31 protein-coding genes and 1 tRNA gene (1 of these 32 running past the window's edge) are annotated in these 57671 nt (G+C 70.9%); 21 read left to right on the top strand and 11 right to left on the bottom strand.

Translation table 11 applies throughout. The features are described from left to right. The 11 genes from QSK25_RS35380 to QSK25_RS35330 form a co-directional block, all read left to right on the top strand. Positions 1-8876, top strand: the 3' portion of a protein-coding gene (locus tag QSK25_RS35380) for a non-ribosomal peptide synthetase (protein ID WP_285644844.1). It extends 349 nt beyond the left edge of the window; only the last 8876 of its 9225 coding nucleotides appear in the window; the start codon falls outside the window, past its left edge; the stop codon is at positions 8874-8876. A gap of 1 nt (position 8877) precedes the next feature. Further along, complete coding sequence (locus QSK25_RS35375) at positions 8878-20811, top strand: non-ribosomal peptide synthetase (protein WP_285644842.1); 11934 nt, start codon at positions 8878-8880, stop codon at positions 20809-20811. Further along, positions 20808-21959, top strand: coding sequence for a serine hydrolase domain-containing protein (locus QSK25_RS35370; RefSeq protein ID WP_285644836.1), 1152 nt, complete (start codon positions 20808-20810; stop codon positions 21957-21959). The genes QSK25_RS35375 and QSK25_RS35370 overlap by 4 nt, the downstream gene beginning before the upstream one ends. Then, entirely contained in the window at positions 21956-23194 is a 1239-nt protein-coding gene (locus QSK25_RS35365) for an MFS transporter (RefSeq protein WP_285644834.1), read from the top strand. The genes QSK25_RS35370 and QSK25_RS35365 overlap by 4 nt, the downstream gene beginning before the upstream one ends. Before the next feature lie 5 nt (positions 23195-23199). Then, positions 23200-24345, top strand: coding sequence for an enduracididine biosynthesis enzyme MppP (mppP, locus tag QSK25_RS35360; RefSeq protein ID WP_285645086.1), 1146 nt, complete (start codon positions 23200-23202; stop codon positions 24343-24345). Continuing rightward, a complete protein-coding gene (locus QSK25_RS35355) occupies positions 24342-25478 on the top strand; it encodes an aminotransferase class I/II-fold pyridoxal phosphate-dependent enzyme (RefSeq protein ID WP_285644832.1) in 1137 nt (378 codons plus the stop codon). The genes mppP and QSK25_RS35355 overlap by 4 nt, the downstream gene beginning before the upstream one ends. Then, on the top strand, positions 25475-26272 hold the full coding sequence (gene mppR, locus QSK25_RS35350; RefSeq protein ID WP_285644830.1) for an enduracididine biosynthesis enzyme MppR: 798 nt from the start codon (positions 25475-25477) through the stop codon (positions 26270-26272). Before QSK25_RS35355 ends, mppR begins: the two co-directional genes overlap by 4 nt. Before the next feature lie 25 nt (positions 26273-26297). Further along, positions 26298-27539, top strand: a complete 1242-nt coding sequence (locus QSK25_RS35345) for a sensor histidine kinase (RefSeq protein ID WP_285644828.1) — start codon at positions 26298-26300, stop codon at positions 27537-27539. Beyond that, the gene (locus QSK25_RS35340) at positions 27527-28177 is read left to right on the top strand and encodes a response regulator (RefSeq protein WP_285644826.1); all 651 of its coding nucleotides are present in this window, start codon (positions 27527-27529) and stop codon (positions 28175-28177) included. Before QSK25_RS35345 ends, QSK25_RS35340 begins: the two co-directional genes overlap by 13 nt. Before the next feature lie 85 nt (positions 28178-28262). Next, positions 28263-29033, top strand: coding sequence for an ABC transporter ATP-binding protein (locus tag QSK25_RS35335; RefSeq protein ID WP_352236726.1), 771 nt, complete (start codon positions 28263-28265; stop codon positions 29031-29033). Between the two features lie 27 nt (positions 29034-29060). Next, entirely contained in the window at positions 29061-31598 is a 2538-nt protein-coding gene (locus QSK25_RS35330; protein WP_285644823.1) for an ABC transporter permease, read from the top strand. A 13-nt stretch (positions 31599-31611) separates the two neighbouring features. Here the strand turns inward: QSK25_RS35330 and QSK25_RS35325 are convergent, their stop codons facing one another. The 3 genes from QSK25_RS35325 to QSK25_RS35315 are packed head-to-tail and all read right to left on the bottom strand — an operon-like array spanning position 31612 to position 33000. Then, positions 31612-32001: a hypothetical protein gene (locus QSK25_RS35325; RefSeq protein WP_285644821.1), complete on the bottom strand. Its 390-nt coding sequence runs from the start codon at positions 31999-32001 to the stop codon at positions 31612-31614. Further along, the gene (locus QSK25_RS35320) at positions 31994-32374 is read right to left on the bottom strand and encodes a hypothetical protein (protein WP_285644820.1); all 381 of its coding nucleotides are present in this window, start codon (positions 32372-32374) and stop codon (positions 31994-31996) included. Before QSK25_RS35320 ends, QSK25_RS35325 begins: the two co-directional genes overlap by 8 nt. Before the next feature lie 38 nt (positions 32375-32412). Next, positions 32413-33000 carry a class I SAM-dependent methyltransferase gene (locus QSK25_RS35315; protein WP_285644819.1) on the bottom strand — a complete coding sequence of 196 codons (588 nt, stop codon included), beginning with the start codon at positions 32998-33000 and terminating at the stop codon, positions 32413-32415. Positions 33001-33235: 235 nt separating this feature from the next. On the opposite strand from QSK25_RS35315, the gene QSK25_RS35310 reads away from it, so the two are divergent. The 3 genes from QSK25_RS35310 (at position 33236) to QSK25_RS35300 (ending at position 36341) form a co-directional block, all read left to right on the top strand. Then, the gene (locus QSK25_RS35310) at positions 33236-34831 is read left to right on the top strand and encodes a glycoside hydrolase family 64 protein (RefSeq protein ID WP_285644817.1); all 1596 of its coding nucleotides are present in this window, start codon (positions 33236-33238) and stop codon (positions 34829-34831) included. A 143-nt stretch (positions 34832-34974) separates the two neighbouring features. Next, positions 34975-35481, top strand: a complete 507-nt coding sequence (locus tag QSK25_RS35305; protein ID WP_285644816.1) for a YbaB/EbfC family nucleoid-associated protein — start codon at positions 34975-34977, stop codon at positions 35479-35481. 26 nt (positions 35482-35507) lie between these two features. Then, the gene (locus tag QSK25_RS35300) at positions 35508-36341 is read left to right on the top strand and encodes a WXG100 family type VII secretion target (protein WP_285644815.1); all 834 of its coding nucleotides are present in this window, start codon (positions 35508-35510) and stop codon (positions 36339-36341) included. 4 nt (positions 36342-36345) lie between these two features. On the opposite strand, the gene QSK25_RS35295 is transcribed toward QSK25_RS35300, so the two are convergent. The 3 genes from QSK25_RS35295 to QSK25_RS35285 are packed head-to-tail and all read right to left on the bottom strand — an operon-like array spanning position 36346 to position 42196. Next, complete coding sequence (locus QSK25_RS35295; protein WP_285644814.1) at positions 36346-38496, bottom strand: hypothetical protein; 2151 nt, start codon at positions 38494-38496, stop codon at positions 36346-36348. Then, positions 38493-39458 (bottom strand): nucleoside hydrolase, encoded by a 966-nt coding sequence (locus QSK25_RS35290; protein WP_285644812.1) that lies wholly within the window; start codon positions 39456-39458, stop codon positions 38493-38495. The genes QSK25_RS35295 and QSK25_RS35290 overlap by 4 nt, the downstream gene beginning before the upstream one ends. Next, positions 39455-42196 carry a toxin glutamine deamidase domain-containing protein gene (locus QSK25_RS35285; RefSeq protein WP_285644811.1) on the bottom strand — a complete coding sequence of 914 codons (2742 nt, stop codon included), beginning with the start codon at positions 42194-42196 and terminating at the stop codon, positions 39455-39457. The genes QSK25_RS35290 and QSK25_RS35285 overlap by 4 nt, the downstream gene beginning before the upstream one ends. A 1366-nt stretch (positions 42197-43562) precedes the next feature. Between QSK25_RS35285 and QSK25_RS35280 the strand changes: the two genes are divergently transcribed. Both QSK25_RS35280 and QSK25_RS35275 read left to right on the top strand, forming a co-directional pair. Then, the gene (locus tag QSK25_RS35280; protein WP_285644810.1) at positions 43563-44048 is read left to right on the top strand and encodes a hypothetical protein; all 486 of its coding nucleotides are present in this window, start codon (positions 43563-43565) and stop codon (positions 44046-44048) included. Positions 44049-44304: 256 nt separating this feature from the next. Then, positions 44305-44865, top strand: coding sequence for a hypothetical protein (locus QSK25_RS35275; RefSeq protein WP_285644808.1), 561 nt, complete (start codon positions 44305-44307; stop codon positions 44863-44865). A gap of 52 nt (positions 44866-44917) precedes the next feature. Here QSK25_RS35275 and QSK25_RS35270 read toward each other — a convergent pair whose 3' ends face one another. Together QSK25_RS35270 and QSK25_RS35265 are read right to left on the bottom strand one after the other, a co-directional pair. Next, complete coding sequence (locus QSK25_RS35270) at positions 44918-45709, bottom strand: hypothetical protein (RefSeq protein ID WP_285644807.1); 792 nt, start codon at positions 45707-45709, stop codon at positions 44918-44920. Between the two features lie 153 nt (positions 45710-45862). Beyond that, positions 45863-46081, bottom strand: a complete 219-nt coding sequence (locus QSK25_RS35265) for a hypothetical protein (RefSeq protein ID WP_285644805.1) — start codon at positions 46079-46081, stop codon at positions 45863-45865. A 340-nt stretch (positions 46082-46421) separates the two neighbouring features. Between QSK25_RS35265 and QSK25_RS35260 the strand changes: the two genes are divergently transcribed. The 3 genes from QSK25_RS35260 to QSK25_RS35250 are packed head-to-tail and all read left to right on the top strand — an operon-like array spanning position 46422 to position 48293. Next, positions 46422-47252 (top strand): hypothetical protein, encoded by an 831-nt coding sequence (locus tag QSK25_RS35260; RefSeq protein WP_285644804.1) that lies wholly within the window; start codon positions 46422-46424, stop codon positions 47250-47252. A 1-nt stretch (position 47253) separates the two neighbouring features. Then, the gene (locus QSK25_RS35255) at positions 47254-47562 is read left to right on the top strand and encodes a type VII secretion target (protein ID WP_285644803.1); all 309 of its coding nucleotides are present in this window, start codon (positions 47254-47256) and stop codon (positions 47560-47562) included. Continuing rightward, a complete protein-coding gene (locus tag QSK25_RS35250) occupies positions 47559-48293 on the top strand; it encodes a hypothetical protein (RefSeq protein WP_285644802.1) in 735 nt (244 codons plus the stop codon). Before QSK25_RS35255 ends, QSK25_RS35250 begins: the two co-directional genes overlap by 4 nt. Positions 48294-48357: 64 nt before the next feature. On the opposite strand, the gene QSK25_RS35245 is transcribed toward QSK25_RS35250, so the two are convergent. Beyond that, a tRNA-Arg gene (locus tag QSK25_RS35245) sits at positions 48358-48432 on the bottom strand. 150 nt (positions 48433-48582) lie between these two features. Between QSK25_RS35245 and QSK25_RS35240 the strand changes: the two genes are divergently transcribed. Next, complete coding sequence (locus tag QSK25_RS35240) at positions 48583-49485, top strand: cation diffusion facilitator family transporter (RefSeq protein WP_285644799.1); 903 nt, start codon at positions 48583-48585, stop codon at positions 49483-49485. A gap of 263 nt (positions 49486-49748) precedes the next feature. Here the strand turns inward: QSK25_RS35240 and QSK25_RS35235 are convergent, their stop codons facing one another. After that, positions 49749-53981: a GH92 family glycosyl hydrolase gene (locus tag QSK25_RS35235; protein ID WP_285644798.1), complete on the bottom strand. Its 4233-nt coding sequence runs from the start codon at positions 53979-53981 to the stop codon at positions 49749-49751. 189 nt (positions 53982-54170) lie between these two features. Here QSK25_RS35235 and QSK25_RS35230 point away from each other — a divergent pair, with 189 nt between their 5' ends. Next, positions 54171-55298, top strand: coding sequence for an ROK family transcriptional regulator (locus QSK25_RS35230; RefSeq protein WP_502881926.1), 1128 nt, complete (start codon positions 54171-54173; stop codon positions 55296-55298). 220 nt (positions 55299-55518) lie between these two features. Here QSK25_RS35230 and QSK25_RS35225 read toward each other — a convergent pair whose 3' ends face one another. Then, positions 55519-57390, bottom strand: a complete 1872-nt coding sequence (locus QSK25_RS35225; protein ID WP_285644796.1) for an acyl-CoA dehydrogenase family protein — start codon at positions 57388-57390, stop codon at positions 55519-55521. Between the last annotated feature and the right edge of the window lie 281 nt (positions 57391-57671).

Raw genomic sequence — 57671 nt, 5'->3', positions numbered from 1 at the left:
GGATCTCCTTCGCCGCGGACGTCGTCTGCCTGGACGCCGACCTCCTCGCCGCTCAACCCGCCGGGCCGCTCGAGGTTCCCGTGTCCGGCGACGACCTCGCGTACGTCATGTACACGTCCGGTTCGACCGGACAGCCCAAGGGTGTGCTGGTCGAGCACCGCGGCATCGTGCGGCTGGTGCGCGGGCAGTCCTACGCCTCGGTGACACCCGCGGACGTGGTGGCGCACCTGGCTTCCGCGTCGTTCGACGCGTCCACGTTCGAGGTGTGGGCGGCGCTGGCTAACGGCGGCCGGCTCGCGATCGGCCCGTCCGGGCCGGTGTCGGTCGCGGAGCTCGGCCGTTTCCTGGCGGGCTCCGAGGTGAGCGTCCTTTGGCTGACGGCGGGCATGTTCCACGAGGTCGTCGACGCCGACGTGACGGTGTTCGGCGGCCTGCGCCTGCTGCTCGCCGGGGGTGACGTGCTCTCCCCGAGCCACTGCGCGCGGGTGCTGGCCGAGTTCCCGGAGTTGGCTCTGGTCAACGGGTACGGCCCGACCGAGGGCACGACGTTCACCGCCTGCCACCACGTCACCGAGGTGTCCGGCCCGGTGCCGATCGGCACGCCGCTCTCCGGCACGACCGCGCACGTCCTCGACGAGTCCCTGCGACCGGCGGACGTCGGCGAGTTGTACGTCGGCGGCTCCGGCCTGGCGCGCGGCTACCTGAACCGCCCCGACCTGACCGCGGTCCGGTTCGTCGCGGCACCGTCCGGCGAACGGCTGTACCGCACCGGCGACCTGGTGCGCTGGGAACGCGGCGTGCTGGAGTTCCTGGGCCGCACCGACGACCAGGTCAAGATCCGCGGCTTCCGGGTCGAGCCCGGCGAGACCCAGTCCTGGTTGCGCCGCTGCCCAGGAGTGTCGGACGCGGTCGTCGTGGTGCGGGACGGCCGCCTGGTCGCGTACGTCATCGGCTCCGTCACCCCGGCGCTGCTGCGCGACCGGCTGACCGACGTGCTGCCGGAGCCGTTCGTGCCGTCGGAGTTCGTGCTGCTCGACAGGTTCCCGTTGACCCCCAACGGAAAGGTGGACCGGGCCGCCCTGCCGGAACCCCGCCGCGGCGCGGAGTCGGGACACCGGGCGCCGAGCGGCGAGATCCAGTCCGCGCTGGCGGCGATCTGGGCCGAGGTGCTGCCGGTCGACCAGGTGGGCGCGGGCGACGCGTTCTCGGCGCTGGGCGGCGACTCGCTGCTGGCGGTCCGGGTGCTGGCCAGGATCCTGGCGCGGTTCGGGGTCGAACTGACCGTGGCCGACCTGTTCGACGCGCCGACGCTGGCGGAGCTGGCGGCGAAGATCGCGGTACGGCCGGCCGCCGCGGTTCCCGAGGCACCGCACCACACACCGGGGTCGGAGTTCCCGCTGTCGTTCCCGCAGGAACGCCTGTGGGTCGCGCACGAGATCGACCGGGACGCCGTCGACAGCAACGTCCACCTCGCCTACCGGATCGAGGGGCCGCTCGACACCGACGCCTTGGCCCAGGCGTGGCGTGCAGTGGTGCAGGCGCACGAACCGCTGCGGACGACGGTGGCCGAGGGACCGCGCCAGGTCGTTCGAGACGTGACCGGCGGCGTCGAGTTCACCGACGTCCGTGAGGACCCCTCCGAGCTCGATCGCCTGCTGCACCAGGAGGTTGCCACCCCGTTCGACCTGGTCAACGGCCCGGTCTGGCGCCTCCGCCTCGTCCGCGTCGCTGACGACCAGCACGTCCTCGTCCTCGGCGTCCACCACATCGCCATCGACGGCTGGTCCACCGGCGTCCTCACCGGTGAGCTGACCGAGCGCTACGCCGCCGCCCTCGAACGCCGCCCGGCCCGCGTCGACGCACTCCCCGCCCGCTACGCCGACTTCGCCCTCTGGCAACGCGAGGCCCTCACGGACACCGCCCTGACCGGCCCGCTCGACCACTGGCGCCGGACCCTCGACGGTGCCGCGCCGTTGCAGCTGCCGACCGACCGGCCGCGCCCCGCCGTGCGCACCTCCGCCGGTGCCGAGCACCGCTTCGCGCTGCCGGCCGGCCTGACCTCCCGGCTCGGCTGGCTCGCGGAAGCCCACGGCACCACGGTGTTCACCGTGCTCGTGGCGGCCTGCCAGGTGTTGTTCGCGCGCTACAGCGGACAGCGCGACGTGGTCGTCGGGACCGTGGTGTCCGGGCGTGACCGGGTCGAGTTCGAACGGCTCGCCGGCTGCTTCATCAACACGCTGGCGTTGCGGTCCACTGTGGACGCAGCGTTGCCGTTCACCGAGTTCCTCGGGCACGTCCGGACGACGGTGCTGGAGGCGTTCGCGCACCAGGAGGTGCCGTTCGAGCGGGTGGTCGCCGAGCTGCGGCCCGAGCACGACCCGAGCCGGACGCCGATCGTGCAGGCGTTGGTGGTGCTGCAGAACACGCCGGACGAGCCGTTGGCGTTCGAGGGGGCGCGCGTCGAGCGGCAGGCGTTGCCGCACGTGTCGTCGATCTTCGAGCTGACCGTCGAGTTCACCGAGCACGCCGACGGCATGGACGTGATGGTCGAGTACAACACCGACCTGTTCGACGCCGCACGGATCGAGCGCATGGCCGGGCACCTGCACGTGCTGCTGGACCAGCTCGCCACCACACCCGACCTGCCGGTGGGCGAGCTGTCCGTGCTGACGGCGGGCGAGCGCAGGCAGTTGGCCGAGTGGAACGACACGGCCGCCGACCACGACCTGGACGTGACGGTCCAGGAACTGGTGGCACGGCAGGATCCCGGCGCGGTGGCCGTGGTCTGCGGCGAGCAGAGCCTGACGTTCGGGGAGCTCGACGCGCGGGCCAACCGGATCGCGCACCACCTCGTCGCGCGCGGGGTCGGGCCGGACGTGGCCGTGCCCGTGTGCCTGGACCGGGGTGTGGACTTCGTCGTCGCGCTGCTCGCGGTGCTCAAGGCGGGTGGCGCGTACGTGCCGCTCGACCCGGACAGCCCGGCGGCGCGGCTCGCGTTCGTCGTCGAGGACACCGGCGCACGAGTCGTGCTGGCCCAGCGCGCGTTCGAGGTGGACGCCGAGGTCGTGCTGATCGACGACCCGGCCATCGACGGACATCCCGGCACCGCACCGGAAACCCGCAGCACGGCGGGCGACGTCGCGTACGTCGTCTACACCTCCGGCAGCACCGGCAGGCCCAAGGGCGTGATGGTCGAGCACCGCTCGCTCGTCAACCTCTGCCGCTGGTACCACGACTTCTACGGCGTCACGCCGGACGACCGGTCGGCGCACCTGGTCGCGCAGGCGTTCGACCCGGTCGCGCTGGAGATCTGGCCCGCGCTCACCGCCGGTGCCTCGGTCGTGGTGGCCACGCAGGACGTGCTCGACGACACGGCCGCGCTGGTGCGGTGGATCGCGGAGCGGGGCATCACGCTGTCGGTGATCATCACACCGCGCGTGGACGCCGTGTTCGACCAGCTCGAGCACGTGGACACGAACCTGCGCGTGGTGATCGCGGGTGGCGACGTGCTGCGGCGCCGCCCGAGCCCGCGGTTCGGGTTCCGGATGGTCAACCACTACGGCCCGACCGAGGCGACCGTCCTCGCGACCGGGTCCGTGGTGGCACCGCACGCCGAACCCGGTGTGCTGCCGACGATCGGCGGGCCGGTCGCGAACACGACCGTGCACGTGCTCGACCCGCACGGCAACCAGCTGCCCGTCGGCGTGCCCGGCGAACTGCACATCGGCGGGGTCTGCGTCGCGCGCGGCTACGTCAACCGGCCCGAGCTGACCGCGACCCGGTTCGTGCCGGACCGGTTCGCCCAGGACCCCGACGCGCGGCTGTACCGCACGGGCGACCTGGTGCGCCGGCTGCCCAGCGGCGAGCTCGACTTCCTCGGCCGCGTCGACAACCAGGTGAAGATCCGCGGCTACCGGGTGGAGCCCGGCGAGGTCGAGGTCGTGCTGGCCGAACACCCCGAGGTGGCGGCGGCCGTCGTCATCGCGCGGGAGGACGCGCAGGGACGCGTGCGGCTGCTCGGGTACGTCGTGCCGGTCGGCCGAGACCCCGAACCCGCCCAGGCTCTCGGCCACGACCAGGCCCGGCTCCCCAGCCCCGAACCCGCGCGGCTCCTCGACCACGTGCGGAGCGTGCTGCCGGAGTACATGGTCCCGGCGGCGGTCGTGGTGCTGCCGGAGTTCCCGCTCACCTCGCGCGAGAAGGTCGACCACGCCGCGCTGCCCGAGCCCGAGGCGAGCGCCGACCGGTTCGTCGCGCCGCGCACCGAGCTCCAGCGGCTGCTCGCCGGCATCTGGGCCGACGCGATCGGCGTCGGCCAGGTCGGCGTCGAGGACAACTTCTTCGAGCTCGGCGGTGACTCGATCGTCGCGATGCGCGTGGTGTCCAAGGCCCGTGAGGCCGGGTTGCGGCTGAGCGCCCGCGATCTGTTCCAACGGCCGACGATCGCCTCCCTGGAAGCCGTTGCCACCGGCGAACCCGTTGCGGCGCAGGCGGTCCGGGTCGAGGGAAGGGCTCCGCTCACGCCGATCCAGCGGTTCTTCTTCGAGACGTTCACGCCGACCGCGCCGTTCCACCAGCACGTGACGCTGGACCTGCCGGACGTCGGACCGGACGCCGTGCGGAGGGCGGTCGAGGCGCTCGTCGCCCACCACGGCGCGCTGCGCACGCGGTTCGGGGTGGAGAACGGCCGGTGGTGGCAGGAGGAGGTCGCCGCGAGCGTGCGGTTCGCGACCGGTGACGAGGCCACCGCCGTCGAGTTCGCCTCGGCCTCGACGGACATCACCGAGGGCAGGCTCGTCGGCGCCGTGCTGGTGCCGGGGCCGCGGCTGGTGCTCGCGGTGCACCACCTGGCCGTCGACGGCGTGTCGTGGCGGGTGCTCACCGAGGACCTGCGGACCGCGCTCGACCAGGTCAGCCGGGGCGAGCGGATCGTGCTCGGCGCGACCACCGACTCCCCGGCCGCGTGGGCGAGCAGGTTGACCGAGCACCTCGCGGCCGGCGGCTTCGACGGGGAGAAGACGCACTGGGCTGCGTTGCAGGACGTCGACGCGACCGTGCCCGTGGACCGCGACGGCCCGAACTCGGTGCGCAGCACCAGGATCGTCCGGGCGGGGCTCGACGCGGACACCACCGCGAAGCTGCTGCGTGAGGTGCCGCCGGTGTACCGGACCGAGGTCGGCGACGTGCTCGTCGCGGCGCTCGGCCGGGTGCTGGCGGCGTGGACCGGGCGTCGGCGCGTGCCGCTCGGCATGGAGGGCCACGGCCGCGAAGAGCTGTTCGACGACCTGGACGTCACCCGCACGGTCGGCTGGTTCACCACGCGCTACCCCGTCGTGGTCGAGCCGGAGGGTCCGTGGGACGTCGTGCTGAAGTCGGTGAAGGAGCAGCTGCGCGCGGTTCCGTTGCGCGGCCTCGGCTACGGCGTGCTGCGCGACGCGGGCCGGGTGCCGGAGCTGGACCCGCCGGTGGTGCTCAACTACCTCGGCCAGTTCGACGCGGCGGCGTCGGAGATCGGCCTGCACCAGCACGACGGTGACACGCGGGCGCACCTCGTCGACGTGGTCGGCACGGTGCTGGCCGGACGGCTGGAGTTCCGCTGGTACTACTCGGAGAACGTGCACGACGAGGAGACGATCACCGAGCTCGCCGGCCACTTCGTCGCCGAGCTGACCGCCGCCGTCGAGCACTGCCTGACGCCGGGAACGGGTGGCCGCACGCCGTCCGACTTCCCGCTGGCGCACCTCGACCAGTCCACCGTGGACGAGATCGTCGGTGTGCGGCGGGACGTCGAGGACGTCTACCCGCTGACGCCCATGCAGAACGGCATGCTGTTCCACAGCCTGATGGACGCCAGCGGCACCGCTTACTTCGAGCAGATCAACGCGGTGGTCGACGGCGTGCGGGACACGTCCGTGCTGGCCGCGGCGTGGCAGCGGGTGGCGAACCGGGTGCCGGTGCTGCGCACGGCGTTCGTCTGGGAGGACCTGCCGAAGCCCTACCAGGTCGTGTCCTCGCACGTCCGCGTGCCGGTGACCGAGCTGGACTGGCGCGACCTGTCCGGCGCCGAACTCGACGCGTCCGTCGCGCACCACCTCGACCAGGACCGCAAGGCGGGCCTCGACCTCGGCGAGGCGCCGCTGATGAGGGTGGCGGTCATCCGGCTGACCGACGACCGCGTCCGTCTGGTGTGGACGTTCCACCACGCGCTGCTCGACGGCTGGAGCGGCATGCAGGTGCTCGCCGAGGTGCTCGGGGAGTGCGCGGCCGAGCCCGTCGCCGTGACGCGGCGCCCGTACCGCGACTACGTGGAATGGCTGGGCCGGCAGGACCTGTCGGCCGCGCGCGAGTACTGGCAGGACGCGGTGGCCGGGTTCGAGGCCGCGACGCCGCTGCCGTTCGACCGGCCGAAGTCCGGCCTGCACCGCACGGTCTCGTCGGCCCGGCTGCGGATCTCGCTGCCCGAGGACGTCACGGCCCGCGTGTACGAGACGGCCAGGCAGGCGCAGGTCACGATCAACACGGTCGTGCAGGGAGTCTGGGCGTTGCTGCTGTCGCGTTACAGCGGCGAGACCGACGTGTGCTTCGGCGCGACGGTGGCCGGACGGCCCGCCGACCTCGCCGGGGCCGACCTCATCGCCGGCATGTTCATCAACACCCTGCCGGTGCGGGTGCGCGTCGACCAGGACGCCGACGTCGTCACGTGGCTGCGCGGCCAGCAGGAGGCGCAGGCGGCGGCGCGGCAGTTCGACCACGTGTCGCTGACGGAGGTCGTGGAGTGGGCGGGACTGCCGCGCGGCCGAGACCTCTTCGACAGCATCGTGGTGTTCGAGAACTACCCGGTCGAGGCCGCCGACGGTCCGTCCATCGTGGACATCGGCTCGACCAGCGGCACGAACTACCCGCTGAACGTCGTCGTCTACCCCGAGGACGCGCTGTCGTTGCTGCTGCACTACGACCCCGCGTTGTTCGACGAGGTGACCGTGCGGCGGATGGCCGGGCACCTGCGGATGCTGTTCGAGGCGGTCGCCTCCGGCAGCCGGCGCGTCGGTGAGCTGTCCATGCTCGCCGAGGCCGAGCGGCGGACGTTGCTGCACGAGTGGGCGAGCACCGGGCCGGTCAGGACCGGCGGCCACCTGCACGAGGTGATCAGCGCGCAGGCACCGGACGCGATCGCGGTCGTGCACGACGGGAACGCCACGACGTACGGCGAACTGGACGCGGCGGCCAACCGGCTCGCGCACCACCTGGTCGGCCTCGGTGTCGGCCGGGACGTGCTGGTCGGCGTCTCGGTGCCGCGCAGCACCCGGTTGATCGTCGCCGTGCTGGCGGTGCTCAAGGCCGGTGGCGCCTACGTGCCGCTGGACCCCGAGTACCCGGCCGAGCGGCTCACCACGATGCTCGCCGAGACCAGGCCCCGCGTGCTGCTGACGCTGGAAGGGCAGGCCGTGCGGTCCGCTGGGGCCGAAGTGGTGCTGCTGGACCGCCTGGACCTGGATGCGTTGCCCGACACCGATCCCGGGGTCGCCGGCGACGACCGCGACCTGGCGTACGTGATGTTCACGTCCGGTTCGACGGGCACGCCGAAGGGCGTGATGATCGAGCACAGGTCGCTCTTCAACGTCGTGCAGGAGATCAACGAACGCTACGGGCTCACCCCGGACAGCAGCGTCCTCCAGGTGTGCTCGATGAGCTTCGACGGTGGCGTGCAGGACATCTTCAGCACCCTCGTCGCCGGTGCCACGCTGGTGCTGTCCGGCCCGGACGCGCTGCACGACCCGGCGGCGCTGGCCCGGCAGCTCAAGACCGACCGCGTCACGGTCGCCTCGCTGCCGCCGGCCGTGCTGGCCGCCCTGGACCCGGCCGAGCTCTCCGGCCTGGAGTGCGTCGGCACCGGCGGCGACGTCTGCCCGGTCGAGCTGGTCGAGGCCTGGGCGCCCGGACGCACGTTCATCAACATCTACGGCCCGACGGAGTCGACGCTGGCGGTGACGCTGTACCCGGCGCAGGCCGGTTCGGGTCACCGCACGATCCCGCTGGGCGAGCCGATCCCGGGCGTGCGCCTGCACGTCCTCGACACCGGGCTCGCACCGGTTCCCGTCGGCGTGACGGGGGAGTTGTACATCGGTGGTGCCGGACTCGCCCGTGGGTACGCGGGCAGGCCGGACCTGACCGCCGAACGGTTCGTCGCGGACCCGTTGGGAGAGGCGGGTGAACGCCTCTACCGGACCGGAGACCTGGTGCGGTGGCGGCCGGACGGGCTGCTGGAGTTCGTGGCGCGCACCGACGACCAGGTCAAGATCCGCGGCTTCCGGGTGGAACCGGGCGAGATCGAGAACACGCTGATCCGGCACCCCGCCGTCACCGAGGTCGTGGTCACCGCGCCGCGGACCGAGGCGGGCAGCAGGCAACTCGTCGCGTACGTGGTGCCGGACACCGCACCGGACGGCGACACGTTGCGCCGGCACCTGGCGAAGACGTTGCCGGACTACCTGGTGCCGTCGGCGTTCGTGCGGCTGCCCCGGTTGCCGCTCACCGCGAACGGCAAGGTCGACCGCCGGGCGTTGCCCCGGCCGTCCAGGTCCGACGTGATCACCGTGGCCTACCGGGCACCGGCCACCCCGACCGAGGAAGCGCTCTGCCGGGTGTGGGCCGAGGTGCTCGGCCGTGACGAGGTGGGCGCGGACGACGACTTCTTCGCGCTCGGCGGTGACTCGATCACCAGCCTGCGCCTGACCTCGCGGGTGCGGAGGTCGTTCGGGGTCGAGGTGTCCCCGCGGGACCTGTTCGACGCACCGACCGTGGCCGGGCTCGCGGAACGGATCGTCGACCTGGTGCTCGCGAAGCTGGAGAACGACTTCGCGCTCGGCGCGAACTGACGTGGGGGACGAGATGGGCCTGACGCCCGAACAGGAAAAGCGGATCGCGTCGCTGCCGGAGCACCTGCGCGAGATCGCCCGGCGCACGCTGGCCGGCGGTGCCGCGCCGGTCGACCGCATCCCGGCCGTGCAGGGTGACGTGCTGCCCGCCTCCGCCGCGCAGCAACGGTTGTGGTTCTTCCACGAGTTCGAACCGGAGGGCGTCGAGTACAACGCCCCGCTGGTGCTGCGGCTGACCGGTGCGCTGGACGTGGCCGCGCTGCGCGGCGCGCTGGACCTGGTGGTGGCGCGGCACGAGTCGCTGCGCACGACGTTCACCTCGGTCGACGGCCAGGTGCGGCAGGTCGTGCACCCGGCGTCCTCGGTGCCGGTCGTCGAGGTGGACGGCGACCTCGACCGCGTGCTGCTCGCCGAGGTGACGACGCCGTTCGACCTGCGCACCGGGCCGTTGTGCCGGGTGAGCCTGGTCCGGATCAGCGCCGCGGAGCACGTGCTGGTGCTCGGCATGCACCACATCGTCAGCGACGGCTGGTCCACCGGCGTCCTGCTGAACGAGCTGACCACGGCCTACGCGGGCGGCGAGCTGCCCCCGTTGCCCATCCGGTACGCGGACTTCGCCGCCTGGCAGCAGGAACGGCTGCGCTCGGACGCGCTGAAGTCGCAGCTCGACCACTGGCGCACGAAGCTCGCCGAACTGCCTCCGCTCGACCTGCCGGCGGACCGGCCGCGTCCCGCCGTTCGCACTTCCGCGGGCGCGGTGCACCGGTTCGAGATCGCGGACGACGTCGCACAGGCGTTGCGGGCCGTGGCGAAGCTGAACGGCGCCACGCTGTTCATGGTGCTCATGGCCGCCTCCCAGCTGCTGTTCTCGCGGTACGCCCGACAGTCCGACATCGCAGTGGGCACGGTGACGTCCGGCCGCAACCGCGACGAACTGGAGCACCTGGTCGGGTTCTTCGTGAACACCGTCGTGGTGCGGTCCACAGTGGACGAGTCGCGGACGTTCAGCGAGTTCCTCGACTCGGTCCGGCTGACCGTCGCCGACGCGTTGGCGCACGACGAGGTGCCGTTCCAGTCCGTCGTCGAGGCGTTGCGGCCGGAACGCGACCCGTCGCGGCCGCCGCTGGTGCAGGTGATGGTGAACCTGCAGAACGCCCCGGCCGGCTTGCCGGGAGCACCGGGCCTGGAGATCTCCGAGGTCCGCCCGCCCGCGCTCGCGACGAGCCTCGACGTGACGATCGACTTCCACGAGGGTCCGGCCGGGCTCGTCGGGTTCCTGGAGTACAGCACCGACCTGTTCGACGCGTCCACCGTGGACGCGATGGCCGCCGGGCTCGCGTTCGTGCTGGAGAGCGTGGCGGACCGGCCAGCGGTGCCGATGCGGGAACTGCCGTTGCTGCCCGCCGCCGAGCTGGAGCGCGTGCTCGGGACCGGACGTGGTGAGGTCGTCGACTTCGGCGTGCCGCGGCCGGTGCACGAGCTGATCGACGCTGCTCCGGACGTCGTTGCCGTGCGGTCCGGGAACGAGGAGCTGACGTACGGCGAGCTGCGGACCAGGAGTGCGCAGCTCGCCCGCCACCTCGCCGATCTCGGGGTGGGCAAGGGGTCTCTGGTCGCGTTGTGCCTGCCGCGCGGCGTCGACATCGTGGTCTCGCTGCTCGCGGTGCTGAAGGCAGGAGCGGCGTTCGTGCCGCTGGATCCCGCCCACCCCAGCGGGTTGCTCGCCCAGCTGCTGACCGGGACGCCGGTGCTGATCACCGACTCCTCGGTGGCCTCCCGGCTGCCGGAGGTCGGCGCACGGGTCGTGCGCGTCGACGCTGACGAGTGGCAGGGCTCGGCGGAACCGCCGGCCGTCGCGGTGTCGGCGGACGATCTCGCCTACGTCATCTACACCTCCGGTTCCACCGGCACGCCCAAGGGTGTTCTGGTCGAACACGGCAACTGCTTCCACACCGCGCACGCCTGGAACGCGCGGTACGGGTTCGACGTGCGACCGCCGCGCTGCCTGTCCGTGTCGAACCCGTCGGTGGACCTGTTCGTCGGCGACGTGCTGCTGTCGCTGGTGTTCGGCGGCACGCTGATCATGTGCCCGCAGGACGTGCTGGGCGACCCGCGCGCGTTGGTCGCGTTGATCGGGTCCAGCGGGGCCGACGTGCTGGCCACGGTTCCGTCGGTGGCGCGGACGATCACGCGTGAGCTCGTCGCCCGTGACCTCCGGCTGGACGGGCTGCGGCTGCTCGCGGTCGGGTCCGAGGGCTGGCTGGTGCACGACTGCGCCGAGCTGCTCGGCCGGCTGTCGCCGTCGACCGTCGTGGTCAACGCTTACGGGGTCACCGAGGCGACCGTGGACAGCACCGCGTTCCCGCTGGCGGAAGGCGTGGGGGCCGGGCCGTTCGTGCCGATCGGGCGGCCGTTGCCCAACACCCTGACCTACGTGCTCGATCCCCACGGGCGCGTGGTGCCCGACGGGGTTCCTGGCGAGCTGCATCTCGGTGGGCCTGGTGTTGCGCGTGGCTACCTCGACCGCGCCGAGCTGACCGCGGAACGGTTCGTGCACGACCCGTTCAGTGGGGACCGCATGTACCGCACCGGCGACCTCGTGCGGCGGGCCGACGGGGTGCTGACCTACCTCGGGCGCACCGACCAGCAGGTGAAGGTCAACGGGTACCGGGTCGAGCCCGGGCAGGTCGAGCACGTCCTCGGTGAACACCCGGCGGTGCGCGCGGCCGCTGTCGTCGCACGGGTCTCCGGCCGGACGCGCATCGACGCCTATGTCGTTCTGGGTGCTGAGATCGCGGTCGCCGACCTGCGGGCGCACCTCGCCGACCTGCTGCCGGCGCCCGCGTTGCCGTCCACCATCACCGTGCTCTCCGCGTTGCCGGAGACCGCGAGCGGCAAGACCGACCACCGCGCGTTGCCCGAGCCGGAGAAGGCCGATCGTCAGGCCGGTCTCGTGGCCGCGGTGACGGACGCGGAGGTGGCGCTCGTCGAGATCTGGGCGCGGGTGCTCGGGCTGGACCCGGCGGAACTGGGCACGGCGCACAACTTCTTCGACCTCGGCGGCGACTCGATCCTGGGGTTGCAGGTGGTGGCGCAGGCACGCGAGGCCGGGCTGCTGCTCACGTCGAAGCAGATGTTCCTGCACCAGACCATCGGCGAGCTGGCCGCGCGGGCCGGTGCCGCCGAGTCCGTGGTCGTGCCGGACGCGGCCGAGGGCGAGGCTCCGCTCACCCCGATCCAGCTCAACTTCTTCGAGGAGACCACTTCCTCGCCCGAGCACGCGACGCAGTCCGTCTACTTGGAACTGACCGAACACGTCGACCCCGAACGGTTGCGCGCGGCGGTGCAGGCGGTCGTGGACCACCACGACGCCCTGCGGTTGCGGTTCGCGGACGGCACGCAGCGGTACACGTCCGGCGAGCAGGTCGTGCTGGCGTCCACCGTCGAGGAGGCCCGGTCCGGTCTCAGCCTGACCGACGGGCCGCTGCTGCGGGCGGCACTCGTGGACGGGCGGCGGTTTTTCGTCGTCATCCACCACCTCGTGGTCGACGCCGTGTCGTGGCGCGTGCTGCTCGCCGACCTCGAACGCGCCTATCGCGGCCTTGAGCTCGGCCCCAGGTCCACCTCCTACGGCGAGTGGGCGCGCCGGGTGCGGGACGCCGTGGCGGCCGGTGCGTTCGACGCCGAGCTCGACCACTGGCGTGCGGCCTCGCAGGGCTCCGCCGAGGTCGCGGAGAACAACACGGTCGAGTCCGAGCGCGAGGTGACCGTCCGGCTGTCCGAGGCCTTGACGTCGGCGCTGCTGCGGGACGTGCCGCCGGTGTACCGGACGCAGGTCGACGACGTGCTGCTGAGCGCACTCGCTTCGGTGCTCGCCGAGCAGGGCTCCTCGGTGCGGGTGCTGCTGGAGGGCCACGGTCGCGAGGACCTCTTCGACGGCGTGGACGTCAGCCGGACCGTCGGCTGGTTCACCACGCTCTACCCGGTCACGCTGACGCCCGCCGGTGCGGACTGGGGCACGGTCCTCAAGTCCGTCAAGGAACAGCTCCGCGCCGTGCCTTCGCGCGGCTTCGGTTACAGCGCCCTGCGCTACCTCGGTGATCACGACCTGGGCGGCGCCTGGCCCGCCGTCTCGTTCAACTACCTCGGCCGGTTCGACGTCGAGTCCGGTGGCCTCTTCGGGGCGTGGCTCGACGCGCCCGGCAGCGACCGCGCGCCAGAGCAGGTGCGGCCGTGCCTGCTCGACGTCACCGGTGTCGTGCGGGACAACCGCCTGGAGTTCCGCTGGACGTACTCGGCCAACGTGCACGACGAACCGGCCGTGCGTGCCTTGGCCGACGAGTTCGTGCGTGCTCTGACGGGCATCGTCGAGCACTGCGCGCTGCCGGGGTCGGGTGGCTGGACGCCGTCGGACTTCCCGCTGGTGTCGCTGTCGCAGTCCACTGTGGATTCTCTGACCGCCGGCCGTGCGGTGGAGGACATCTATCCGCTGACGTCCGTGCAGCGCGGCATCCTGTTCCACTCGCTGGCCGGTGCCGAGTCCGACGTCTACCTCAGCCGGTTCGGCATGCTGCTCGACGACGTGGATCCGGCCGCGCTGGCCGAGGCGTGGCAACGCGTGGTCGACCGGACTCCCGTGCTGCGCACCGAGGTCGTCTGGCAGGACGTGCCCGAGCCGCTGCAGATCGTGCGCGCACCCGGACTCCGCGTGCCGATGGAGCACCACGACCTGCGTGCGTTGCCTGCCACCGAACGGGATGTGCGCGTCCAGGAGTTGTGGGACGAGCACTCCGCCCGTTCGCTCGACCTCGGCACGGCCCCGCTGATGTGGCTGGCGTTCCTGCGGCTGACCGACACGCGGGTCAAGGTCTTCTGGTTCTCGCACCACGTCCTGCTCGACGGCTGGAGCTTCGCCGGCGTGCTGTCCGACGTGTTCGAGCAGTACGCCACCGGTACCGCCGCGCCACGCCGCCCGTTCCGCGACTACGTGGCCTGGCTGGCGGAGCAGGACCTCCCCGCCGCCGAGGAGCACTGGCGCGGCGTGGTGTCCGGCCTGACCGCCCCGACCCCGCTGCCGTTCGACCGCGCCCCCGCCGGCGCGCACCGGTCCCGCACCTCGGGCCGCCTCGAGGTCGGCCTGCCTCCCGGCCTGACCGACGAGCTGCTGCACTTCAGCCGCGAGGCCCGGCTGACGCCGAACACCCTGGTCCAGGGCGCGTGGGCGGCGTTGCTGGCGCGCTACAGCGGCGAGACCGACGTCTGCTTCGGCGCGACGGTCTCCGGCCGCCCGGAAGACCTGGCCGGTGCCGGGGACGTGCTCGGCCTGTTCATCACCACGATCCCGGTCCGCGTGGACGTCACCGACGTCGGCGCCGCGTGGCTGCGGGCGTTGCAGGACACCGTCGCCGAGTCGCGCCAGTACGAGTACGTCTCGCCCGGCCAGATCCAGGGCTGGAGCGAGGTCCCGAGCGGCGTCAACCTGTTCGACAGCATCGTCGTCTTCGAGAACTACCCGTACGACGAGGCGGCGGCGTCGCGCAACGGCATCACCGTCCGCGAGTACACCGGCGACGAGCAGACCAACTTCCCGCTGGCGTTGACCGCGCACCTCAGCGACTCGCTGCACCTCTTCCTGAACTACGACCCCGACCTGTTCGACGCCGAGACCGTCGAGGCCGTGGCACGGCACCTGGCCGCCGTGCTGGCGGCGTTCGTGAGCGGGTCGGCGCTGCCGTCACTGGACGAGCGCGAACGCACCCGGCTGCTGGTCGAGTGGAACGGCCGTGAGACCTCGTCGGTGGCCTCGACGCTGCCGGAGCTGTTCGAGGCTCGGGTGCGGGCGGTGCCGGACGCGGTGGCGATCACGGATGGCGCGGCTTCGCTGACGTACGCCGAGCTGAACGCTGCGGCCAACCGGCTCGCTCGGCGGTTGGTGGCGGAGGGGGCCGGGCCCGGGGAGTTCGTGGCCCTGGTGCTGCCGCGGTCGGCCGAGCTGGTGGTCGCCGTGCTGGCGGTGCTGAAGGCGGGGGCGGCCTACGTGCCGATCGACCCCGACTACCCGGAGCAGCGGATTCGCGAGGTCCTGGAGGACGCGAAGCCGGTGGTGGTCGTCGCAGCGGAGACGACCGAGGTGACGGCCGCTGCCGGAGTCCCGGTGGTGCCGGTCGCGGCCACCGATCGGTCCGACGCCGATCTCGACCACGCCCCGCTCACCCCGGCCGATCCCGCCTACGTCATCTACACCTCCGGCTCGACCGGCCGCCCCAAGGGCGTCGTCGTCCCGCACTCCAACGTCGTCCGCCTCTTCACCTCCACCGACCCGTGGTTCGCGTTCGACGAGAACGACGTCTGGACCCTCTTCCACTCCTACGCCTTCGACTTCTCCGTCTGGGAGCTGTGGGGCCCGCTGCTGCACGGCGGCCGCCTGGTCGTGGTGCCGCACGCCGTCTCCCGCACCCCGCAGGACTTCCTGCGTTTGCTGGAGACCGAACGCGTCACCGTCCTCAACCAGACCCCGTCGGCCTTCTACCAGCTGATGCGCGCCGACGCGGAGAACCCGGGCCGCGAGCTCTCCCTGCGGTACGTGGTGTTCGGCGGCGAGGCGCTCGAACCGCGTCGCCTCACCGACTGGTACGCCAGGCACCCCGGCAGCCGCCTGGTCAACATGTACGGCATCACCGAGACGACGGTGCACGTCACGTACGCCGGACTGACGGCGGACACGACCGGCGGCGTGATCGGTGTGCCGATCCCGGACCTGCGCGTCTACGTGCTGGACGAACGGCTGGAGCCGGTGCCGGTGGGCGTTCCCGGCGAGATGTACGTGGCCGGGGCGGGACTCGCCGACGGGTACCTGAACCAGCCCGCCCTGACCGCCGGCCGGTTCGTCGCGGACCCGTTCGGTACGGACGGCAGCCGCATGTACCGCACCGGTGACGTCGCGAAGTGGACCCGCGCGGGGGAGTTGGAGTACCTCGGGCGGTCCGACCAGCAGGTCAAGATCCGCGGGTTCCGCATCGAACCCGGCGAGGTCGAGGCCGTGCTGGTCGCGCACCCCGACGTCGCGGAGGCGGCAGTCGTCGCCCGTGAGGACGGTGGCGGCAAGAGGCTCGTGGCGTACGTGACAGGTGCGCCGGTGATCGGCGACCTGCGGGACCACGCGCGGGATCGGTTGCCGGCACACATGGTTCCGGCCGCGTTCGTGGTCGTCCCCGAGATCCCGCTGACTCGCAACGGGAAGCTCGACCGCCGTGCGTTGCCGGAGCCCGAGCAGGAGCAACGGCCGTACGTCGCGCCGGGCACGGCCGCCGAACGCGCGGTCGCGGAGGTCTGGCAGGAGGTGCTGCGGGTCGGCCGGGTCGGTGCCGACGACGACTTCTTCGAACTCGGCGGCGACTCGATCCTGAGCATCCAGGTGGCGTCCCGGCTGCGGTCCGCGCTGGGCGCCGACGTCTCGCCGCGGCAGCTGTTCGACACGCCGACCGTGCGGGCGCTCGCCGAAGCGGTGCGGCCGGGTGAGGTCGAGCGGATCCCGCGGCTCGTGCCACGGCCGCAGCAGGCGCCGCTGTCGTTCTCCCAGCAACGGTTGTGGTTCCTGGACGAGTTCGCGCCCGGCACCGCCGAGTACAACGTGCTGTTCGCCGTCCGGTTGCGCGGTGACCTCGACGTCGAGGCCCTCCAGGCCGCGTTGGCGACGCTCGTCGAACGGCACGAGGCGTTGCGCACGACGTTCGACTACGTGGACGAACGCGCGGTGCAGGTCGTGCACGCGCACGGCGAGGTACCGCTGGAGATCGTCGAGACCGGCGACCTCCAGCACCGGCTGAGGCAGGAGATGACCCGGCCGTTCGACCTGCGCACCGGGCCGCTCGCCCGCACGGTGCTGGCCGGGGACGTCCTGGTGCTCACGATGCACCACATCATCACCGACGGCTGGTCGATGGGCGTGCTGGTGCAGGAGCTGAGCACCTGCTACACCGCCGCCGTCCGGAACCAGCGGGCGGAACTGCCGGAACTCCCCCTGTCCTACGTGGACTACGCGGTGTGGCAGCGGGCGCGGCTCGACGGCGAGGCGCAGATCGACCACTGGCGCCGTCAGCTGGCCGGCGTCACCTCGCTCGACCTGCCGACCGACCGCCCGCGCCCGCCGGTGCGCACGTCCGACGGCGCCGCCTGGTCGTTCGAGGTCGACGCCGACCTGCTCGGTCGGCTCCGGTCGCTGGCGCGCGGGCAGGAAGCGACGTTGTTCCACGCCCTGGTGGCGGCGGTCCAGGTCCTGCTGGCCCGGTACTGCGGGCAGCGCGACGTCGTGGTCGGCACGGCCACGGCGGGCCGCGACCGGGCCGAACTAGAGGGCCTGGTCGGCTGCTTCATCAACACCGTGGCCATCCGGTCCGATGTGGACGAGGAACTGTCGTTCGCCGACTTCCTGCGCAACGTCCGCGGCACGGCGCTGGAGGCGTTCGAGCACGGCGACCTGCCGTTCGAACGCATCGTGGACGCCCTCAGGCCCGAACGCGATCCCAGCAGGAACCCGCTGGTCGAGGTCATGGTCGTGCTGGACAGCACGCCCGCGCACCGGCTGGAACTGGCGGGCCTGCACGCCGAGGAGGTCGAGTTCGACGGCGGCGACGCGAGCCACGACCTCAGCCTCGACTTCACCGAACGCAACGGCAGGCTCCTCGGCCGGATCAGCTACAGCACCGGCCTGTTCGACGCGGCCACGATCGCGCGCCTCGGCCGGCACCTGCTGCTGGTGCTGGAGAACGCGGTCGAGGCGCCGAACCGGCCGATGCGCGAACTCCCGCTCGTCACCGCCGAGGAACACCACCGGATGATCACGGAGTGGGGCGGCCCGACCGTCGACTTCGGTCCGCCGGAGCTGCTGCACGACCTGTTCGACGCGATCGCCTACGAGCACCCGGACGGCGTCGCGGTCCGGTGCGGCGACGACAGCCTGACGTTCGCCGAACTCCGCACCAGGGCCAACAAGCTCGCGCACCACCTGCGGGGCAAGGGAGTCACGACCGGCTCGCTCGTCGGCGTCTGCGCCGACCGGAACGCCGACGCCGTGGTGGCGTTGCTCGCCGTGCTCAAGGCGGGCGCGGCGTTCGTGCCGCTCGAACCCGGCTACCCGGCCAAGCTGCTCCAGGACATGCTCGACGACGCGGGCGCCGAAGTGCTGATCTCCGGTGACGGCCTGGCGGCGGAGCACGGTCTCACCGCGAGGCACGTCGTGGAACTGGACCGGTCCGTTGTGGACGGACACCCGGACACCGCGCCGGACACCGATGTGACGCCGGAAGACCTCGCCTACGTCATCTACACCTCCGGCTCCACCGGCAAGCCCAAGGGCGTCATGGTGGAGCACCGCAACGTGCACCACCTGGCCCGCGTGTGGGACCACCGGTACGGCCTGACGGGCACGCGGCCGAGTTGCCTGTCCGTGTCGGGGTTCGGCGTCGACCTGTTCTTCTCCGACTTCGTCTGGTCGACGTTGTTCGGCGGCACGATGGAGATCTGCCCGGCGGACCTCGTCACCGACCCGCCCGCGCTGGTCGACCTCCTCAAGGCGACCAGGGCCGAGCTGTTCGTGACGGTCCCGGTGCTCGCCACCGCGATCGCCCGCGAACTGGCGAGCCGCGGCGAACGAGCGGAACACCTGAGGGTCCTCGCGGTCGGTTCGGAGGCCTGGCACGTCGGCGAGTGCGCCGAACTGCTCGACCGCGTCGCTCCCGGGACGATCGTCGTGAACGCCTACGGCGCCACGGAGAACACCGTCGACGCGACGCTGCACGAGGTGTCGCGCGACCCGATCGGCACCGGCCCGTACGTGCCGATCGGCACGCCGCTGGCCAACACCGGCATCTACCTGCTCGACCGGCACGGACGCCCGGTGCCCGTCGGCGTCACCGGCGAACTGCACATCGGCAGCGCCGGTGTCGGCCGCGGCTACCTCAACCGCCCCGACCGCACTGAACACGCCTTCGTGCCCGACCCGTTCCGCACCGACCCGCACTGGGACGGCCCGCGCATGTACCGCACGGGCGACGCCGCGCGGTGGCTGCCGGACGGCGTGCTGGAGTTCCTCGCCCGCACCGACGACCAGGTCAAGATCCGCGGCCACCGCGTCGAACTCGGTGACGTCGAACAGGCGCTGGCCGGCCACGCCCGGGTGCGCAGCGCCGCCGCGACCACCCGGTCCGACAACGGCGCCGTCCGCCTGCACGGCTACGTCGTGGGCGAGGTCGACCTGGCCGACCTGCGCCGGCACCTCGCGCAGGTGCTGCCCGCGCACGCCGTGCCCGCCACCCTCACCGTGCTCGCCGAACTGCCGCTCACCCAGAGCGGCAAGACCGATCGGCGCGCACTGCCCGCACCCGACCTCGACGACACCACCGGAACCCCTTACCTCGCCCCGGAAACCGAGGCCGAGCAAACACTGGCGGCCATCTGGGCGGACGTGCTCGGCGTCGCCAGCGTCGGCACCGGTCACAACTTCTTCGAGCTGGGCGGTGACTCGATCCTCGGCATCCAGCTCGTCCACCGGGCTCGCCAGGCCGGGTTGCAGCTCTCGTCCCGGGAGTTGTTCCTGCACCAGACGCTCGGCGAACTGGCCGCCGTCGCCCAACCGGCGACACAACGCGGCCACGGCGAACCGGTCGTCGGCGAGGTGCCGTTGACGCCGGTGCAACGCGAGTTCCTGGAAGGCAACCCCGTCGCACCGCACCACTTCACCCAGTCGTTCCTCGCCGAACTCCACGAGGACGTCGACGAAGAGGCCCTGCGCAGGGCGCTGGACGCGGTGATCGCGCACCACGACGCGTTGCGCGCCAGGTTCACCCACGAGAACGGCCAGTGGCGCCAGGTCTACGCACCACCCGCGACCGTCGACGTGCTGGCCAAGCACACGACCACTGACCAGGACGTGCGTGCCGAGATCGACAAGCACGCCTCGGAACTGGACGCGAGCTTCGACCTGGCCACGGGTCCGCTGCTGCGCGCCCTGCTCTTCGACCTCGGTCCGGACCGCCGCCCGATGCTGTTCGTCACCGCCCATCACCTCGTGGTGGACACGGTGTCGTGGCGCATCCTCGTCGAGGACGTCGAGTCGGCGTACGAGCAGGCGCGCACCGGGGAGATCCGGCTCGGCGCCAGGACTTCCCCGGCCGGCGACTGGGTCGACGCGCTCGCCGCGCACGACGGCTTCGACCGGGAGCACTGGCTGGCGCTCCCGCCGGCCGCACCGTTGCCGGTCGACGGCCAGGGCCCGGACGTCGAGGCGTCGACCAGGAGCGTCGAGTTCTCCCTCACCCGGGAGGACACCAGCGCCCTGCTGACCCTCGCACCGGGGGCGTTCCGCACGCGGGTCAACGACGTCCTGCTGGCGGGCCTCGCCTGGGCGCTGACCAGGTGGACCGGTGAGGACGGCGTCGTCGTCGACCTCGAGGGCCACGGCCGCGAGGAGTTGTTCGACGACATCGATCTGTCCAGGACCGTCGGCTGGTTCACCGCGATCTACCCGGTCGCGTTGCGGGTGCCCGACGAGGACTGGCCGTCGCTGATCAAGAACATCCGCCGCCAGCTGCGTGCGGTGCCGGACGACGGCCTGTCGTACGGAGCCCTGCGGTACCTGGCCGAGCCGGGCACTCTCCCGGATCGCGCCCACGCCGGGGTGCTCTTCAACTACCACGGCCAGGCCGGTGCGGGCAGCGCGGAAAGCCCGCTGTACCAGAGCTTCCACGACCCGGTCGGTGCCCCGAGGCACCCGGCCGAGCGGCGCAGCCACGCGCTGGAGGTCGTCGGCGCGGTCAGCGACGGCGTGCTGGCGTTCGAGTGGCTGTACTCGGCGGACGTGCACGACGAGCAGACCGTCCGCCGGGTCGCGGACCACCACCTGGCCGCACTCCGGGCGATCGCGGAGGCCGCGCGATGAACGACCTCCTGGAACGGTTGGCGCGCAAGCACGACGTGCCGTCAGCGCAGCTCGTCGTCAGACACGGCGGCGAATCGACTGAAGCCAACGTCGGGGTCGGACCGGACGCGGCGTTCCCGCTGGGATCGCTGACGAAGCCGTTCACCGCGGCCCTCGTGCTGACCCTGGCCGACGACGGTGACCTCGACCTGGACGAGCCGCTGCCCAAGCTGCCGGTGACCCCGCGCCAGCTGCTCACCCACACCTCGGGCCTCGCGGCGAACGTCGAGCAGGCAACGGTCTCGCGCCGCCGCTGGGCCGCCCGGCAGGGCCCGGACGACCTCGTGCACCGGCCCGGCGAGCTGTTCTCGTACTCCAACGCGGGGTACGTCCTGGCCGGGCACCTGGTCGAGGACGTCACCGGCGTGAACTGGCAGGACGCGGTCGAGTCGATCCTGTTGTGGCCGCTCAGGATCACCCCGGCGTTCGTCACCGGGAGGACCGAGCGCAGGGCGGTGCCGGGCCACAGCGGCACGAGGGTCATCGCCGGCCAGTCGTTGCCCGAACTGGAGGCACCGGCGGGCGGGCTCGCGCTGAGCGCGCGGGACCTGGTCACGTTCGCGCTGAACCACGACGCCGCCATGAGCCACGACCACCTGGCCGGGCACCGCGCGGGCCCGTACGGCCTCGCCGACGGCTGGGGCCTCGGCTGGGCGGTCTACGGGCAGACCTGGTCAGGCCACGACGGCACCGGCGACGGCACGTCCTGCCACCTCCGCTTCGACGGTGACACGGTGGTCGCGCTGACCACCGACTCGGCCGGCGGATCGGCGCTGTGGCAGGACCTCGTCGACGAACTGCGCTCGGACGGCGTCCCCGTCGGCGACCACCGGCCGACTTCCACGGCGCCGGAAGCCTCGGCCTCCCAGGCGGAAGCGCTCACCGGCCGGTACGCCAACGGCGACGCGCTGGTCGACGTCACCCATGACGGCGAACGGCTCGGCCTGTCGATCGACGGCGGCCCGGCGACCACCGTCACCTGCCACGCCGACCTGACCTTCACCGTGCCCGGAAGTCCTGCCACGCCAGGGCGTTTCCTGCCGGGACGCCTGCTCCAGCTCGGTGGCCGGACCGCCCGGCCCGCCCAAGACGAAGGAACAGCTCTGTGACCGCGACCGACAGCGCGGTGCGGGTCGTCCCGTTGTCCCGCAACCGCGACTACAACGTCCTGTGGACGAGCAGGCTCGTCTCCGAGCTCGGCAGCGAACTCGCGTTGATCGGCTTCCCGTTGCTGATCCTCGCCACGACGCGCTCGGCCGTGGAGATCGGCCTCGTCGCCACGGTCATGGCCGTGGCGCTGCTGGCGGGCTCGATCCCGGCCGGGTACCTCGCCGACCGGTTCGACCGCAAGATCGTCATGGTCGTCTGCGAGGTGCTGCGCGCCGTCGCGATGGGCAGCGTGGCGCTCGCGCTGTACTTCGACGCCTACTCGTTGCCGCACATCCTTGTCGTGGCTGCGATCGACGGCCTGCTCGTGTCGGTGTTCGGGCCCGCCGAGGACGCGGCACTGCCGAGCGTCGTCGCACCCGACCAGCTCTCCCAGGCCGTGGCCCGCAACACCGCCCGGCCGTACATCGCGAACCTCGCCGGGCCGGTGCTCAGCGGCGTGCTCTTCACGATCGACCACATGCTGCCGTTCGCCCTGAACGCGGTGATGCTCGTCGTGTCCACGATCGCGTTGCTGACCCTCCGGCTGCCCAAGGGCAAGGCCCCCGCGCTGGAGGACGACGAGGGCGAGCCGGTCGGCCTCCGCTGGGTCTGGCAGCACCGTCCCATCCGGACGACCCTGGTCTGGGTCGCGTTGGTGCAGCTGGTGTTCAGCGCGCTGGTCGTCATCGTGCTGGCCGTCTCCGGCGAGGACCAGGTCGGTCCCGGCGAGATCGGCCTGATGATGGCCTGCTTCGGCGCCGGTGGCCTGATCGGGGCCGCGGTCGCCGCCAGGCTGCACGCCGCGCTGCCCGCGTCCGTGATCATCATCGGCTTCTCCTGGCTCGCCGCCGCACTGATCCTCGTCATGGCGTTCACGCCCGGCGGGATCCTGCTCGGCGCCGTGCTCGGCCTGATCGCGTTCTTCATGCCCGTCACCGTCACGACGGTGATGACCTACCAGATGTCCGTCACGGCCGACGAGCTGCGCGGACGGCTCAGCGGCCTCGTCGGCCTCTTCGCCGGGCTCGCGGGCGCGATCGGCCCGATCGCCGGCGGTGCGCTCGCCGGCGCGGGCGACGGCAAGACCGGCCTGCTGGCGTGCGCGGCCGTGGCCGCGGTCATCGCCGTCGGCGCCACCCTCAGCCCCACTCTCCGCCGTTTTCCGGCACCCACCACCCGTCAAAGGAGCTCGTGAACACCATGCAGGAGACCCAGGTGCTGGCCACCGACGACGAGCTGGGCAACCTCACCCAGTTCGAGTTCCTGGCCCTCAGCAGTTCCCTGAACCTCGCGGACGGTCACGCCCGCCAGGACCTGACGCTCGGCCAGTCGCGGATGGTCGAGGACCTGCCACAGCTGTGGGCGCAGGCGGCGAAGCAGCCGGTCGACGAGATCGAGCGCGACGCGATCCGCACCTACTTCGAACTCCTCGGCCAGCACTCCTACCCGACGGCCGAGGGACGGGTGCTCAGCTGCTACTCGTCGTCCGTCGCGATGGAGATCTTCGCGCGGTCGCTCGCCACGGTCACCGACCGGATCGCGCTGGTGCACCCGACGTTCGACAACATCCCGGACATCCTGCGCGGCGTCGGGCTGGAACTCGTTCCCGTCGAGGAGGAACCGCTGCACGGCGGTGACCTCCCGGCCGACCTGCTCGACTCGGTGGGCTGCATCTTCGTCACCACGCCCAACAACCCCACCGGCAAGGTCGTGTCCCGCGAACGCCTGGCGCGCCTGGCCGAGCAGTGCCGCGAGCACGACGTGGTGCTGACGCTCGACACGTCGTTCCGCGGGTTCGACCCGGCCGCGCACTACGACCACTACGAGGTGCTGCAGAACAGCGGCTGCCGCTGGGTGGTCATCGAGGACACCGGCAAGCTGTGGCCGACGCTCGAGCTCAAGGTCGGCTGGCTGGTGTCGTCCGAGGACAACGGCCTGCCGCTCGGCAAGGTCTACTCGGACATCCTGCTCGGCGTCTCCCCGCTGATCCTGCTGATGATCAAGCGGCTCGCCGAGGACGCCGCCGAGGGCGGTCTCGCCGACCTGCACAGGTTCATCGCCACCAACCGCAGGATCGTGCGGGACGGGCTCGCGGGCATCGCCGAGGTGACGTTCCCGGACCCCACCAGCCGCGCGAGCGTCGAGCGCGTGCACCTCGGCTCGCGCTCGGGCCTGCTGGTGTGGCAGGAACTCCGCAAGCACAACCTGTTCGCGCTGCCGTGCGGGCCGTTCCACTGGGCCCGGCCGGAGGAGGGCGAGAACTGCCTGCGGATCGCCCTGTCCCGGTCGCCCTCCGCCGTCGAGGCCGCCACCCGGCTGCTGCGGTCGGTGCTGGAGTCCTCGTGACGCACTTCCCGCCGGGCTGGCGCCTCGGGGTCGTGCAGGAGGTCGCCCCGCCGGGCGTCCTCGACCTCGGGCCCGGCTACCCCGGTCCTGACCTGCAGCCCGTCGAGCTGGTGCGGTACGCGTACGCGAGGGCGCTGGACGAGTTCGGGTCGGCCGCCCTCGCCTACGGGGACAACGCGGGAGCGCTCCCGTTGCGTGAGGTCCTCGCGCAACGGGCGTTCGTCGAGCCTGCGAACGTGGTGGTGACAGCGGGCACCTCGCAGGCGTTGCACCTGCTCGGCACGACGTTCGGACGGCCGGGGCAGACCGTCGTGACGGACCGCCTCGGCTACGACTACGGGCGTGCGATCCTCGACAGCTGCGGGTTGCGGCTGGTGCACGTGCCGGCGGACTCCGAGGGGATGGACCCGGTCGCGCTGGAGTCCGCTTTGGACGGTGACGTCGCGTTCGCCTACCTGAACCCGACGTTCCACAACCCGACCGGGCGGGTGGTGGGCGAACGCCGCCGGCGCGAGCTGCTGGAGGTGACGCGCCGGCGTGGGGTGCTCGTCGTCGAGGACGACGCGTACGCCGAGCTGGGCTTCGCCGCCGTGCCACCACCGTTGGCGCGGCTGGATCCCGACGGCGTCATCCGGCTGGGCACGTTCTCCAAGACCCTCGGCCCGGGGCTGCGCCTGGGCTGGCTCACCGCCGGACCCGCTGTCGTGGCACGGCTGCTCGGGCACGGGTTGTTCCACAGTGGAGGGTCGCTCAACCACCTGACGTCGCTGGCCGTCTCGGTGCTGATCGCCCAGGGCGAGTACGACCGGCACCTGGAACGGTTGCGCGTGCGGCTGCGCGGCCGGCGCGACGCCTTGCTCGACGCACTCGGCGACCTCGACGTCACGACCCCGGAAGGCGGCTTCTTCCTCTGGCTGCGTTTCGGGTCCTCGCAGTCCGAGAACGGCCTGGTGGCGGCCGCGTCCCAGGCCGGGGTGCGGGTCGCCGCCGGATCGCGGTTCGGTGCGTCCGGCGCACCCCGCGTCCGGCTCTCCTACAGCCTCAACCGCCCCGAGGAACTCGCCTCCGCGGGCCGTGCGCTGCGCACGGCCTGGGAGCGTTCCGGGGCACTAGCGGAACGGATCAGCTCATGACCGCAACGAGTCTGCCCACGCCCACCGGCTACAGCTTGCCGCTGTCGCCGAGCGGCACGTCGTCGATGGTCACGCCGCCGCCGTGGCACTTCGCCGGTGACGTGATCATGGTCGACTACCGGGTGGACCCGGACGCCGCCGCGCGGTTCCTGCCGCCGGGCCTCGACCTCGGTCCCGACCCCGGCGCGGCCGCCGCCGTGTTCGCCGAGTGGCAGTGGTGCTCGGAGTCCGGCGCGGAACTCGAGGACCCGGCTTCCTGCCAGTTCACCGAGTTCCTGCTGCTCATCGGGTGCAGCTACGGGGGTAAGGCGATGGCGCGCTGCCCCTACGCGTGGGTCGACGCGCCGGTGCCGATGGTGCGCGGCTGGATCCAGGGCATGCCGAAGCAGTTCGGCGAGATCCACCAGACGCGGCCGAAGCCCGTCGGGCTCGCGGGGCAGCGGCCGGGGCCGGGGGAGAAGCTGCACGGGTCGTTGTCGGTGTCCGGCAGGCGGGTCGCCGAGGCGAGCGTCAAGATCACCGGGCTCGCGGACGAACCGCCGGTGCTGCACACCGTTCCGCTGGTGCACACCAGGTACTTCCCCGCGTGGACCCCGCAGGACGAACCGGTGAGCCAGCTGGTCAGCTCCGAGGTGACCGGCGTCGAGTTCACGCCGGTCTGGCAGGGCGAGGCCGACCTGCGCCTGTTCGACGTGCTGGACGGCGACTTCGCCGCGCTGGCACCGGTCGAGGTCGGCGCCGGGTACGTCTTCTCCTACGCCGAGACGCTGGTGGGTGGCCGCCTGCTCGGCTGACCGGCCGATCCGGGAGGATGGGGTGGTGAGGGCGATCTGGGGTGGCGTGCGTCGAACCGCGCCCACGATGCTGCTCATGGGGCCTTCGGCGGTCGTGACGGCGTTGTTCCCGTTCGCCCTGCTGCTCGCCGCGCTGTCGATCGTCGCGGGCGGGATCGGGCTGGTCTTCCTGCCGCTGGTGCTGGTCGTGCTGCGGCTGTGGACCGACACGCACCGGACGCTGGCCGGGCACCTGCTCGGCCGCAAGGTGCGGCGGCGGTTCGAGCCGGTGCGGGGCGGGGTCTTCAGCTGGTGGCGCGGGGTCTTCGGCGACCCGACGACGTGGCGCGACCTCGCCTGGCTGCCCGTGCAGGTGGTCGTCGGGCTGCCGCTCGGGCTGCTGACGGCACTGGCGCTGGGACTGGGGCTCGCGTCGCTCGCGGGCACGTTGTTCTGGTGGGCGCTGCCCGACTCCGACCCCGTGCAGCTGCTGCCGGGCGTCACGATCGGCGACTGGGGCACGGCCGTGGTCAGCGGCGTTCCGGTGCTGCTGGTCTCCGGCGCGTTGCTGGTGTTCGTGCTGCCGAGCCTCGCCCGCTGGTGGGCCGCGCTGACGCTGGCCGTGCTGGACCGGTCGGACGCCGAACAGCTCGAGGAACGCGTCGAGGTGCTCACGTCGTCCCGTGCCGGTGCGCTGGCCGCGCACGGAGCCGAACTGCGCCGCATCGAACGCGACCTGCACGACGGCGTCCAGGCGCGGCTGGTGTCGATCGCGCTGCGGCTCGGCATCGTGCGCCAGACGATGGGCAGCGAACCCGAGGTGGCGGCGAAGCTGCTCGGCGAGGCGACCGAGGGCGTCGAGGCGGCGATGACGGAGCTGCGCACCATCGTGCGCGCGATCTACCCGCCGATCCTCGCGGACCGCGGTCTGGCCGGAGCCGTGCGGTCGCTCGTGGCCGACTGCCCGGTGCCCGCGCACCTCGATCTCGACGAGACCGGTGAGCTGCCGGCCGCGGTGGAGACGGCGGCCTACTTCGTGCTGGCCGAGGCGTTGACGAACGTGGCCAAGCACAGCGGCGCGAAGTCCGTCGACGTGCGGGTGCACGCGGCGGGGGAACGGCTGGTCGTGGACGTGACGGACGACGGCCGCGGCGGTGTCGACGAAGCGGGTGGCAGCGGCGTGGTCGGCATCCGCCGCCGCGTCGCCGCGTTGGACGGAGTGGTGACGGTGACGAGTCCCGTGGGCGGACCGAGCAGGATCGTGGTGGAGTTGCCGTGCGGGCGGTGATCGCGGAGGACAACGTCCTGCTGGCCGAGGGGCTCGCGTTGTTGTTGTCCAGGGCGGGTTTCGAGGTCGTGGCGCGGGTGGTCGACGGCGAGAGCTTCGTCGAGGCCGCCGTCGAACACCGGCCCGAGGTCGCGATCGTGGACGTGCGGATGCCTCCGACGTTCCGCGACGAGGGCATCCGTGCCGCGCTGGAAGCCCGGCGCCGCGTGCCGGGGTTGCCGATCCTCGTGCTCTCGCAGTACGTCGAGACCAGCTACGCCACCGAACTGATGGCCGACGCGCCCGGTGGCGTCGGCTACCTGTTGAAGGACCGGGTGTCGCGGGTCGAGGAGTTCGTGGACGCGCTGGTGCGGGTCGCGGGCGGCGGCACGGTGATGGACCCCGAGGTGGTGCGGCAGCTGCTGACGCGCCGGGCACACGACCCGGTCGACGCCCTGTCCCCGCGCGAACGCGAGGTGCTGGCGTTGATGGCGCAGGGCCACGACAACACCACCATCAGAGAGCGCCTGCACATCACGGAATCGTCCGTGCAGAAGCACATCGGCGCGATCTTCACCAAGCTCGGGTTGCAGCCCGCGGACAGCGGCAACCGGCGGGTGCTGGCCGTGCTCGCGTACCTGAACAGCGAACGGGAGTAGTCCGTTCGAGGGTGTAGGTAGCTGCACCCCCAAGATCGCAGCGAACTGCGATGTGTGCGCGCTCCCCGGCTTGTTGACTTGAGGCATGTTCGGCACAAGGGGAGAAACGACCGCACCGGTCGGCAGGTCGCTCGGCGACGCCGTCACGTTGATGGACGTCACGATGAACTACGGCACGAAGTACGCCGTGGTGCACGCCGTCCGCCAGGTGGCGCTGGGCTTCGGCCGCGGCTCGATGACGGCGGTGATGGGCCCGTCCGGTTCCGGCAAGACCACGCTGCTGCACTGCGCGGCCGGTCTGATCAGGCCGAGCGCCGGGCAGGTGTTCATCGGCGAGACCGACATCAGCAGGCTCGACGAGGACTCGCTCGCCCGGCTGCGCCGCAGCCGCATCAGCATGGTGTTCCAGGCCTACAACCTGTTGCCCGCCCTGACCGCCGAGCAGAACGTGATGCTGCCGTTGCGGCTCGCCGGGCACAAGCCGCCGTCGTCCCAGGTGATCGACGCCCTGCGCCAGGTCGGGCTGGCCGACCGCGCGAAGCACCGCCCCGGCCAGCTCTCCGGTGGTCAGCAGCAACGCGTGGCGATCGCCCGTGCGTTGATCACCAACCCGGAAGTCCTCTTCGCCGACGAACCCACGGGCGCCCTCGACGTCCACAACGGACGGGAAGTGCTGAGCGCGTTGCGGCACCTCGTCGACGTGCGCGGGCAGACCGTCATCATGGCCACCCACGACCCGATGGCCGCGGCGTGCGCGGACCGCGTCGTGTTCCTGAGCGACGGTGTCGTGGTGGCCGAGCAACGGCAGCCCACGCCCGAGTCGGTCGCGGCCAAGCTCGCCGCGCTGGGGGGCTGACCGGTGTTCTGGATCTCCCTGCTTTCGGTGCGAACACGCTGGAAGCTCTTCACCGGCCTGATCGTCGTGGTCGTGCTGGGCGTGACGATGCTCGCCGCCACCGGCCAGATGCTGCTCGCCACCAGGGACGCCTCGCTGGTGCGCGACCAGATCGGCGCCGGCCGGTTCGAGGCCGCCTCGGTGGTCGTGCGGGCCCAGCAGCGTGCGCACATCCCGACCGACGACGGCGAGACGACGTTCGACTACGCGCCCCTGTTGCTGGAGGCGCGCCGGGTTCCCGCCGGTCTCGGGTCCACTGTGGACGCCGTGCCGGGTGTTCGGGCGGTCGCGCTGGACCGGACGTTCTCCGCCACCCTGGTCGGTGGGGCGGACGGCACGCGGGCCGGTCACGGCTGGTCGAGTGCCGCGCTGGCGCCGTACCGGTTGACCGCGGGCAACGAACCCCGCGGCCGGGACGAGGTCGTGCTGGACGCCGGCACCGCCGCCGCGCAGAACCTCGAACCCGGTGACCGCACCCAGGTCATCACGTTGGGCGGGGTCCGGGACGTGACGGTCGCCGGTGTCGCCCAGGGGCCCGGTGGCGACGGGCGGTTCGCTGCGCCCGCCGTGTTCTTCCCGGACCAGGTCGCGGCGGAGTTGTCCGGTGCCAAGGACTTCGTGGACGCCGTGGGCGTGTTCGCGGAGGACGGGGTCGCCGCCGAGGCGCTGGCCGAGCAGCTGCGGGCGGCGTTGGGGGACCAGTCGCTGGTCGTGGTGACCGGGACCGACAAGCTCGACCCCGCGACGGTCAGCGACTACACCAGTGCCGTCACCGACTCCGGGTCGTTCCTGGCGATCACCGCGTTGATCTCGGCGTTCGTGTCGGTCTTCGTGGTGGCCAGCACGTTCGCCTTCGTGGTGGCGCAACGACGTCGTGAGCTGGCGTTGCTGCGGACCGTCGGCGCGACGCCGAAGCAGGTGCAGCGGATGATGATCGGCGAGTCCGCGATCGTGGGCACGCTCGCGTCGTTGGCCGGCTGCGTGCTCGGTGCGATCGGCGGACAGGTCCTCGCCGGGCTGACCGTCAGTTTCGGCATCGCTCCGCCCGGCTTCAGCGCGCCCGTCGCTCCGCTGGCCTTGATCGTGGCTTTCCTCGTGGGGGTCGGGGTTTCGGTCGCCGGGGTGTTCGCGGCGTCGCGGCAGGCGGGCAAGGTCGCCGCCGTCGAGGCGTTGCGGCAGGCCGACGTCGAGCAGGGCGTCATGACGCGGGGCCGGTGGCTGATCGGCATCGGCTTCTTCGCGCTGGCGCTGGTGATGATCCTGCTGATGGCGCGCGTGGGCGGGGAGGCGTCGGTCGTCTTCGCGATCGTACTGACCGAGGTCCTGGTGGTGGCGCTGGCCGCGCTGGCGCCGTTGTTCGTGCCGCCGCTGGTGTGGCTGCTGGCCCGGCCGTTGTCCGCGTGGACCGACGTGACGGGCCTGCTTGCGGGGGCCAACAGCCGTTCCGCGCCGCGCCGGGTGGCCGCACTCGCCGCGCCGATCCTGATCACCGTGGCGATCGGGTCGTCGATGCTGGGCGTGATCGCCACGACCTCCGCGACCGCTGCCGCCGACGCCCGTGCGCACCTGTCGGCGCCGTTCGTGGTGACGGCGTCCAGCGGGGCCGGGCTGCCGCAGGACACGATCGGCAGGATGAGGTCGATCGCCGGGGTCGCGGACGTCGCCGGGGTCGTGCAGACCAACGGCTGGGCGCCCAACCTGGGCGAACCCGACCAGGTCACGATGGGGGTCGCCGACCCGAAGACACTGGGCACGGTGTTCAAGGTCGCTGCCGCGTCCGGCTCGCTGGACGCGTTCACCGGCTCGACCGTGGTCGTGAACCGGGAGGCCTCGGGACTGCTGGGCTGGACCGCCGGTCAGCAGACGACGGTGTACCTGGGCGACGGCACGGCGGTTCCGGTGACGGTCGCGGCGGTGCTCGGTGCGGACGCCGGCCTGCCGGACGTCCTGCTGACACCCGAGATCGCCGCTGGACACGTGCACGATCCGTTGACCAGTGAGGCCTACGTGACGCTGGCTCCGGGCGCGGACCTCGACGACGTGCGGGACGCGTTGGCCGAGTTGCCCGGCGTGACGGTCGCGACGTCCGAGGAGTGGCTGAGCAGCCAGTCGCAGAACTCCCAGCAGGACAACCTGGTCGCCATCGCGTTGCTGTTCGGCATGGCGATCCTCTACACCGGCATCTCGATCGCCAACACGCTCGCGATGTCGATGGGCGAACGGACCGAGGAGATCAGGCTGATGCGCCGGATCGGCGCCACCGGCAGGCAGATCACCGGCGTGATGCTGGGCGAGATCATGGCCGTGGTGCTGGTGGGCGTGGTGCTGGGCCTGCTGGTCGCGGTCGTCACCGTGGTGGGCGTCTGGCGCGGCCTGGCCTCGACGGGCGCGGAGGCCGTGATGGACCTGCCGTTGCTGCAGCTCATCGGGGTCGTGGCGACCTGCGTGGTGATCGCGCTGGCCGGCGGCATGGTGCCGACGATGCGCGCTTTGAAGGTGACGGCCGCGGCCCGGCCCGCGGAGTAGGTGCTCGGGGCCGTCACCCTCCCCCTGACGGCCCCGTCCTCCGCAGCCACCACAGCCCGAGCACGGGCAGCACGAGGGGGATGAACCCGTAGCCGATGCCGAAGAACGACCACACCGTGGCGTCCGGGAACTCCTGCGGCACGAGCAGACTCGCCGCGCCGACGAGCAGCACGCCCGCGAGTTCGATCGAGCACGCCACCAATGCGATCCTGCGCCCGCCCCTGGCCAGCGCGACCGTCGCGAGCACGTAGACCAGCGCGGCGAACGCGGACAGCACGTACGCGACCGGCGCGTGCTCGAACCGCGTGCCGATCTGCACGGCCGACCGGGACGTCGCGGCGATCGCGAAGATGCCGTAGACGGCGATCAGCATGCGGCCGGGACCCTCGCGGAGCTCACGCATGGCCGGCCCAGACCTGCCCGAGCCGCAGGATCATCACCGGCACGCTGAGGCACGCCACCACCAGCACGCCGGCGCTCCAGCGGGTGCGTTCGCCGCCCGCCCAGGCGACCCCGACCGGCAGGATCACCAGCGGCCCGAGCAGGTACCCGAGGAACGACCACGTCTGGATCTCGCGGTCGAGCCCCGGCAGCGCGGCGAGCCCGGCGACGGCCTGCACGAACAGACCCACCTCGAGCACGGCCAGGGTGCCCACCAGCCCCTTCGTCAGGGGCGTCAGCGGCAGCAGGGCCTTGTTCAGCGCGATCAGCAGGCCCGCGTAGGCGGCACCCGCGAGCGCGAGGACGGTCAGCACCGTCGGCAACACGTCGATCATGTGGCTCTTCCGGAGGACGAACGGGACTACCCCGGAATCTAGCTGACCAGCAGATACCGCTCGTCGTCGATCTCCCGCCCCCACAACGCGGCGTCGTCGAGGCGGGTGACCCCGGCGTGGCGGCCGGTGCCCCGCACGAGCGCCCGGCACTCCTCCGCCGTCAGCCCGGCGCCGGTGGACCAGCGCCCCTCGACCAGCACCATCCTGCCGCCCGGCCTGAGCAACCCGGCCCAGCGCGCGATCGCGGAAGCGGGATCGGGCAACGCCCACAACACGTGCCGCGCCAGCACCACGTCCGCGGTCCCCGGCTCGTACGGCGGCGTCGAGGCGTCGCCCTCGGTGAACTCGGCGCCGACCCCGGCGGCCTCCGCCTTCGCCCGTGCCGCGGCGACCATCCGCCCGGACAGGTCGACCCCGCTGACCCGGTGTCCCGCCTGCGCGAGCAGCACGGACAGGCTGCCGGTACCGCACCCCAGGTCGACCACCCGTGCTCCGGTCACCGGCACCAGCGGCAGCAGCAGTCGTGCCCACGCGTCGCGCACCGCGGGATCGCGGAGTCCGTGGTCGGGTTCCTCGTCGAACGTCGCCGCGTGGCCGTCCCAGAACTCGCGCACCTCGTTGCTCATCCGCCCAGCTTCGCGCACCGCACCGACGATCCCGCCGCACTTGCCCGGACGGCCCGACCGTGATCACGGCCGTGCCCGGTTACGGCCCGGTATTGACATCGCTCCCATCTGCGAACAACCATGGAAGCGCTCTCATAACCGGTCTGGACCATTTCTCGGGCCGGAGTGCACCGACCGCTCCTGCGGTTCCCGGTCGGTGACCTGCCAGCGGAGCACCCCCTGCACAAGGAGTCACATGCGCACTCGGACAAAGTGGTTGAGCGCGCTCGCCGCACTGGCGGCGACCGCGTCGGCGGCCATCGCGATGACACCGGCACAGGCCATCGGTCCCGACCTGCTGCCCCTGAACGTCACCAACAACAGCGGCCGGTCGGAGTCCGTGCACCTGTACGTCCTGGGCACCGACATCCGCAACGGCCGCCTCGGGTTCGTCAACCAGGGCGGCACCTTCACGCCGTGGTCGCCGGGCGGCAACCCGCCCACCCCGGCGCCGGACGTGTCGATCGCCGGTCCCGGCCAGGGCGGCACCACCACGTTGCGCGTGCCCCGGTTCATCTCGGGCCGCGTCTACATGTCGTTCGGCGAGAAGCTCAAGTTCTTCCTGACCCCCGACGGCCTGGTGCAACCCGCGCCGTGGGCGGGCGGCGACCCGAACAGCGGCATCCTGTTCGACTGGAGCGAGTTCACCTACAACGACGCCGGTCTCTGGCTCAACAGCTCCCAGGTGGACATGTTCGCGGTGCCGCACGCGGTGACCGTGACGGGCGCGAGCGGCGCGACGAAGAAGACCGGCGAGCTCAAGCCGGGCGGCCGTGACGCCGTCATCAACGGCATCCGCGGCCAGTCCGGCTGGGGCGGCTCGATCATGTCGCGGTCGGACGGCACCGTCCTGCGCGTGCTCGCGCCGGGCAAGGCGGCCGACGTCGGCAACTTCGACCGCAACTACCTCGACCCGTACATCACCCAGGCGTGGAACGCCTACACGGGCAAAACCCTGACGGTGCAACCGTTCGGCGACCGTCCGGACGTGAAGTACTTCGGCCGCACCTCCGGCAACACCATGAACTTCACGAACTCGGCCGGCCAGCAGGTCGCGTCGTTCGCGAAACCGTCCACTTCGAACGTCTGGGGCTGCGACGGCGCCCTGCACGCCCCGAACGACCAGATCGTCGGCCCGATCGCCCGCACCCTGTGCGCCGCGCTGCACCGCACCACGCTGGACCGCATCACCACCCAGCCGGGCGGCGGCCCCGCGGACTTCTACCAGGGCGCGATCACCAACCACTACTCCCGGCTGGTGCACCAGAACATGGTGGACGGCAAGGCGTACGGCTTCGCGTTCGACGACGTCCAGGCCCAGGAATCCCTGGTGCACGACGGCGACCCGCGTTCGGCCGGCATCATCCTCACCCCGTTCAGCGGCGGCTCCACCCCGCCGCCCGCGTCGAACTCCGGCAGCATCGTCAGCGACTGGCACGGCAAGTGCATCGACGTGCCGAACTGGAACTTCGCCGACGGCCAGCGCCTCATCGTGTGGAACTGCACGGGCGGCACGAACCAGAAGTTCGAGTGGGTGAACGGCACCCTGCGCACCGAGAACAACAAGTGCGTGGACGTGGCGTGGGGCTCCCGCGACAACGGCGCCGCCGTCCAGTTGGCGACCTGCTCGGGCAACCCAGCGCAGCAGTTCACGCTGAACGGCAACGGCGACCTGGTCAACCCGCAGGCGAACAAGTGCGTCGACATCGCCGAGTGGAACCCGAACAACGACGCCGTCCTGCACATGTGGGACTGCGTGGGCGGCGCCAACCAGAAGTGGCACCGCGGCTAGACCTCTTGTTCGACCTGACGCCGGGGCGGCTGGTACGCCCCGGCGTCGTCGTGTTCCCGGCCGATCTCGGGAGTTCGGGCAACGCGTACTGGGCGTTTGTGGAATCCTTTGGTCCGTACGGTCCAACGGGGATGGAGCGCAAGGTGAAGACGCCCGAAGAGTGGATGCGCGACTTCGAGGCGAAGATCGCCGACGCGCAGGCCAAGGCCGCCGCCGTCCAGGAAGGACTCGCGCAGGCGGGCGGGTCCGCGTCGTCGAACGACGGGACGATCACGGTGAGCGTCGCCCCCAACGGCGCACTGACCGGCCTCGAGCTGACCGCGGACGCCCTGCGCAAGTCGCACGGGCAGCTGTCCGCCGAGATCCTGGAGATCGCGCGCAAGGCGCAGCGCGGCGCGGCCGTGAAGGTCGCGGAGACGTTCGCCGCGGTCGAGGGCGAGGGCTCCGAGACGTACCGCGTGATCACCGAGTACCTCCCGCCGCCGGAGGAAGAGGAGCAGCCGGGGGCTCCCGCCTACGCGTTCAACGAGGAGTACGAGGAACGCGCCGCGACCGCCCCCGCACCTCCGCCCGCGCGCCGTCCCGCGCCGCGGCCGAGCAGTGACGAGGACGAGGACTTCAGCGACGGTTCGATCTTCAAGAACCGCTGAACCGCTGAACAGCACTGGGGGACACCATGTCTGAGGAGAACAGCACCACCACGTGGTCGACCGGCGCAGGCGTGGTCGACAGCGTCGCCGGGTTCGTCGACTCGCTGACGTCGGAGTCGGAGGGCGAGGGCCCGGACGTCATCGACGTCGCGCTCGGCGGTGCCGGCGTGGTCGTCGACGTCGTCGCCACGATGGCGAACCCGCTCGGCATGCTCGCGTCCGCCGGTGTCGGCTGGCTGCTCGAGCACGTCGACTTCCTGCGCGAGCCGCTGGACGCGTTGCTGGGCAACCCGGACGAGATCAACGCGAACACCGACCAGCTCAAGCAGGCCGCGCTGGAGATGAAGATGATCGCGCGGGAGCACCGCGAGGACCTGCGTTCCGTCTCCGACTGGGAGGGTGAGTCGGGGGACGCGTTCAAGCGCGAGATGGACCAGATGGCGGGCGAGTACGAGGCGCTCGGCAAGACGATGGACGGCACCGCCGCCATCTACGCGTTGTCCGGCGCCCTCGTCTGCGAACTGCGCTCGCTGGTGTTCGGCTGGATCTCCGACCTCATCGGCGAACTGATCGCGAGCGCCCTCATCGCCGCCGCGTCGGCGGTGGTCACGCTGGGCAGTTCCATCGCCGCGTTCGCCGGCTACGCGGGCACCCGTGCCGCCATGATGGCCACCAAGATCGCGGGCAGGCTCTCGAAGCTCGCCTCCGCCATGGCCCGCTTCGGCGGACGCATGGCGAAGCTCGCCGAGAAGATGCAGGGCCTGGTCAAGGGCCTGGAACGGTTCGCCGAGTACGGCGGCTACGCGAAGACCGCCTACGACGCCGTGAAGCCCTACGACATGCCGCCCGCCACCGCCTGACGCCTCAGCCGGGCCGGCCGGTGAGCATCTGCGCGAGGTCGTCGCCCTTGAAGTCGATCCCGACCGCACCGCCGGGGTTGATCAGCACCAGCAGTCCTGGCAGCTGCGACAGCAGGTTCTTGAGGACGACGTCTCCCGGCCTGTAGTCGCCGGGAGGCAGGTAGCGCGGGGACGAGTAGAGCGCGACCACGTTGTTGCCGTGCACGTCCCGGGCGATGAGCAGGTTGCCGTCCGGGCCGGGCTGAGCCAGCAGCGGCGACTCCAGCGCGGCCGACATGATCGCCTCGTACGGCAGCCAGCCCGCCGTGACGTAGTTGAGCACGACCTCGAAGTCGCACTGCGGTTCGGGCAGGCCCAGCCGCGTCGGGCTCGGCTTGTACTCGTCGTTCACCCACGTCTTGCCGGTGAACTGGCCATCGGGCCCGACCTCGTAGGCGCCTAGCAGCGTGACCAGCGGCGCACCCTCGATGTAGCGCGGGTCGATGTCGGGGTCCGCGCAGTAGATCCAGCCGCCAGGCGTCCTCGCCGCCTCCGCGCGCATCGCGTCGCTGATCGGAGGCAGGCCCGGATGCGTCATCACGGTCGGTGCGTACTGGGGGTCGAACGCCAGGAACGCTTCGGTGGCAACGCATTCGGCCAGTTCGGCGTCGGCGCCGCCCGGCAGGCCGGGGATGCCGTGCCACGCCCCGAGCAGCGCGCCGACCAGCGCCGTCACCAGGGGAGCGCGGGACTCGGCGAGTGCGGTGGGCGGGTGGTGACCGTACGTGCGCACGATCGACACTGCCTGACCCCACACCGTGTCGGTGTCGGGCTGGGGCATGCCGAGTTCCATCAGGACGTACTGCACTCCACGGCACATCGCCTCGTGCGACACCGCGTGGGCGAACACCGGGCTGATCTCGTCGTCCCAGCCGATGTTCCTGATCACGGGGTTGCCGGCGCCGAGACCGGCGACCATCGCCAGCACCTCGCGCGGTGGCTGCGGCGCGTCCTGCAGCCACCCTTCGTCGCGCGGCAGCCAGGGGTGGTCGGCGGCCAGCGCTGGTGAAGTCCTCGCCACCGAGCGGACGAGGTCGTCGGTGAGCTTGAACAGGCTTGCCGTGTAAGGATTCCGGTAGTGCGCGAACCCCGCGTAGACGCCGGCCACCCACGGCCAGGCGTTCGGCTGCGACGTGCGGTGGCCGCTCGCCTTGCCGAACGTCGGCACCTGCCAGACCGGTGCGCCGGACGTGTCCCACGTCGGCTGTGCGCCGCGCGGAGGCGGGCCCTGCCAGTCGTTCTCCTGCCACCGCAGGCATTCCTCGATCATCTCGCGTTCCTGCGCGGTGAACGTGAAGTCGCAGGCCCTCGCTTCGTCCACGCGGTCGAGCAGGGCGGGACTCCCCTCCTCCCGCCTCTCGACCGCGGCCGGCTGGGCGAACCGCGCGGGCCAGCGGTCGAGGGGGAGCGGCAGGTTGAGCGAAGCCCGCAGCAGGAGGCCGGGATTGATCCGCACCTCGTTCGCGGTGGTCGTGGTCACCAGTTCACGCACGGCGACCTCGCGCCAGCGACGGGTTCCCACCGGGAGGAACCGGTCGGACGAGTAGGCGGCGAGCCAGGTGTGGCCGTCCTCGTCCTGCTTGATCTCGTCCGTCGTGCACAGGACGACGTCGAGGAATCCGGAGAGGAAGACCGGGTCCTCGTCGAGCCAGTTGCACTGGTAGTAGGCGGCGATCTTGTCCGCCGGCGTCTGCGGCAGCGGCCAGCCGCGGCGGCCCGGACCGGCCTTCCAGTCCGCGTTGTAGCGGAACTCGGTCGAGCCCTCCTCGCGCAACCAGCCGACGATCGCGGCGTTCGGCACCCCCAGGTGCCCAAAGGTCTCCATGTCCCACTCGAGGTCGACGATGGAGAGACCGGGACCCCTCTGACCCCTGGGAACTCCCTGCCGCCACGGCGAGGGGGGAGAAGGCACGTACGCGCGCGGTTCGCCCCCGTCGTCGGGCACGTCCACCGCGGGAAGCGGCACGAGGACGTCGTCGACCGCGTCGTACGGCACGTGCCACCGGCCGCGGACCAGCACCACCTTGTCGGTGAGGATCTTCAGGTTCGCGGACCTCGGACCGTGGGTGCGAACGATCCAGTCCCAAGCGGAACGGATCACTTCGTCGCGGTTCATCGAGTTCCCTCCAGAGCCTGGTCCAGCCGCCTGGACAGCCAGGCCAGAAAAGCGCTGTAGTCCGCCTTGACGCTGATCCGCGCCAGGTTTCCGTCCGGTGCCGTGGTCATCCGGCCGATGTCGTCGAGCACCACGCGTTCCCGCCGCAGTGCCACGTAGGGGAGTTGCAGGCCGGCGGCCAGCGCGAGCCCGTCGTGCTGGATGGTGCCGGGGTGGAAGCGGTCGAACCACTGGGCCATGTGCGCGGCCACGAGCTTCGCCCACGCGGGCTCCGCCTCGGCCAGCCTGCGGTGCAACGCGGAGTCCTTGGCGATCTCCAGTTCCGGGGTGAAGGTCGTGTCCGAGAGCACCAGCTTCGGCAGCTTCCCCAGGGTGAGCAAGGTGTTCGCGGCGGACGGGTCCAGCCGGAAGTTGTGCTCGGCGCGTTCGGGGTCCCGGTAGTTCAACGCGCCGCCCATCTGCGTCACGACGAGTCGTTCGGCGAGGGCGGGGTCGCCGGTGAGCACCGCGGCCAGGTTCGTCACCGGGCCCATGCCCACCCACCGGACCGGGCCGTCCGTGCCCGCGACGACCTGAGCGACCGCGCCGGCGAGATCGGTGCGTTGCGGTTCGACGGAATCCGGGACCAGGCCCGCGATGCAGTCCATCCGCCGGTCACCGAGATCCGCGCCCGCGACCACGGGCACGTCCTCACGGCCGAGCAGGTCCAGCAGGTGACGTACGAACCGCGCCCTGCGCCCGCCGAGTTCGTCCACAGTGGACACTAGAGCGAGCGTCGGCTCGGCTGCGGCGGCGACGAGGGCGATGGCGTCGTCGGGATCACCGCCCGCGTCCGTGTCGACGATCAGGGGCGCGCCCTGCTGCGACGGCGGGAACGGATCGCCGCTCACCGTCTGCGGCAGCCCGAAGCGCTGCGCCAGGCCGACCAGGTCCTGGCGCTCCCGGTTGAGCTCCTCGTTCATCGGTTCCCTCCCCGCAGCCGGCGCGCGTACTCGTCCCGTTCCGCGATGCCCGGCAGTGCGCCGAACTCCGTCCACACGCGACGTTGCTCGTCGGGAGGCAGGTCGCGCACGGCGGCTTCGACCGCCAGCACCGCGCCCTTGTCCCCGCGTCGCACCAACGAGTCCATCACTTCGCGGAACCTCGCGTCACCGCTCGCGTCCTCGGCGACCCACGAGCGCACCTGGTCCCTGCCGTGCTCGGCCCGTGCGGACAACTCCTCGCGCCAGGCGCCGCCCCCGGCCCTCAGCTCGGACATCTCCCGCGCCACGTCGACGACCGCGCGCAGGCTCATCGCCTTCGCGCCCTCGCGCACCACCGGGTCCTGGAACGGCTCGGCCACCCTCAGCGGGTTGATGCCGGCCACCGGATCGGGCTCGAAGCGTTGCGGCTGCTGCACAGGACCGTCCTCGCCGATCCGGCGCGGACTCGACATCGTACCGTGCAACGTTTCCTCGATGACGCCGATCGCGTCCTGGTGGGCGAACGTGCGACCGGGGTCGTCGGGCAGCTCCCGCAACGGTTTGCCGCCGCCGTCCTCCGGTTCGAGGTCGACGAGGTACCCCTTCTTCGCGTCCGGGTGCGGGTCGCCGGGCGACTGGCCGTGGAAGGCGTAGTGGCCCTGGAACTCGGGGTCCGGGTACGCCGCCGTCAGCATCTCCTGCACGGTGCCCTTGTAGCTGGTGTCGACGAGGCTGATGCCGCCGTCACCGTGGATCGGCACGCCCGCCGAGTCGAGGTAGTCCGACAACCGGTCGTACGCGCCCGGCACGTCCTCGTCCGCGACCTTCTTGTGCAGCCGGAACTCGTCGATCGCGCTGAGGTCGCGGTCCGGGTCGGAACGCTCGACGTCCCGCAACGCGGCCTCGACGACCGCCCGCGACAGCACGACCTCGCTCGCGTGCCGGTCGAAGAACTCCGGGTCCAGCTCCCTGCTCGCGAGGGCGAGGCTGTGCCCGTCGCGGCCGAGGTAGACCACGCGGTGGTCCGGATCCGCGTCGACGAGCACCCTGAGGTCGTCCTGGATGCGCGCGGCGACGTCCACGACGATCGGCGCCGTGTACTCCCGTGCGGCGTCATAGGTGTCGGCCAACGCCTGCCGCTTCTCGGGATCGGTGATGCCCAGGTCCTCCGCGACCTGGTCGACGGCCTCGGCGCGCTGTTCCTCGGGCGTCGAGCCGTAGCCGCCGTCGTCCTCGACGTGCGAGTGCGCGGTGTCGTCGGTGTAGTCCTCCGAGAGGAGACGCACGTCCGTCGCGTTGTCCGGCAGTTCGGCCAGCCGCCCGGTCTGCGGATCGGCGTACGCGACGCCGTCCGGGGTGTGCACGACCCGCACGACGTGGCCCTGTGTGGCGCCGTCCTCGTCGGTGTACCGGTAGGCGAGCGCGCCCCGGGAGTTCTCCGGGGTGCTCGCCATGGCCCTCGTGACGCTGTCGAAGTCGCGGTGGCTGGTCCACTCGCCGCCCAGGGCGTCCCGGACCCGGCTCAACCTGCCCTGCTCGGGCACGTCCTCCGGCCTCGTCGGCCGTGCCTCGACCTGCTCGCCGTGGTACCGCCGCTCGTCGGCGATCATCGCCTCGACGCAGTTCGTGCGGTGGCCCTCCTCGTCGAGCCGGTGCGCGTTGACCTGCTCGATGCCGGGGAACCGTTCCTGCAGCACCCGTTGCTGACTCGCCTCGTCGCCGCGCCCGGCGTGCACCGCCGCCGGTTCCGGTGGCGGTGGGGGTTCGCCGCGCAACCGTGCCGCGAAGTCGACGTTCGTCGGCAACGGCCGCATCGGCTTCGGTTCTCTGGGGGGCTCCGGCTCTTCCTTCGGAGGCGGCGCCTCACCGCGTTCGGCGGCCGCACGCGCCTCGTCCTCCTCGATCCTCCACGAGGCGCGGATGTCGATGTCCGGCAGCTTGGGTGGCGGTTCGTGCTTGAGGTCGTCGGGAAGGACGGGCTGATCGTCCCGTTTGCCACCGATGTAGTCGGGGTTGGGCACGAACGGGCCGAGGGTCCACTTCCCGCCACCCTCGTAGTGCTTCTCGTGCCAGCCCTCGACGTACCGCCAGTCGATGCCGCCCGCGTGCAGGACCTCGCTCTCGGGCAGCGGTTCGCCCCCGTACCCCAGCCGCTGCTGCGTGGGAGCGGACAGGATGCCGCCGGGCACCTTGACCCGGTAGACGTGGCCACCGTCGTTCGTGAACGACATCGCGGTGCGCACGTCCGTCGAGGTGCTGACGAACGTGTTCATGTCGCCGTGGATGTGCTGGTAGAGCGGATCCTTGTCGGAGTTCGACGCGTGCGGCCGGAACCCGCCGTCCTGACGGATCTGTTCCGGCGTCCGCGTGTCGCCGCGCAGCAGGACGTGGTCGTCGGACCGGAAGTCGTCGACCTTCCGGCGCACGATCTGCCAGTCCTCGTACCGGGACAGGTCGTGGCCCTCCAGCGCGACCGGTGGCAGGTTCTGCGCCGGCCCGTCTTGCCCGGGAGGACGTTCGTCCTGCCGCTGCGCGCTGCCGTCCGGCACGCCCTGGGGGCCCGGCGGCATCCCCTGGTCGGGCCGTCGCGGACTGCCGCCGGGCGGGCCCTGCTGCGGATGCGCGGGCGCCACCGGCCCGCGAGGCGGTGCCGTCTGCTGGACGCTCTGCGGGTGGGTGTTCCGGGGGTGTGCCGTGCGCGGGTCGGCGGTGTGCGGGTGCGCCGCCTGCGGCGACACGGGCCCGCGGCCGTCAGGAGGCGTGCCTCGCCCAGCCGGACGCGGCTCGCCCGGACCAGGATGGCGCACACCGCCCTGGGGCGCGTGCCCGCCAGGGCCGTGACCACTCGGCCCGTGACTGTTCGGGCCGTGACTGTTCGGGCCGTGACTGTTCGGGCCGTGACTGTTCGGCCCGTGACCGCCGAAGGGGCGAGGCGCGGGTCCGCCTTGCTGTCCGGCGGGAGGACGTCCCGGTCCGAACCCGGGTTGGTGCCGCGCGGGCCCGTTCGGGTGGACCGGAGGCGTGCCAGGGGGTCCGAAGGACGGCTGGCCACCAGGACGCGGCCCCTGGCCGGCACCACCAGGTCGCTGACCACCCTGGGGGTGCCCACCGGCGGGCGGAGCCAGAGGAGCGCGGCCCACCGGAGGACCGCCCTGGTGAGTCCCGCCCGGATGCCTGGCGCCAGGCCCGTGCCCGCCGGGGTGGACACCGGGTCCCCGACCACCCGGCGCGTTGCCGGAGGGGTGGAAACCGGGCCCGGGAGCCGACCCGGCCGGAGTCGTGGACCCCGGTCGGCCACCACCCGGCGCGGGACCGCCTGCCGCAGCCTGAGTCCTGGAGACGGGTGCGTTTCCCGGAGGGCCACCGGCAGGCTGACCGCCAGGGCCTCGCCCGGGATGAGAGCCGCCGCCCGGCAGCGGACCACCCGGCAGCGGACCGCCTGACGGAGGGCCACCGGCGTTCCGGCCGCCCGGCGGACCACCCGCGGCGCGGGCACCGGGCCCGGCCCCAGCAGCCATCGGCCCACCGGGCGTGGGTCCACCGGGGGCGGGCCCACCAGCCACCGGACCACCAGCGAGTGTCCTGCCAGCCGGTGGTCCGCCTGCGGGGGCGGTACCGCTGGGTGTCCTGCCGGCTGGCGGGCCGCCTGCGGGGGCGGTACCGCTGGGTGTCCTGCCGGCTGGCGGGCCGCCTGCGGGGGCGGTACCGCTGGGTGTCCTGCCGCCCGGTGGGCCGCCTGCGGGGGCGGTGCCGGAGGGCGCCCTGCCGGCCGGTGGGCCGCCTGCAGGCGCGGTGCCGGCAGGTCCTCGGCCGGCTGACGAAGCGTTCGCGGACGGGGCACCGGCCATCGGGCCGGTGGCGCCCCGACCAGCCTGCGCGCCGCCGGAGGTGGCGGTTCGAGGGCCGGTGCCACCTGCCGGTCCGGAGCCACCCGCAGGTCCAGACCCACTCGCCGGTCCGGACCCACCCACGGGTCCGGACGGGGACTTCACAGCCGGAGCGTTGTTGCCGCCCGGCGTCGTCGTGCCGCCAGGCCCACCGGGCCGTCCGGCACCACCCAGTTCTGGAGCGCGCGAACCCGGCGCACCCGCGGCGGCCGGAGCGGTGGGCCGAACGGGCGCGGAAGGCCCGCCCGGCAGCGAGGGCGGCGCCGTCGCCCGGCTCCCGGTGGACGACGAAGACGCGGACTGCGAGGAGGTGCCGGTGGAACTGCTCCGGTTGGTGACCGGCGCGGAGGAGTCGATCTTCCGCATCGAGTCGCCCACGGACCGCTCGGTGTCGCGAGTCGTCTGCGCGGTGGCCCTCGTCTTGGCACCGGCGTTGTCCGCGGCCGCCGCCGCCGTCTCCGCCGAGGTGCGGGCGGTGCTGATGGCGCGGTCCGCGTGCTGCATGGCGACCTGGCCGAACACCCCGGCGCTGCCACCGCTCGCGTTGATGTTCAGCTTGCTCGACACGCTGCTGCGGACCTGGTCACCGCGGTTCGCGATCTTGCCGCCGAGGCTCTCGACCGCGTCGGGGTCCATCCGGGTACCACGACCACCGACGCCGCCTGGCGACGAAGACGACGGTGGTGGCGCACTGCTGCGATGATCGCCGCCGCTGCTGCCGTGGTGCGAAGAGGACGACGAGTTCCGCTGACGCCCGGTCATGCGATGTTCATCGCCAGGTCGTCCGGCTGAGCTGACACCTTTGTTCCCCCAGAAGCATCTTGCCTGTTGGGCAGAATGCCACATCCGGCCGCGCCACACCTGCGAACCCAGAGCATCGGCAGGTCGCGCCGAAGAACGCCGCGGGCCGTACGGTGGAGCGCGATCCGAGGACGGGCAGAGGCATCCGGAAAGCGGCTGTGAACCAACCGACCAGCACCCCGAACGAGCGCATCGACGCGATCTTCGACCGCGTGTGCGCGAACGGTCTGCGCCGCGAATCCGTGGCGGGCGCGACCGACGACCAGATCGACCGGATGGCCGCGGACCAGGGCGTGACCCGGGTTCCTGGAGCAGTGCGCGAGGTTCTGCGCATCATGGGTGTCCGATCAGGACTGTGGCTGGCCGGCACCGCGTTCGGCGTCGATGTGATGACCGCGGAAAGCAAGCGCCACGCCGTCACGACGCTCAACGGCCTCGAACACCACGACCTGGCCGACCCGCGCAACCTCCTCGCGCTCACCGCGCACCAGGGCTACGCCTACCACGTCGTCGACGGCGCCGACCTGGACCAGGACGACCCGCCCGTCTGGGACGTCGTCGAGGGCGAAGGCGCGCGCAAGGCGTGGGACAGCGTGAGCGACTGGTTCGTCGGCACCGCCCCGAACGTCGCCGACCTCCGCGACGTGCTGGAGATGATGGAGGAGATGGGCAAGCAGCCACCGAAGTGGGCCGAATTCGTCGAAACGCGCGAGACGTGACCGCGTTCCCGTCGTACGGCCCGAAGGCGACGTGGTCGTCCGGTGGCGCGGGCTACGCCGGGTTCTCCGCGACCGCCAGGTAGTCCGTGTAGATCTGCGGCGACCCCGAGAACGAGGCCAGCTGCTTCCACTCCTCGTACATCTGCTTGGTGTCGCGGTGGGCGGCCGCGAACACCGCGGCCTCGCCGGTGGCGATGTCGGGCTCGGGGTAGAAGACGTCCAGCGCCTCCAGGCTCGCGATCTCCATCATCATCACGTACTGGTCGAGGCGGTTGCCCCGCTCGCCCTTGAGCACGTGGAACCGCCAGTCCGGGTAGTCGTCGATCCGGTGGTGGTTCTCGGCGATGAAGCGGTCGAACATTTCTTCGGTCACGCCGGCGCGCAACGCCAGGTTGTGGATCCCGATGACGCGGGCGACGGGCTCCTCGCCCGGGCGGTCGCGGTAGCGGGGGCCGGGCGTGACCGTGCTCCGCGGGTTGTCGGCCAGCAGCCGGTAGTCGGTGAACAACGTCGGCAGCTCACCGAACGTGCCCAGCCGCCGCCAGCGCGCCAGCACGGCCTCTGCCTCGGGGTGCTCCGCCCAGAACTGCCGGGCGAGCTCGGTCTGCTCACCCCGCGCCGTGACGTAGAGGTCGCGCTGCTCGGCGCTGTCGATCTCGTACAACATCAGGTACTGCCCGGTCCGCTCCCCGCGCAACCCGCGCAGCAGCGTCCACCGCCACCCTGGGTACAGGGGCAGGTGAACGCCTTCGGCACGCACGAAGGTCTCGAACTCCTCCGGCGTGACGCCGGCCTCCGTGTCGATGGCGATGTACTGGAAGGTGAACACCGACGAGCGTTCCATTGCGTCCAATCCCCGAGCCGGCAAGGGGAACGCGCGTCCGCCGTGCACGAACCCTTGCACCACATCCTTCCGGAACACCGCCCTGCTCGACGAGCAGGGCGGTGTTCCGGAAGGTGCCCCAAAAGGGCAAAGAACATTCGTCTTGGTTGAGTGTCAGCCGCCCGCCTCACGTGATGCTGCGGCGGGATTAGGGGTTCCCTCGACCACGATCGGCCCGAACTGGATCGAACCGAGGTCGAGCAGCCACCACGCGAGCGCGACCACGGCCGCGATGACGACGATCGCGAAGAGCAGCCGCAGGAGTGCCGCCCAGGTGCTGGTCATCCGGTGGAGCAGGGCCGGCCACGAGCCGGGATCGTTTTGTGCGTTCATCGGGCTGTTCCTCTTTCAGTGGTCACTGTGATCCGGTGATGTCCATTGAAGACCACGTAGAGGTGCTTCGAACAATTTTTGGGCTGATTTCGGGATTGCAGTGGAATGCTTTCCGAATCTTTTCCGCAGGTACTCGGAAACTTTGGTCGACTGGCGGAAAGTTTGCTGCAGGTTTGCGCCGCGTCGGCAACTTTGCGGAAAAGTTTCCGTCGAGTCGACGGTCTTCTGTCCACTTTCCTGAGCCTTGCGGGATGGAATACCGCCGGTTAGGTGCCGCGCGGCTTCATCGGTTAGGATTTCGGCCCCCCAGCTGATCTTCGCGCAAGCCGAGGAGTTCTCGATGGCGGTTCTTTCTGAATCGTCCCTGCACACCCGACGTGGTTTGCGCAGGCAAGGCATCGTCCACGTCCGGGAGACCCCGCTCGGGGAGCTGCTCCACATCGGCCGTGACGACGGTCTGTTCACCGTGCTGGCCAAGCTGCACTGGCATGCGTGCCGCGCCATCGACACCCTGCCTGTCGACGACGTCGTCAGGCAGGTGATCAAGTATGCCTGCAACATCCCGCGTGACACCGAACTGAACAGGTTGAACTACGGCGATCGGCTGGCGTTGCTCGAAAGGCGAAACCTCGGCTCCCGAGGTTGGGCGAAGAGCACGCACGAAAAGCAGGTGCCCGGCTATGTGAAGAGCATTTGGGCGCAGTGGCAGCAAGGTCGTAACCAGCCGATGCCCGTTGAACTGCTCGACGCGGCCGTGCGGGCGGAAGAGAGACACGAGAAGTTCGGGACCGATGTCAAAATCGAGGTGTCCTCGGACGACGTCGATGCTCTACTCTTCGACGCCAACAGTGCGGACGTGAAAGGGCTGGAACGTCTGCTTCCGCAGATGACACTGTTCTTCGAGGTCAGTCCGTCCGGGTACATGGTGACCGTGCAGACCGAGAAACACGAGCAACTGCCGGTTTTCACGACTCAGAAGAGGTTCGAGGAGTACGCCGACCCCAGCCGCCTGCGGGCCAGGGAACCGGGGCGTGTGGTGCTCCAGTTGCTGGCCGGCTACCCCGAGATCGGCCTGTCGCTGAACCCGATCGTCGGATGCCGCCGGCACCTGCACTGGACTGCGGAGGACGTGGCGCGGCTACGACACGAACTGCTGCAGAGGGAGGTTTGAGATGGACGGGTTCTCGGTCGACATCGCCGAGCTGCAGTCAGTGGAAGGCAAGTACCGCGACATCGCGGCCACCGTCCGCGGTGACAACGTGTGGAAGTTCGACATCGACACGGAGCGTTGGCCGGACGGCGATCCACTGCGCTCGGCCGTGGAGACCTACCAGCGCAGCCTGAAGGCGGCGCGAGACCGCCTCTGTGCTCGCACCGACCGCATGGCGACGCTGTTGCGGGAGACCGCGGACACCTACGCGTCAGTGGACGAGAAACTCGTCGAACGGATGAGATCGCTGGGGGCAGGAGAAAGCTCTTGATCGAGGGGATTCCCAACGGCAACGGTGAGCCGACTCTGCGACTCGGGAGCTCCAGACCCGATGACGCCGAGCAGGTTCCCGGCAACCCGAGCAGACTTCGCGCGCTCGCGGAAACGGTCGTCGCGCAGCGCGCACCCCTGTCCGACGCCGCCGACAGGGTTCAGGGCGTCGACACCACGCACTGGTCGAGCGTCGCACGGGACGGCTACGTCCTGCGACGTGACGACCTGGCCAAGCAGTGGCGCGCCGCGAGGGACATCCACGCTGCGGTCAGCGCGCGGGTCAACCAGCACAACGGGTTTCTCCACGAGTTGCCGCATCTCTGGGAGGTTTACCGCACCAGCCCGGAGACCCGCCAGCACGTGAGGGAGCTGCACGACGGCAAGGCTGCCGAGCTCGCCGCTTTCCTCCTGGAGCAGGCAGCGAAGCTCGACGATCTCGCGCCGGCCGAGGCGGCGACCGAGGAGCCGATCGCTCGGTTCACCCCGAAGCCCCGGTCGAAGCCGGTCACGGTGACCGCTGTCGATCCTGAGGCCCGAGAGGAACCGCAACCCGGTGAAACCGAGCAAGGGGAACCGGATGCGGTCCAGGAGGACGTGCCGCTCGACGAAGCCGCGCCGGACGCGGTGACGCAGTTCGAACAGCGGCTTCGTGAGCGCGAACTGCTCACCGAGGCCCTGCAGAACGGTCGAAGGGTGGAGCGCATTCCGTACCACGGCCTGATCGCGTGAGCGGTGGCGACGACCGGCTGACACAGGTGAGGCCCGTGACCAAGCTGGTCACGGGCCTCACCTGTGGTGCCCCCGGCAGGATTCGAACCTGCGCTCCCGCCTCCGGAGGGCGGTGCTCTATCCCCTGAGCTACGGGGGCCGTAGCTACGTGGAAGATCCTAGCGCACGACCGCCACCCCGTTTCACACCTACCCCCACAGTCCGCCCGAGCGTGGTCTCCGTCACCTCGAAGCCTGGGTGGGAATAGCCCGGATTGCACTCATGCGCATATCGCTATATGTTCCGGAGCATGGGTCACGGGCATGGGCACGGGTCGGCGAGCGGGCAGCACGCCGGCAAGCTGTGGATCGCGTTCGGCATCGGCGCGGTCTTCATGGTGGTGGAGTTCGTCGTCGGGTTCGCGACGTCCTCGCTGGCCTTGATCTCCGACGCCGCCCACATGCTGACCGACGTGCTCGGGGTGGGCATGGCGCTCGCCGCGATCATGGTCGCCAGGAGGGCCAAGGCCGGGAAGAACCGCACGTTCGGGTTCTACCGGGCCGAGGTGCTCGCCGCGCTGGCCAACGCCGTGCTGCTCTTCGGGGTGGCCGGGTACGTGATCTACGAGGCCGTCGGGCGGTTCCAGGACCCGCCCTCGGTGCCGGGGTGGCCCGTGTTGATCGCGGCGACGCTGGGGCTCGGGGCGAACCTCGTCAGCTTCGCGGTCCTCAGGGAGGGCGCGAAGGAGAGCATCAACGTCAAGGGCGCGTACCTCGAGGTGCTCGCTGACCTCATCGGGTCGGTCGGGGTGCTCGTCTCGGCCCTGGTCACCATCACGACCGGGTGGAAGTACGCGGACCCGATCATGGGTGTGCTGATCGGCGTCTGGGTGTTGCCGCGGACGTACCACCTCGCGAAGAACGCGCTGCACATCCTGTTCCAGCACGCGCCCGAGCGGTTGGACGTGACGGAGATGCAGGTCGCGCTGACGGAGATCGAAGGGGTCACCGAGGCGCACGACCTGCACGTGTGGACGCTCACCAGCGGCATGGAGGTGTGCTCGGCGCACCTCGCGACGGCGCCGGACGCCGACCACGAGAACGTGTTGAAGGCCGCTCAGGTGTTGCTGGCGACCAAGTACCGCATCGAGCACGCGACCTTGCAGGTCGAGGGCGGCTCGTCAGCGCAGCGGTGCCGGGAGCTGAGCTGGTGACGCCGGCAGGTCGCGGATCCCGTCCTTGGTGGACTGCGCGCCGGTTCGTGACGGAACGAGCGGGCTGCGGGGCCGGGGCACGGTGATCCACGCGCGGCCTCGTTCGAACGGCACCACAACAGCCTCCCCAAGGACCGCGCACAAAACTCACAAGATCTCATCGAAGTATGTCTGAAAGGGATAGATCCTTTCAGGTGAACGAGAAAGGCCGCGTTCCGTGACGGAACGCGGCCTTTCTCTACGGCATCAGGAGCAGTTGGGCGTTACAGCCCAGCGCACTGTCCTGCCTTCGGACCCTTCACGTCGTTCGCGAAGCCGTTGTTCGACGGTTCCGGGGTGTTGCCCGTGCAGGACAACGGCCCGCCGACCGACGAGGCCGCCACGACTGACCTGGTCTTGTTCGACGTCAGTGACACAGGGCCACCGACGGTGGTGTTCTCCACCGCCACTTCGGTCGTGGAGCCGTGCACCGACACCGGACCGCCCACGCGCGTGCCGACCAGCACGACCGAAGCCGCGTTCGCCGCCGAGATCGGGCCCTTGACCTCCCCGCCGAAGACGTAGAGCGTGGCACCGCTCTGGACCGTCACCGGGCCGTTGATCGTGGCACCGTCCACATAGGTCACGCCCTTGACCTGCAACGGACCGCTGACCGTGCCGGTCACCGTGGTGGTGGGAGCCGCCAGCGGCTTCGAGAGCAGCTCGAACTCGGACACCGTCACGTCGCCGGTGAACTCGAGCCGGTAGAAGTTGTACCGGCCGGGCGACGCGATCTTGAACGAGCGCGTGTACTGCTGCCACTGGAAGTTCTCACCGGACCGCTTGTCGACCGACGCCCACGTCTTGCCGTCGTAGGAACCCTTCAGCTCCCACGCGGTGGGCGACGTGCCCGTCTTGCCGTTGGTCAGCGTGTAGAACTCCGCCTTCTCCTTCACGTCCGAAGCCTTGAAGTCGAACGACTTCACCACCGCGGACGTCGAGGAGTTGTTGTCCACCAGAGCAGCGGTGGACACACCCGTGGCGACGTCGCGCAACGGCGTCGGGACCGCGTCACCGGTGGTGATCGAGTCCGGCACGTCGTTGACACCCGTGCCCCAGGCAGAAGGCTTCGGGCCCATGTCGAAGTCGATCGTGGCGCCGGCCGCGAGCACGTCGTGCGGCAGCGACGTCTTGTTCCACGCCTTGCCGTTGACCTTCACGCCCTGCACGTAGATGTTCTTCGCGTTGTTCTTCGGCGCGTTGATGACGAGCTTCTTGCCGTTCTCCAGCTTCACGGTCGCCTTGGTGAACAGCGGCGAACCGATGGCGTAGGCCGGCTTGCCCATCTGCAGCGGGTAGAAGCCGAGCGCCGAGAAGAGGTACCAGGCCGACATCTCGCCGTTGTCCTCGTCACCCGCGTAGCCCTGGCCCTGCTGCGAGCCCACGTACAGGCGCGACAGGATCTCGCGGACCTTCTCCTGGGTGCCCGAGGGCTTGCCCGCGTAGTTGTACATGTAGGCGATGTGGTGCGACGGCTGGTTGGAGTGGCCGTACTGGCCCATCCGCACGTCCCGCGCCTCGATCATCTCGTGGATCACGCCGCCGTAGCCGCCGGGGAACTTCGCGGTCTCGGGCAGGGTGAAGAACGAGTCCAGCTTCTGGGCGAGCTTGTCCCGTCCGCCGTACAGGTTCGCGAGACCCTGTCCGTCGTGCGGCACCGTGAACGCCATGTTCCAGCCGTTGGTCTCGGTGTAGTCGTAGCGCCAGTCCTGCGGGTTGTACTTCGCCGGGTCCTCGACGCGCCACGAGCCGTCGACGTTGCGGCCCTGGAAGAAGTCGATCCTCTTGTCGAACGTCAGCACGTAGTTCTGGGCGCGGTTGAGGAAGTACTCGTGTTCGTCCAGGTACCGCTTCTCGCCCGTCTTCTCGTGCAGCGCCTTCGCCATCGACGCGATGCCGAAGTCGTTGAGGTAGCCCTCGATCGCCCACGACCACGCCTCGTGCAGCTGGTCGTTCCCGGTCCAGCCGAGGAAGATCGACCGGTCCATGCCCTTGCGGCCGACGTTGTTGCTCGGCGGCACGACGGACGCGTTCTTCACCGCGGCGTCGTAAGCCGCCTTGATGTCGAAGTTGCTGACGCCCTTGAGGTACGCGTCGGCGAACGCCACGTCGGAGCTCGTACCGGTCATCAGGTCCGCGTAACCGGGGGAGGACCAGCGCGAGATCCAGCCGCCGTCCTTGTACTGCTGGACGAAGCCCTCGGCCATCTCGCCCGCCTTGGAAGGCGTGAACAACGAGTAGGCGGGCCAGGTCGTGCGGTAGGTGTCCCAGAACCCGTTGTTGACGTAGACCTTGCCGTCCACGATCTTCGCGCCGGTCTGCGTCGGCGTGTTCTGGCCGGTCGCGGGCGACACCGGGGACGCGTACCTGGTGACGCCGCCGACGTTCTCGAAGCCCGAGTTCGGGTAGAGGTACAGGCGGTACAGGTTGGAGTACAGCGTGATCAGCTGCTCTTCGGACGCGCCCTCGACGGTGATGATGCCGAGGATCTTGTCCCACGCGGCCTGCGCCTTGTCGCGCACCGAGTCGAACGTGTCCGAGCCGGTGATCTCCTGCTCCAGGTTCGACTTCGCCTGGTCGACGGAGATCAGCGAGGTGGCGATCCGCAGCTCGACGGTCTTGTCGCCGAACGAGAAGTAGCCGCCCACGTTGTCCCGGCCGGAACCGGTGAGCCGGCCGCTCGCCGTGACGGCCTTGTCGACCTTGCCGTAGACGAACAGGCGGGTCGCGCCGGTGGAGAGGCCGCTCTTGACGTCCGAGTAGCCCGTGACGACACCGTTGGCGGCGTCGAGGGTGACCCCGCCGGCGTTGTTCACGTTGTCGAACACGAGGTTCTTCTGGGCCCCGTCGTTGAACGTGAACCGGAAGACCGCCGCGTGGTCGGTCGGCGCGATCTCGGTCTTCATGCCGTTCTCGAAGGTCACGCCGTAGTAGTGCGCCTTCGCGACCTCGTTGTCGTGCCGGAACGGCAACGCCCGCAGCGCGCGGTCCTGCGTCGGCGCCTTGTCCGACGGCATGACCTGGAACGTCTGGCGGTCACCCATCCACGGGCTGGGCTCGTGCGAGGTCGTGAACGCCTGCAGCGTCGGCAGGTTCTGCGCGTTGTTGCGCTGCGCGTACTCGTACAGCCAGCTCTGCGAACCCGCGTTGGTCATCGGGGTCCAGAAGTTGAAGCCGTGCGGCACCGCCGTCGCCGGGAAGTTGTTGCCCCGCGAGAACGAGCCGTTCGAGTTGGTGCCGCGCGTGGTCAGCACGTAGTCCGACGGCTTCGCGTACTGCTTGGTCACGACGTCGCCGATGCGGATGTCGTCGTACCAGGCACCGAAGTCGGTCGGGCCCTTCGGGCTGTCGAAGGCGACCAGGATCCGCTTGATCGTCTTGCCGGCCGCGACCGCGCCGATCGTGGACGCCACCTTGTTCCACTGGCTGGCGTACAGGAACTTGCCCGCGCCCTGACCCTGCGGCGACAGCACGGCACCGTGCTGGTCGACCGCCTTGAGGTCGCTCAGGTACGTGCCGTCGGAGAACGCGAGGTCCACCGCCGAGTACGTGCTCGGGTAGTTCAGGTTGTCGGTCACGAACTCCGGGAAGATCATGTACGACAGCTCGGTCTTGGCCGTGACGGGGATGTCGACGTCGAAGACCTTGTTGTAGCTGTACGCGCGGCCCTCGGTCGTCTGACGGCCCTGGGTGCGGAAGGACTTCACGCCCGTCCAGCCGGCGCGCGACTTCGACGTGTAGCCGCTCGTGGGGCCCGAACCGACGACGCTGCGCATGTTCGGCGCGGGCGGGTTCGTGGACCCGTCGGAGAGCTGCCACTCGGCCAGCTGCACGATGTTCGTGGAGCCGTTGTTCAGCGTGATGTCGAGCTTGTACCAGGTGTACGAGCCCGGCGTCGCGACGTCGTAGGTCTTGGTCTGGAGGCGTTCGGAGAACGTTTCGCCGGTGCGGGTGTCGAGCACGGTCCAGTCGGTGCCGTTGTTCGAGCCCTGCACGGTCCAGTTCTTGGGGTCGCGCTCCGGCGAGTCGTTCGCCGAGGACAGCGCGTACTTCTTGATGTTCTGGGCGCTGGCGAACTGGTAGGTCACCCAGCCGGTGGTGGCGAAGACCAGCCACTTCGTGTTGACCGTGCCGTCCCAGAGGTTGTCCACGACCTCGCCGGACTCGGCGTACTCGCCGTTGGCGTTCGCGTCGTCGACCTTGTCGGAGACGTTGCCGGGGATGCCCGAGCCGTCCGAGCCGATCACGCCGGACGCCTTCGGGTTGCCCGACGCGTCGGTCTCGACCGTGTTGGACCACGTCGGTTGTGGCTGACCGTCCTCAAAGGACGACGAAAAACCCACTCCTGGCTCCTCTGGTGCGGCGGCCGCGTAGCCGTTGGTGACGCCGCTCACCAGTGTCGCAGTAATCGCAACGCTCAACAGGGTTGTAGTTCGTCTCTTGCGCAGGTGCCTCATTGCAACCCTTCCGCCCGCCTGCCCCATGTGCCAGGGAGCGTTTCTGCACGTGACATCGTTGTCAAGGGACAGGACGGGAATTGTCGTGCAACCTGTCCTCTCCACAGTTGCGGGTATTACCTGGCGATCAAGATCTAGAATCGGCCGGTGAGCGACCGCAAGCCGCCAGAGGTGGGTACACCAGCGGGCATGCGCGTGCTCAACCAACGCGCTGTGCTCGACCTGTTGCGCCGTCTGGGTGCCGCCACCCGGCCGCAGATCGCCAAGGACACGGGCCTGTCCAAACCGACCGTCGGGCAGGCGCTCGTCGACCTCGAACGCCACGGCCTGGTGCGCCCCATCGGCCGCACGACAGCGGGTCCTGGCAGGTCGGCGATGGTCTACGAGCCCAACCCCGCGGCCGGGTACGTGCTGGGCGTCGACATCGGCCGCGAACGGATCAGGGCCGCGCTCGCCGATCTGGGCGGGTCCGTCGTGGCCCGGGTGGACGTGCGCAACCGCAGCCGGTCGGCCGCCGCCCTCGTGCGGACCGTCACGGACCTCGCCACGCGCACCGCGGCGGACGCTGGGATCGCTCTCACGGACGTCGTCGTGAAGGTGATCGGCAGCCCCGGCGTGATCGACCGGCGGACGCGGGCCGTGCGGCACGCGCCGCAACTGCCCGGCTGGGAGTCGCTCGGCGTGCTGGACGGGCTGGAGGCCGCGCTCGGGCCGGTCATGCTCGTGGAGAACGACGCGAACCTGGCTGCGCTGGGAGAGCACGTGTACGGCGCCGCTCAGGGTGCGCGGGTGTTCGTGTGCGCGACCGTGGGCACCGGCGTGGGCATGGGGATCGTCGTGGACGGCGCCCTGTTCCGCGGTGCACACGGGGCGGCGGGCGAGGTCGGGTTCCTGCCGTTCGGTCAGTCCGGTTCGGACGTCCGACGTGGACAGTTCGAGGACGCCACCTCGGCCGGTTCCGTCGTGGCGGCGGCACGGGAGCGCGGACTGACGGCGCGCACGGCCCGGGAGGTGTTCTCGCAGGCGCGTTCCGGAGAGGCTCGCGCCCTGGAGGTCGTGCGGGTGGAAGCGGAGCGGATCGCGTTCCTGGTGGCCGCCGTGACCGCGGTGATCGACCCGGAGCTGGTGGTCCTGGGCGGTGGCGTCGGCTCGAACGTCGACCTCCTGCTGGAGCCTGCGGAGGCCGCGCTGCGCACGATGACGCCGCTGGCGCCGCGGATCGTGGCGGGGGCGTTGGGGGACGGAGCGGTGCTCTCCGGGGCCATCGCGATGGGCCTCGAAGCCGCACGTGAATTGGTCTTCGAAGTTACTCTCTGAGAGTAGTTGAGCACCCCTCACCTGGTAGTTCACTCAATTGTCGTAACTGTTAACGGTGTTTTGTGGCTTAGCGTTACCGACACCTCCACCTGGAGGGTTGTGTCCTTCCGTTGCAAGGGGAGTCGGTAGGGGGATGCGGGGGACGTAGCCCCCTACCGGCCGTGCACTGGGCAGGTGCCGCGCCCGCACACCATCAGCCTGCCCAGTGCAGCAACGGGGGCTAACGCGGAGTCGGCCGGTGGACGTTCTCCGCCGTCGACTCGCGGTGGGTGGAGTCCGCGATCCAGCCGCCGGGGATGGACGCGTCGAGCACGCCCTGCTCCAGCCAGGTGTAGTCGCCCTTCAGCACCTGGTTCGCCAGCGTCTGGTCGCTGTCGTCGGTGTTCTTCCAGAGCTTCTCGAACAGCTCGTCCACCCGGATCCGCGCCTGCTTGGCGAACGCGTCGGCGAGCATCTGGGCGTTCGGGTTCTGGTCCTGCTGCGCGCGCACGCAGGCGGCGGAGATCGCGAACAGCTCGGCGCCGATGTCCACGATCCGGCTCAGGAAGCGCTGCTTGCGTTCCATCTTCCCCTGCCATCGCGACATGGCGTAGAACGTCTGCCGCGCCAGCTTGCGCGCCGACCGTTCGGTGAACCGCAGGTGCTTCGCCAGCGGACCGAACTCGGTGAACGCCGTGGGCGTCTGTCCTTTCCCGACGGCCAGGGTCGGCAGCCATTTGGCGTAGAAGGCTCCTGCCTTCGCGGCGGCCTTCACCTTGGCGTTGCGGTCGGCGTCGGGGTCGATGATGTCGCCCGCGACGGACAGGTGCGCGTCCACCGCCTCGCGGGCGATCAGCAGGTGCATGATCTCGGTCGAGCCTTCGAAGATCCGGTTGATCCTCAGGTCCCGCAGGACCTGCTCGGCCGCGATGCCGCGTTCCCCTCTGGCCGCCTGGCTCTCCGCCGTCTCGTAGCCCCGGCCGCCGCGGATCTGGACCAGTTCGTCGGCCACCAGCCAGGCCTTCTCGGACGCGTAGAGCTTGGCCAGGGCCGCCTCGATGCGGATGTCGTGGCTGCCGGCGTCGGCCAGTTCCGAGCTGAGGTCGAGAACGGCTTCCAGGGCGTACGCGGTGGCGGCGATGTAGGCGATCTTGCCCGCGATGGCCTCGTGCTTGCCCACGGGCAGGCCCCACTGGACCCGTTCGCTCGACCACTCCCTTGCGATTTTGAGGCACCACTTGGCGCTGCCCGCACAGAGGGCGGGGAGGCTGAGGCGGCCGGTGTTCAGGGTGGCCAGGGCGATCTTGAGACCCGCGCCCGGTTTGCCGATCACGTTCTTCTTGGGGACTTTGACGTCGTGGAACCTGGTCACGCCGTTCTCCAGGCCCCTCAGGCCCATGAACGCGTTGCGGTTCTCGACGGTGATGCCCTCGGCGTCCGCTTCGACCACGAACGCCGTGATGCCCTTGGTGGTCTGGGCCATGACCACGAGGAGGTCGGCCACGACCCCGTTGGTGGTCCAGAGCTTCACGCCGTTGAGGACGTAGTCGTCACCGTCCTCGACGGCCGTGGTGCCGAGCCTGGCCGGGTCGCTGCCCACGTCCGGTTCGGTCAGCAGGAACGCCGTGATCTCGCCCTTGGCGCACCTCGGCAGGAACTCCTGCTTCTGCTCCTCGTTGCCGAACATGGCCACCGGCTGGGGGACGCCGATGGACTGGTGCGCGCTCAGCATGGCGCCGATGGCCGGGCTGGCGGAGCCCACGAGCATCAGAGCCTTGTTGTAGTAGACCTGGGTCAGGCCTACGCCGCCGTACTCCGGCTTGATCTTCATGCCGAACGCGCCGAGGTCCTTGAGGCCCTTGAGGACCTCGTCCGGGATCTGGGCGTCGCGTTCGATGATCGTGTTGTCGATGTGCTGCTCGGTGAAGGCGCGGAGCTTCTCCAGGAAGGCCTCGCCTCGTCGGCGGTCCTCCGGTGAGCCGGTCGGGTGGGGGTGGATCAGGTCCACACGGAAGTGGCCCAGGAAGAGTTCCTTGCCGAAGCTCGGTCGCTGCCAGCGGGTTTCCCGTGCTTGTTCGGCGACCTGCCTGGCCGCGCGCTCGTCGACGGTCATGGGTTACCTCCCAGTAGGTGTGACCTACGTTACTCAGAGGTAGGCGGTTGTCCATGACCTTTGGTGGCTGGTCGAGTCGCCAGTGCGGTGGTCGGGTTTGGTGCAGGGCCTTGAGCCGAGCTGTGGTTTCGGCATCGCCGCTGGCGCGTCGACAGGGATCGGGGCTTGACAGTGAGGATGTGTGTGGTGGTTCTCGCTGGGCTGGTCTGACTCGTGGCTTGACTGACCTTGTGTCTTTCCGAAGATCTGTCGTCTGGTCTGGTGGGGACCGCTGCCAGGGT

It is taken from the genome of Lentzea sp. NBRC 102530, from assembly GCF_030269365.1.
Classification (GTDB): domain Bacteria; phylum Actinomycetota; class Actinomycetes; order Mycobacteriales; family Pseudonocardiaceae; genus Lentzea.
Note: the sequence above shows the minus strand (reverse complement) of the source record. Positions and strands in the feature narration are given on the sequence as shown.

Bases quoted from the DNA above. Each gene is read 5' to 3' on its own strand.
- QSK25_RS35370 (WP_285644836.1), top strand. From the start codon at position 20,808: ATGAACGACCTCCTGGAACGGTTGGCGCGCAAGCACGACGTGCCGTCA.
- mppP (WP_285645086.1), top strand. From the start codon at position 23,200: ATGCAGGAGACCCAGGTGCTGGCCACCGACGACGAGCTGGGCAACCTC.
- mppR (WP_285644830.1), top strand. From the start codon at position 25,475: ATGACCGCAACGAGTCTGCCCACGCCCACCGGCTACAGCTTGCCGCTG.
- QSK25_RS35335 (WP_352236726.1), top strand. From the start codon at position 28,263: ATGTTCGGCACAAGGGGAGAAACGACCGCACCGGTCGGCAGGTCGCTC.
- QSK25_RS35325 (WP_285644821.1), bottom strand. From the start codon at position 32,001: ATGCGTGAGCTCCGCGAGGGTCCCGGCCGCATGCTGATCGCCGTCTAC.
- QSK25_RS35320 (WP_285644820.1), bottom strand. From the start codon at position 32,374: ATGATCGACGTGTTGCCGACGGTGCTGACCGTCCTCGCGCTCGCGGGT.
- QSK25_RS35315 (WP_285644819.1), bottom strand. From the start codon at position 33,000: ATGAGCAACGAGGTGCGCGAGTTCTGGGACGGCCACGCGGCGACGTTC.
- QSK25_RS35310 (WP_285644817.1), top strand. From the start codon at position 33,236: ATGCGCACTCGGACAAAGTGGTTGAGCGCGCTCGCCGCACTGGCGGCG.
- QSK25_RS35300 (WP_285644815.1), top strand. From the start codon at position 35,508: ATGTCTGAGGAGAACAGCACCACCACGTGGTCGACCGGCGCAGGCGTG.
- QSK25_RS35295 (WP_285644814.1), bottom strand. From the start codon at position 38,496: ATGAACCGCGACGAAGTGATCCGTTCCGCTTGGGACTGGATCGTTCGC.
- QSK25_RS35290 (WP_285644812.1), bottom strand. From the start codon at position 39,458: ATGAACGAGGAGCTCAACCGGGAGCGCCAGGACCTGGTCGGCCTGGCG.
- QSK25_RS35270 (WP_285644807.1), bottom strand. From the start codon at position 45,709: ATGGAACGCTCGTCGGTGTTCACCTTCCAGTACATCGCCATCGACACG.
- QSK25_RS35265 (WP_285644805.1), bottom strand. From the start codon at position 46,081: ATGAACGCACAAAACGATCCCGGCTCGTGGCCGGCCCTGCTCCACCGG.
- QSK25_RS35260 (WP_285644804.1), top strand. From the start codon at position 46,422: ATGGCGGTTCTTTCTGAATCGTCCCTGCACACCCGACGTGGTTTGCGC.
- QSK25_RS35255 (WP_285644803.1), top strand. From the start codon at position 47,254: ATGGACGGGTTCTCGGTCGACATCGCCGAGCTGCAGTCAGTGGAAGGC.
- QSK25_RS35240 (WP_285644799.1), top strand. From the start codon at position 48,583: ATGGGTCACGGGCATGGGCACGGGTCGGCGAGCGGGCAGCACGCCGGC.
- QSK25_RS35235 (WP_285644798.1), bottom strand. From the start codon at position 53,981: ATGAGGCACCTGCGCAAGAGACGAACTACAACCCTGTTGAGCGTTGCG.
- QSK25_RS35230 (WP_502881926.1), top strand. From the start codon at position 54,171: ATGCGCGTGCTCAACCAACGCGCTGTGCTCGACCTGTTGCGCCGTCTG.
- QSK25_RS35225 (WP_285644796.1), bottom strand. From the start codon at position 57,390: ATGACCGTCGACGAGCGCGCGGCCAGGCAGGTCGCCGAACAAGCACGG.